38 protein-coding genes and 1 tRNA gene (1 of these 39 running past the window's edge) are annotated in these 43,630 nt (G+C 72.0%); 25 read left to right on the forward strand and 14 right to left on the reverse strand.

Annotated elements, in window-relative coordinates; genetic code table 11:
- Together VK611_11705 and VK611_11710 are read right to left on the reverse strand one after the other, a co-directional pair.
- Positions 1-287: the start of a TetR family transcriptional regulator gene (locus VK611_11705; GenBank protein HMG41990.1), read on the reverse strand. 313 nt of this gene lie to the left of the window's left edge; only the first 287 of its 600 coding nucleotides appear in the window; it begins with the start codon at positions 285-287; its stop codon lies off the left edge, out of view.
- Positions 284-1,858 (reverse strand): MDR family MFS transporter, encoded by a 1,575-nt coding sequence (locus VK611_11710; GenBank protein HMG41991.1) that lies wholly within the window; start codon positions 1,856-1,858, stop codon positions 284-286. Before VK611_11710 ends, VK611_11705 begins: the two co-directional genes overlap by 4 nt.
- Before the next feature lie 95 nt (positions 1,859-1,953).
- On the opposite strand from VK611_11710, the gene VK611_11715 reads away from it, so the two are divergent.
- Complete coding sequence (locus tag VK611_11715) at positions 1,954-3,669, forward strand: DNA polymerase (GenBank protein ID HMG41992.1); 1,716 nt, start codon at positions 1,954-1,956, stop codon at positions 3,667-3,669.
- Here the strand turns inward: VK611_11715 and VK611_11720 are convergent.
- Positions 3,666-4,433, reverse strand: a complete 768-nt coding sequence (locus tag VK611_11720) for a class I SAM-dependent methyltransferase (GenBank protein ID HMG41993.1) — start codon at positions 4,431-4,433, stop codon at positions 3,666-3,668. The two genes, VK611_11715 and VK611_11720, sit on opposite strands and share 4 nt — an antisense overlap.
- Before the next feature lie 24 nt (positions 4,434-4,457).
- On the opposite strand from VK611_11720, the gene VK611_11725 reads away from it, so the two are divergent.
- Both VK611_11725 and ligD read left to right on the forward strand, forming a co-directional pair.
- On the forward strand, positions 4,458-5,057 hold the full coding sequence (locus tag VK611_11725; GenBank protein HMG41994.1) for a PadR family transcriptional regulator: 600 nt from the start codon (positions 4,458-4,460) through the stop codon (positions 5,055-5,057).
- A gap of 88 nt (positions 5,058-5,145) precedes the next feature.
- Positions 5,146-6,108, forward strand: coding sequence for a non-homologous end-joining DNA ligase (ligD, locus tag VK611_11730; protein ID HMG41995.1), 963 nt, complete (start codon positions 5,146-5,148; stop codon positions 6,106-6,108).
- Here the strand turns inward: ligD and VK611_11735 are convergent.
- Positions 6,105-6,488 carry a VOC family protein gene (locus tag VK611_11735; protein HMG41996.1) on the reverse strand — a complete coding sequence of 128 codons (384 nt, stop codon included), beginning with the start codon at positions 6,486-6,488 and terminating at the stop codon, positions 6,105-6,107. The two genes, ligD and VK611_11735, sit on opposite strands and share 4 nt — an antisense overlap.
- Positions 6,489-6,593: 105 nt before the next feature.
- Here VK611_11735 and VK611_11740 point away from each other — a divergent pair, with 105 nt between their 5' ends.
- Positions 6,594-7,451 carry a TIGR03619 family F420-dependent LLM class oxidoreductase gene (locus VK611_11740; protein HMG41997.1) on the forward strand — a complete coding sequence of 286 codons (858 nt, stop codon included), beginning with the start codon at positions 6,594-6,596 and terminating at the stop codon, positions 7,449-7,451.
- Between the two features lie 4 nt (positions 7,452-7,455).
- On the forward strand, positions 7,456-9,213 hold the full coding sequence (locus tag VK611_11745; GenBank protein ID HMG41998.1) for an acyl-CoA dehydrogenase family protein: 1,758 nt from the start codon (positions 7,456-7,458) through the stop codon (positions 9,211-9,213).
- A 13-nt stretch (positions 9,214-9,226) separates the two neighbouring features.
- On the opposite strand, the gene VK611_11750 is transcribed toward VK611_11745, so the two are convergent.
- The gene (locus tag VK611_11750) at positions 9,227-9,841 is read right to left on the reverse strand and encodes a TetR family transcriptional regulator (protein HMG41999.1); all 615 of its coding nucleotides are present in this window, start codon (positions 9,839-9,841) and stop codon (positions 9,227-9,229) included.
- 152 nt (positions 9,842-9,993) lie between these two features.
- Here VK611_11750 and VK611_11755 point away from each other — a divergent pair, with 152 nt between their 5' ends.
- The 7 genes from VK611_11755 to VK611_11785 are packed head-to-tail and all read left to right on the forward strand — an operon-like array spanning position 9,994 to position 18,887.
- Positions 9,994-11,289 carry a phosphotransferase family protein gene (locus VK611_11755; GenBank protein HMG42000.1) on the forward strand — a complete coding sequence of 432 codons (1,296 nt, stop codon included), beginning with the start codon at positions 9,994-9,996 and terminating at the stop codon, positions 11,287-11,289.
- Between the two features lie 44 nt (positions 11,290-11,333).
- Complete coding sequence (locus VK611_11760; protein HMG42001.1) at positions 11,334-12,434, forward strand: ABC transporter substrate-binding protein; 1,101 nt, start codon at positions 11,334-11,336, stop codon at positions 12,432-12,434.
- 26 nt (positions 12,435-12,460) lie between these two features.
- A complete protein-coding gene (locus VK611_11765; protein ID HMG42002.1) occupies positions 12,461-13,288 on the forward strand; it encodes an ABC transporter ATP-binding protein in 828 nt (275 codons plus the stop codon).
- Positions 13,285-14,121 carry an ABC transporter permease gene (locus VK611_11770; GenBank protein HMG42003.1) on the forward strand — a complete coding sequence of 279 codons (837 nt, stop codon included), beginning with the start codon at positions 13,285-13,287 and terminating at the stop codon, positions 14,119-14,121. Before VK611_11765 ends, VK611_11770 begins: the two co-directional genes overlap by 4 nt.
- Complete coding sequence (locus VK611_11775) at positions 14,118-16,394, forward strand: AMP-binding protein (GenBank protein ID HMG42004.1); 2,277 nt, start codon at positions 14,118-14,120, stop codon at positions 16,392-16,394. The genes VK611_11770 and VK611_11775 overlap by 4 nt, the downstream gene beginning before the upstream one ends.
- On the forward strand, positions 16,384-17,961 hold the full coding sequence (locus VK611_11780; protein ID HMG42005.1) for an AMP-binding protein: 1,578 nt from the start codon (positions 16,384-16,386) through the stop codon (positions 17,959-17,961). The genes VK611_11775 and VK611_11780 overlap by 11 nt, the downstream gene beginning before the upstream one ends.
- Positions 17,958-18,887, forward strand: a complete 930-nt coding sequence (locus tag VK611_11785) for a hypothetical protein (GenBank protein ID HMG42006.1) — start codon at positions 17,958-17,960, stop codon at positions 18,885-18,887. Before VK611_11780 ends, VK611_11785 begins: the two co-directional genes overlap by 4 nt.
- Positions 18,888-18,920: 33 nt before the next feature.
- On the opposite strand, the gene VK611_11790 is transcribed toward VK611_11785, so the two are convergent.
- Together VK611_11790 and VK611_11795 are read right to left on the reverse strand one after the other, a co-directional pair.
- Positions 18,921-19,352: a MarR family transcriptional regulator gene (locus tag VK611_11790; GenBank protein HMG42007.1), complete on the reverse strand. Its 432-nt coding sequence runs from the start codon at positions 19,350-19,352 to the stop codon at positions 18,921-18,923.
- A gap of 11 nt (positions 19,353-19,363) precedes the next feature.
- Complete coding sequence (locus VK611_11795) at positions 19,364-20,296, reverse strand: LLM class F420-dependent oxidoreductase (protein ID HMG42008.1); 933 nt, start codon at positions 20,294-20,296, stop codon at positions 19,364-19,366.
- 141 nt (positions 20,297-20,437) lie between these two features.
- Between VK611_11795 and VK611_11800 the strand changes: the two genes are divergently transcribed.
- On the forward strand, positions 20,438-21,964 hold the full coding sequence (locus VK611_11800) for a sialidase family protein (protein ID HMG42009.1): 1,527 nt from the start codon (positions 20,438-20,440) through the stop codon (positions 21,962-21,964).
- A gap of 21 nt (positions 21,965-21,985) precedes the next feature.
- Here VK611_11800 and VK611_11805 read toward each other — a convergent pair whose 3' ends face one another.
- From VK611_11805 to VK611_11820, 4 genes are all read right to left on the reverse strand, one after another.
- Positions 21,986-22,702, reverse strand: a complete 717-nt coding sequence (locus VK611_11805; protein ID HMG42010.1) for an alanyl-tRNA editing protein — start codon at positions 22,700-22,702, stop codon at positions 21,986-21,988.
- Complete coding sequence (locus tag VK611_11810) at positions 22,702-23,463, reverse strand: AAA family ATPase (GenBank protein ID HMG42011.1); 762 nt, start codon at positions 23,461-23,463, stop codon at positions 22,702-22,704. Before VK611_11810 ends, VK611_11805 begins: the two co-directional genes overlap by 1 nt.
- Entirely contained in the window at positions 23,460-25,037 is a 1,578-nt protein-coding gene (locus tag VK611_11815) for a CHAD domain-containing protein (protein ID HMG42012.1), read from the reverse strand. The genes VK611_11810 and VK611_11815 overlap by 4 nt, the downstream gene beginning before the upstream one ends.
- A gap of 87 nt (positions 25,038-25,124) precedes the next feature.
- A tRNA-Leu gene (locus VK611_11820) sits at positions 25,125-25,208 on the reverse strand.
- 59 nt (positions 25,209-25,267) lie between these two features.
- On the opposite strand from VK611_11820, the gene VK611_11825 reads away from it, so the two are divergent.
- From VK611_11825 to VK611_11870, 10 genes are all read left to right on the forward strand, one after another.
- Positions 25,268-26,740 (forward strand): alkaline phosphatase family protein, encoded by a 1,473-nt coding sequence (locus VK611_11825; GenBank protein ID HMG42013.1) that lies wholly within the window; start codon positions 25,268-25,270, stop codon positions 26,738-26,740.
- Positions 26,741-26,818: 78 nt separating this feature from the next.
- Complete coding sequence (locus VK611_11830; protein HMG42014.1) at positions 26,819-28,339, forward strand: hypothetical protein; 1,521 nt, start codon at positions 26,819-26,821, stop codon at positions 28,337-28,339.
- A 21-nt stretch (positions 28,340-28,360) separates the two neighbouring features.
- Positions 28,361-29,020 carry a DUF3662 and FHA domain-containing protein gene (locus tag VK611_11835; GenBank protein HMG42015.1) on the forward strand — a complete coding sequence of 220 codons (660 nt, stop codon included), beginning with the start codon at positions 28,361-28,363 and terminating at the stop codon, positions 29,018-29,020.
- A gap of 139 nt (positions 29,021-29,159) precedes the next feature.
- Positions 29,160-29,642, forward strand: a complete 483-nt coding sequence (locus tag VK611_11840) for an FHA domain-containing protein (protein HMG42016.1) — start codon at positions 29,160-29,162, stop codon at positions 29,640-29,642.
- 5 nt (positions 29,643-29,647) lie between these two features.
- Complete coding sequence (locus tag VK611_11845; protein ID HMG42017.1) at positions 29,648-31,009, forward strand: Stp1/IreP family PP2C-type Ser/Thr phosphatase; 1,362 nt, start codon at positions 29,648-29,650, stop codon at positions 31,007-31,009.
- 19 nt (positions 31,010-31,028) lie between these two features.
- Positions 31,029-32,360 (forward strand): FtsW/RodA/SpoVE family cell cycle protein, encoded by a 1,332-nt coding sequence (locus VK611_11850; protein ID HMG42018.1) that lies wholly within the window; start codon positions 31,029-31,031, stop codon positions 32,358-32,360.
- On the forward strand, positions 32,357-33,874 hold the full coding sequence (locus tag VK611_11855) for a penicillin-binding transpeptidase domain-containing protein (protein HMG42019.1): 1,518 nt from the start codon (positions 32,357-32,359) through the stop codon (positions 33,872-33,874). The genes VK611_11850 and VK611_11855 overlap by 4 nt, the downstream gene beginning before the upstream one ends.
- 69 nt (positions 33,875-33,943) lie before the next feature.
- Positions 33,944-35,929: a Stk1 family PASTA domain-containing Ser/Thr kinase gene (gene pknB / locus VK611_11860; GenBank protein ID HMG42020.1), complete on the forward strand. Its 1,986-nt coding sequence runs from the start codon at positions 33,944-33,946 to the stop codon at positions 35,927-35,929.
- Between the two features lie 62 nt (positions 35,930-35,991).
- Positions 35,992-37,656: a 2,3-bisphosphoglycerate-independent phosphoglycerate mutase gene (gene gpmI / locus VK611_11865; protein ID HMG42021.1), complete on the forward strand. Its 1,665-nt coding sequence runs from the start codon at positions 35,992-35,994 to the stop codon at positions 37,654-37,656.
- A gap of 103 nt (positions 37,657-37,759) precedes the next feature.
- Positions 37,760-38,503, forward strand: a complete 744-nt coding sequence (locus VK611_11870; GenBank protein ID HMG42022.1) for a hypothetical protein — start codon at positions 37,760-37,762, stop codon at positions 38,501-38,503.
- Positions 38,504-38,604: 101 nt separating this feature from the next.
- On the opposite strand, the gene VK611_11875 is transcribed toward VK611_11870, so the two are convergent.
- Positions 38,605-38,787: a hypothetical protein gene (locus VK611_11875; GenBank protein HMG42023.1), complete on the reverse strand. Its 183-nt coding sequence runs from the start codon at positions 38,785-38,787 to the stop codon at positions 38,605-38,607.
- A 90-nt stretch (positions 38,788-38,877) separates the two neighbouring features.
- On the reverse strand, positions 38,878-39,474 hold the full coding sequence (locus VK611_11880) for a winged helix-turn-helix domain-containing protein (GenBank protein ID HMG42024.1): 597 nt from the start codon (positions 39,472-39,474) through the stop codon (positions 38,878-38,880).
- A gap of 163 nt (positions 39,475-39,637) precedes the next feature.
- On the opposite strand from VK611_11880, the gene VK611_11885 reads away from it, so the two are divergent.
- Both VK611_11885 and VK611_11890 read left to right on the forward strand, forming a co-directional pair.
- Positions 39,638-40,060, forward strand: coding sequence for a cyclic nucleotide-binding domain-containing protein (locus tag VK611_11885; GenBank protein HMG42025.1), 423 nt, complete (start codon positions 39,638-39,640; stop codon positions 40,058-40,060).
- A 56-nt stretch (positions 40,061-40,116) separates the two neighbouring features.
- Complete coding sequence (locus tag VK611_11890) at positions 40,117-42,360, forward strand: heterodisulfide reductase-related iron-sulfur binding cluster (GenBank protein ID HMG42026.1); 2,244 nt, start codon at positions 40,117-40,119, stop codon at positions 42,358-42,360.
- Positions 42,361-42,523: 163 nt separating this feature from the next.
- Here the strand turns inward: VK611_11890 and VK611_11895 are convergent, their stop codons facing one another.
- The gene (locus VK611_11895) at positions 42,524-43,141 is read right to left on the reverse strand and encodes a hypothetical protein (protein ID HMG42027.1); all 618 of its coding nucleotides are present in this window, start codon (positions 43,139-43,141) and stop codon (positions 42,524-42,526) included.
- Positions 43,142-43,630: the final 489 nt, after the last annotated feature.

Below are 43,630 nucleotides of genomic sequence, written 5' to 3' on the forward strand. Positions count from 1 at the left end.
ACCGACGCCTGCAGCGCCTGTCGCAGCGCCTCGAGGGGCGGCTCGTCGGCAGGCCGGGCGTGGAGGTACTCGGCGACGGGTGGCCGCAGCGCCGGCGACATGCCGATGATGGCGTCCTCCTTCGACGAGAAGTAGTTGAAGAAGGTGCGGGGCGACACACCGGCGGCCTCGGCGATCGCCTCGACCGACACCTTGTCGACGCCGTGGCGGCCGGCCAGCCGGAGGGCGGCGTCCTGCAGCGCCGCCCGGGTCTCCGCCTTCTTCCGCTCCCGGAGTCCGTTGCTCATTCGTGGACAAGGCTGCCATGCCGGGCATCGCCGGAGGCGGTTCGCAACGGCGTCTCCCGCAGGAGCCACGACAGCGCGAAGCCGGCGACGATGACGGGGACGGAGAGCAGGAACACGCCGGGGATGGCGTCGGCGAAGGCGGAGGCGAGCTGCGCCTGCTCGGCCGCCGGCAGCTCCCGCATCTGCTCGGGCGTCAGGCCCAGCGCCGAGGCATCGCCCAGGAGGTTGGTCAGCCGGGCGCTGACCATCGACCCGAACACCGCGACGCCCACGGAGCCCCCGACGGAACGGAAGAAGTTGACGGTCGACGTGGCGACGCCGAGGTCCTCCAGCGGCGCCTCGTTCTGGCTGGAGACGATCAGGACCTGCATCACCAGACCGATCCCGATGCCGACCACCACCATGTAGCTGGCCGACTGCAGGCGGGAGCTGTCGACGCCGAGCGTGGACAGCAGGAACATGCCGAGGCTGGCGACCGCCATGCCGGCGATGGGGAAGGCGCGGTAGCGGCCGGTGCGGCTGACCACCTGCCCGACCACCATCGAGGCGCTGATCAGCCCGATCATCAGCGGCACGAGCAGCAGGCCCGAGTTGCTGGCGGACGCCCCGTTGGCGACCTGCAGGAACGTGGGCAGGTAGGTCGTGGCGCCGAACATGGGGATGCCGACCACGAAGCTGAGCGCACAGGCGACGCTGACCGTGCGCAGGCGGAACAGGCGCAGCGGCAGCGCCGGCTCGGCGACCCGGCGCTCGACGAAGATCAGCGCCGCGACCAGCACGATCACGCCGGCGCCCAGCCCCAGGATCGTGGGAGAGAGCCACCCGTAGTCGTTGCCGCCCCACGTCGTGAGCAGCACGAGGGCGGTGATCGCCGCCGACAGGAGGGCGGTGCCGGCCCAGTCGATCGTGACGTTCCGGCGACGGCTGTTGGCGGGCAGGGTGGCGCTCGTGACCAGCAGGGCGACGATGCCGACCGGCACGTTCACGTAGAACACCCAGCGCCACGACAGGTGGTCGGTGAAGAAGCCGCCGAGCAGGGGGCCGATGACGGTGGCCATGCCGAAGACGGCGCCGAAGTAGCCCTGGTAGCGGCCGCGCTCCCGGGGGCTGACGACGTCCGCGATGATCGCCTGCGCCAGCACGATGAGCCCGCCGGCGCCCATGCCCTGCACGGCGCGGAAGACGATCAGCTGCCCGATCGTCCCGGCCACCCCGCAGAGGACGCTGCCGACGAGGAAGACTGTGATGGCGATCTGGAACAGGGTCTTGCGCCCGAAGAGGTCGCCGAACTTGCCGTACAGCGGGGTGACGACGGTCTGCGCCAGCAGGTAGGAGGTGACGACCCAGGACAGCCGGTCGAGTCCCCCGAGGTCGCCGACGATGGTGGGCAGCGCGGTGGCGACGATGGTGGCGTCGAGCGCGGCGAGCATCATCCCGAGCATCAGCCCGGAGAACACCAGCAGCACCCGCCGGTGCTCGAGCTGGCGCTCCTGTGCCCCGTCCGCTCCCTCCGCTGCGAGTACCTCGCCGTCGGTCGACTCCAGGGTCACGCTGCTCTCGGTCGCCGTCATCGCTTTATTGCATATCACGCAACTTTGCAGTCCATGTAACTATTCGTTGAATCGTTGGTGAAGTCGGGGCCGACGGGTCGTGGCAGGGTGCGGGGGTGATCGACGAGCTGCGGCGGGCCGGGGTGGGACGAGGCGGCCTCGTCGCGGTGACGTTCGCTCCGGGGATCGGGATGGGGCTCGCGACGACGTCGGCGACGGCGACCGTGCGGCTCTCCACCGGCGACGACCCGGTGGCCGGCCTGCGGCGGGTCGAGGAGGAGCTGCGGCCGCGATGGGTGACGTGGTCGGGCGAGACGGCGCTGGCGCTGGTGCGGTCGGGCCTGCGGGTGGCGACGTGCTGGGACCTGGCCGCCGTCCACCGGCTGCTGTTCGGCGGGTGGCGGGCCGAGCCGGGCCGGGTGTGGGCGCGGCTGCACGACCTGCCGACCGACGACCTCCCGACCGGCGGGCCCGTCGACCTCTTCACCCCGCCCGACGGCGGCGACGCCGTGCGGCCGGACGGGCACCTCAGCGGCGAGTGGGTGGGCGGCGGCTGGGCCGAGTCGCTCGACCACCTCGCACACTGGGCCGAGCTGGCCCTCACCGCCGCCACGCTCCAGCAGGCGCGGCTCGACGAACGACCACGGGCCGCCGCCACCGCCCGGGCCGAGTCGACCGCCGAGCTGCTGTGCGCCGAGATGACGATCGACGGGCTGCCCGTGGACCGGTCGGTCGCCGAGGCCATGCTCGCCGACATCGTCGGACCGCGGCCTCGCACCGACGCCGAGGTGGCGCAGGGGCGGGCGGAGCGCGACGCCCGGGTCCTGGAGCACGCCCCCGCCGATGCCGGGCGCTTCGACCTGCGCAGCCCCGGCCAGGTGAAGTCGCTGCTGCGACGGGTCGGGATCGAGGTCGTCGACACCCGGGCCTGGCGTCTGGAGGCCGTCCGGGACGAGCACCCGCTGGTCGACGCCCTGCTGGCGTGGCGCAAGGCCGAGCGGGTCGCCACCACGTACGGCTACACCTGGCTCGACGAGCACCTCGGCGCCGACAGCCGGCTGCGGGGCGCCTGGTCGGGGGCCGACGGGGCGGCCGGGCGGATGACCGCGTCGGCCGGGCTCCACAACCTGCCCGCCGACATGCGGGGCGCGGTGGTGGCCGAGCCGGGCCACGTGTTCGTGCGGGCCGACCTCGGGCAGATCGAGCCGCGGGTGCTGGCCGCGGTGTCGGGCGACCGGGCGCTGGCCCGGGCGACGTCGGCCGACGACATGTACGCGCCGATGGCCGAGCACCTCGGCGTCGACCGGGCGACTGCCAAGGTGGCGATGCTCGGCGCCATGTACGGGCAGACGACCGGTCACGGCGCCCAAGTGCTGCGGCGGCTCACGTCGGCCTACCCGGTGGCGATGGGGTACCTGGCCGACGGCGACCGCTCCGGCCAGATGGGCCGCGACCTCCGCACCTACGGCGGGCGGCTGGTGGGGATGGGCGGGGGTGCGGGGGCCGACGGGGCGAGCGAGCAGGAGGCCCGCAGCCGCGCGGCGGCCCGGGGGCGCTACGGGCGCAACGCCCTGGTCCAGGGAGCGGCGGCCGAGCTGTTCAAGGTGTGGGCGGTCACGGTGCGGGCCCGTGGCGCCGACCTGGGAGCGCAGATCGTGCTCTGCCTGCACGACGAGCTGCTCCTCCACGTCCCGGTCGCCGACGGCGACGCGGCCGCCCGACTGCTCGACGACTGCCTCCGGGAGGCCGCGGGTCGTTGGGCCCCCGACGACACCGTCCGCTTCGTCGCCGACGTCAGCGTGATCAGCCGCTGGTCCGACGCCAAGGACTAATCCCGGCGCGCCGTCCAGAGCTGGGTGACGTAGGGGTAGTCGAAGGTGCCGCCGTGGCGGTCGACCACCTGGGCGACCCCGGCGAGGACCCGGTCGAGCTGGTCGGGGGCCATCAGCTTGTGGTTCGAGTGGGTGCGCAGGAGCGCCAGCAGCTCGTCGCGGGCGTACCGGAGGGTCCAGGCGAACACCCGGTGCTCGGCGTCGGCGAACGTCGCGCCCTCGGGAGCCCGGGCGAAGGGAGTTCCCTGCTCGCGGCCGATGGTCGGGCAGAACGGCTCCCCCGGGGCGATCTCGTCGTAGACGGCGTCGATCTCCCGGCGGACCGGCCGGTCGTCCCCGTCGGCGAGGTTCCAGAACACGGCGATGCGCCCTCCCGGCCGCAGCAGCCGATGGGCCCGCCACAGCCCCACCTCGGGTTGCACCCAGTGCCACGCCTGGGCGGCGGTGATCAGGTCGGCCGGGGCGTCGCCGTCGGCGGGCCGCCACCACTCGAAGTCGGAGACGTCGACCCGCCAGCCCGGATAGGGCGCCAGGTGCCGCGCGGCGAGCGCCGCCATGGCCGGGTCGGCCTCGACGCCCACACCCGTCATCCCGCGCTCGGCCAGCAGCCGGGTGGCCTTGGCGGTGCCGGTGCCCACGTCGATCACCCGCGCGGACGCCCCCACGGACCCCACCAGGTCGTCGACCAACGCCGCCGGGTACGACGGCCGGGCGTCGTCGTAGCCCACCGCGTCCTCCCCGAACACCAGCCGCCGTTCCCTCATGCCCGCCACCCTAGGTTGGTGGTCATGAGCATCCGGCAGGCGCTGCTGGCGTTGTTGAGCGAGGGGCCGAAGTACGGGTTCCAGCTCCGCCAGGAGTTCGAGGCGAGGACCGGGGAGGCGTGGCCGCTGAACGTCGGGCAGGTCTACACGACGCTGCGGCGGTTGGAGCGCGACGGGCTCGTCGAGTCCGACGACGCTGCCGACGCCGAGGCGGAGGGCCCCCAGAAGCGCTTCCGGGTGACCGGCGACGGCGAGGCCGAGCTGACCAGCTGGCTGCGCACCCCGCCCGACATGAGCGCTCCCCCGCGTGACGAGCTGACCATCAAGGTGCTGGTGGCGCTCCACATGCCCGGGGTCGACGTCGCCGGCCTGGTGCAGACGCATCGGCGCTACCTCGTCTGGCTGATGCAGCGTCACACCCGGGCGAAGGAGGGCGCCGGCGACGACGACCTGGGCCGCGCCCTGGCGGTCGACGCCGAGCTGTTCCGGCTCGACGCCGTGATCCGCTGGCTCGACACCGTCGACAGCCACCTCGAGCGCGCCGACGTGGTGCTCCCCCTGCGACCCACCGCCGAGCCGCCCCGACCCCGCAGGGCCCGGAAGGCGGGAGCCACCACCCCTTGATGGACGCGGCCGACGTCGCCGACCGGCACGACGTCGAGTTGCTGCGGCGAAGGTTCGGGGCGGCGGGGGCCGGATAGCGTCCCTGGGGATGAGCGCCAAGAACGATGGCGAGTCCAGGGACGGGGTGTCGCTGTCGAACCTCGACCAACCGCTGTTCGACGGCGCCGGGGCTACCAAGCGCGACCTGGTCGACTACCTCGACGCCATGAGCGACCGGATCATCCCGGTGCTGGAGGACCGGCCGCTGTCGGTCATCCGGGTGCACCGGGGTCAGGAAGCGTTCATGCAGAAGAACGTGCCCAAGTACACGCCGGAGTGGGTGAAGACGGTCGACTTCTGGGCGGAGACCTCGAAGCGGAACGTGTCGTACGCCCTGTGCAACGACCGCCGCACCCTCATCTGGTTCGGCAACCAGCGGGCCATCGAGTACCACCCGACCCTCGTGCGGGCGGACCGGCCCGACCGGACGACCCACCTCGTGCTCGACCTCGACCCGCCTGAGGGCTCCGACTTCGCCACCGTCGTGCGGGTGGCGCACCTGGTCCGCCAGGCGCTGGCCGACGTCGGACTCGAGGGTGCGGTCAAGACCAGTGGCGCCAAGGGCATCCACGTGTTCGTCCCGGTGGACGACCAGGCGCCGTTGAACGACTCGGCCGCCGCGACCCGTGCCATCGCGGCGCGGACCGAGCAGCTCGACCCCGACATCGCCACCACGGCCTTCATCAAGGAGGACCGGGACGGCAAGGTGTTCGTCGACTCCACCCGGGTCGGCGGGGCCACCGTGGTGGCGGCCTACAGCCCGCGGGCGCGGCCGGGGGTCCCGGTGTCGTTCCCCCTCGGCTGGGACGACCTCGACTCGGTGGTGCCGGCCGACTTCACGGTCCACACGGCCCTCGACCGGCTCGGCGACACCGACCCCTGGGCCACCAGCATGCCCGAGCCCCAACCCATCAGCGCCGACCTCCTCGCCGAGGGCCACGCCATCCCGGTCGCCCGCGTCCAGGCGATGCACGAGGGCAAGCGCCGCGCCCGCGCCCGCCGCACGACCTAAGGAGTGTCGCCCCCGGCCACGCGGTGGGCGATCTGGAACACGTTGCCGGAGGGGTCGCGCACCATCGCCCGACGATCGCCGTAGGGCGTGTCGAGCGGCTCCTCCAGGCTCACGGCGCCGAGTTCGAGCGCTCGCCGGTAGGTGGCGTCGGCGTCGTCCACGTAGACGTAGAGGAACGCCGGGAAGCGGTCGCGCTCGGCCGTGGAGCTGACCATCACGAGCGAGTCGCCGACGCGGAGCTCGGCCGGGCGATCGGGGTGGACGTCGCCGAGGGCGTCGAAGACGGCCCGCAGGAAGCCGGCGGCGGCCTCGACGTCGGGCACGAACATCCGGGGCGTCACCGAGTGGTACCCGGCGGGCGGACGATCGGCGGCAGCCACGCGGCCATCCTTCCACGGTCGGGCCGCCCTGAGGGCGATCTGGGAGTTGATAGTGCGTCAACTCAGGACTAGACAGCGGGTTTCGGGACGTCGACGGGAGGGCACATGCGGTTCGGGATAGCGCTCGCCCAGACCCACACTGCCGTGTGGGCGGACGCCGCGGTGCTGGCCGACCGTCTCGGGTTCGAGTCGGTGTGGCTTCCCGACCACCTCGTCTTCCCGCTCGACATGGCGGGGACGCCGTACGCCGAGGGCGGGCATCCACCGGTGCCGCCGGAGACGCCCCTGTTCGACTGCCCGGCGTACCTCGGCTACCTGGCGGCGCTCACGAGCGAGATCCGCATCGGCACCTTCGTCTACGTCTACGGGCTGCGCCACCCGCTGGTGGCCGCCCGAGGGTTCGCCACCGTCGACATCCTGGCGGACGGGCGGCTGGAGGTCGGGGTCGGCGCCGGCTGGCTGAAGGGCGAGTGGGACGCCGCCGGGCTCGACTTCGCCACCCGCGGCCGTCGCCTCGACGAGGCGATGGCGGTCTCCCGGCGGCTGTGGTCCGAGGACGTCGTCGCCCACGACGGGCGGTTCTGGTCGTGGGAACCGCTGCGCTTCGACCCGAAGCCCGCCCAGCCCGGCGGGCCCCCGCTGCTGGTGGGTGGTGAGTCGCGGGCGGCCCTGCGCCGGGCGGCCACGCTCGGCGACGGCTGGATGTCGATGCCGCACGACTCGCTGGCCACGTTGAACCTGCAGCTCCACCTGCTGCGCTCGTTCCGGGAGGACGCCGGCCGGGCCGACGCGCCGTTCTCGGTGACGGCCTGCGTGACGACGCCGCCCCCGGTCGGCGAGGTCGAGCGGTGGGTCGAGGCCGGTATCGACCGGCTCATCGTCCGCCCCTGGACCCGCACCCGGGAGACCCTCGACGGCCTGCGCCGCTTCGCCGACGACTACGCCGCGGTCATGAGCCGATGAACCCATGATCTGCGGAGAGGCCGGCCGCGCCGCGCTGGCCCGCCTCGGGATCGACGCCGGCTCGCGGACCTTCCTGCCGGCGGCCGTCGACGGCATCGTGGGCACCGTCCTCGACGTGCGGACGGTCGTCGTCCCCCACGGCACGGGTCTGCTGGAGGTGCCGGTCGCACCGGCGGGCGCCGGGATCGACGGCCGCATCCGGCGGATCGGCCGGGTCGCCGACGGCACGCTGCTCGACACCGCAGCCTCGGTGGACGACGCCGTGGTCGCCTGGTGCACGACCGCGGCGACGGAGCTGGTGCGCACCGGCGACACCGTGCTCGAGGCGCTGATCGACCACGTCCGCACCCGCACGATCGGCGGCCGGCCGTTGGGCGCCCGCCAGGTGGTCCAGCACCGGATCGCCGACCGGTGGGTCGAGCTGCAGGCCGCCGCCCTGGCCGCCCGGAGCGGACCCGCCGATCCCACGACGGCGCTGGCCGTGTGGCTGGGAGCGGCCCGGGCGGTCGCCCGGCTGTGCGACGAGGCCGTGCGCTTCCGCGGGGCGGGCGGCTACCTGGCCGACGACGTCGCCGCCCGCGCCCGGGCCGAGGTGGCCGGGGCCCGGCTGGCGCTGGGCGATCCCGACGAGGCGGCGGCCCGGGTCGGTCACGGACTGCCGCCTCGCCGGGCCGCCGACACCCCCGCGCGCCGGGCGGTCCGCACCGCGCTGGCCACGGTCTGGGACGAGCGACGGGCCACCGAGGCCGACGCCACGGGGGTCCTCCACGACCCCGGGGTGCACCGCGCCGTCGCTGGTCAGGGCTGGTTGGGGGCGTTCGTCGCCCACGCCGGGCTGAACCCGGAGCTCAGCCCGACCGCCGCGTTCGAGATCGCCGAGGAGCTGGCGCTGGTGGGCGTGCCGACCTACGCGCTCAACACCAGCGCCATGACCGCCGCGGTGCTGCAGGCCCACGGCTCGGCCCCCGTCCAGAGGGAGGTCCTGCCGCGCCTGCTGGCCGGCCGGGCGGTGGCGGCGCTGGGCTACACCGAGCCGGAGGCCGGCAGCGACCTCGCCAACATCCGGACCGTGGCGGCCCGCGCCGCCGACGGCCGCTGGCGCATCAGCGGCACCAAGCTCTACTGCACCCTGGCCGACGTGGCCGACCACGCGCTGGTGCTGGCGCGGTCGGATCCCGGGTCGGAGCGCCACCGGGGCCTCACGCTGTTCCTGGTGCCGCTGGCCGCGACCGGCGTGCGGGTGGAGCCGCTGCCGACCGCCGGCGGCGAGGCCACGACCCGGCTGACCCTCGACGACGTCGAGGTCGACGACGACCTGGTGGTCGGCCAGGTCGACCGGGGGTGGGCCGTGGTGATGGACGCCCTGCGCTTCGAACGCAACGCCACCCCGTGGTGCGACGGCGTCCGCCTCCTCGACGCGGCCCGCGACCTCTTCGGCGACCACCCGGCAACCGCCACCCGGCTCGGCTGGGCGTTCGTCGACGTGACGCTCGGACGGGCGCTGGTCGACCAGCTGCTCGACGACACCGGCGCGCTGGGCGAGGTCGCGCCCTCGGCCGTGAAGCTCTTCACCACCGAGGCGCTGGTGGCGATGGCCGACTCGTTCGTCGCCGCGTTGCCGGCCGACGGGATGGACCGACCGGCGGCGCGTCGGATCGCCGGTCTCTGGCGCCGGGCGATCTCGCTGACCATCGCCGGCGGCGCCAGCGAGGTGCAGCGCGACGTCATCGCCCGCCGGGGCCTGCAGCTCCCCGCCGGCTGAGAGGGGAGCCGGGTCAGGCCGTCAGCGTGGCGTGGATGACGCGGGCCTGCGAGTCGACGAGGGCGTCGAAGGGGACGCCGTCGCGGGCGAAGCCGTCGCGCCGGGCCGCGGCGTGGCTCAGCATCATCACCAGCGAGCCGGCGACCCCGGCGGGATGCCCCTCGTTGACCGCCTCGGAGAGCGTGTTGGTCAGCGACACCAGCGCCCGGAGCAGCACCTTGAAGAACCGGGGGTCCTCGTCGCGGGAGGCGACGACGATGGCCTCCAGCAGCCCCGAGCGGTCCTCCCAGAAGGCGAAGAACGCCTCCACCAGGGCTTGGCAGGCCTCCAGGTCGCCCTCCCGGACCACCACCTCGTGGGCCAGGGCGAGCACCGAGTCGAACTCCACCAGGTGGTTCGCCGCCACCTCGGCCGCGGCCGCCGCCACGTCGGGGAAGTAGTGGTAGAAGGTCGCCGCCGACGTGTCGGCCGCCTGGGCGATCTCGGCCACGGAGATGGTGCCGTAGTGGGAGCCGATGCAGCGGCGCTCCACCTCGTCGAGCAGCCGCTGCCGGGTCTTCATGCCCCGCCGCCCCGGGACGCGGCCGGTGGCCGTGAGGATCCGGTCTTCGGTCTCCGAGTGGGTCATCCCGAGCACCCATTCTCCAGTGTCGGCGGCTTCCTGGCCAGGCGTCACCGCAGGCTAGCCGCCCACCCAGAGTTGATAGGAAATCAACTAGTAGTTGACTGTCTATCAATTCTCTGAATACCGTGGCGCTCATCACTGCTACGAGGAGGGAAATGCCGCTATCGGCACCGCAACCGGACGGACGCCTCGCCGACACCGTCGCCCAGGCGCTGGGCGTTCCCGCGGTGCGCCTGGAGGTCCACCCCGGGGGCGGGTCCCGGGCGGCGTACCGGGTGCAGATCGCGGGCGAGGACCACGCCACGGCGTTCCTCCGGCTGGACGACGGCAACAGCGGCATGAGCGGCACGGAGTTCGACCTGCGACGGGAGGCCGACCTGCTGCGCCGCATCCGCGCCCTCGGCCTGCCGGTCCCCGAGGTGCTGGCCACCATCGACGACCCGCCGGCCACGGTCATGGAGCTGGTGCCCGGCACCGAGCGCCTCGACCGGGACACCGCCGAGGCCGTCGGCGAGGAGCTGATGGGGCTCGTCGCCCGCATCCACGCCGTCGACACCGCCGACCTGCCGTTCGACCGGCCGGCGACCACCACCGAGGCGGTCGACGCCGACCTGGCCTGGTGGACGGCCCGGGTCACGGCGACCGACCTGCAGGACGTCCCGCTCGTACGCCTGGCCGGGCGGGTGCTGGCGACCACCCGACCCGACGTGCCGACGCCCCCGGGCCTGGTGCACGGCGACCTGGGCCCCGGCAACTTCCTCGTCCACGAACGGCGGGTGTCGGCGATCCTCGACTGGGAGATGGCGCACGTGGGCGACCCCCACGAGGACCTCGCCTGGCTGTGGATCCGGGGTGCGCACTCCGAGCTGGGCGATCCCCAGCGCCGCTTCGCCGAGTACGAGCGGGCCGCCGGTCGGCCCGTCGACCACGCCCGGCTCGACTGGCACGTCGCCTTCGTCACCTACAAGACCGTCGTCGCGCTGCGGGCGGGCCTGGGGCGCCCCGGAGGTGGTGGCCGGCTGGTGCTGGTGCAGCACGTGCTCTGCACGGTGTACGAGGCCCTGCTCGGCTCGGCCCTCGCCCGGCTCTGCGGCACGGCGCTGCCGCTGCTGGAGGAGACGCCCGAGGCCTCCGTGACCGCCACGGCCCGACTGGTCGGCCGGCTGTCCGAGCTGACGCCGCGCGACGACCGGGAGGTCGGGATCATCCTCGATCACCTCCACGCCGCGGCGTCGCACTGCGACTGGGAGCGACGGCGCCACCACGAGGACCTGCGCTCCGAGCTGGGCCTGGCGCCCGACGAGGTCCTCGCCGCCATCGACTCGACCGACCCCGCCGAGCTCGCGCCGCTGGTGCGGGCCGTGGGCCGGTCGGCGGACCGGGCGTGCCACGCGCTGCCGGCGGCGGTGCGGCGGGTGCGGCGGGCCCAGGCGATCGGGCTCGGACTGTGAGGAATGTGCAGGGCGGGCGACCCGCCACGACAGGGAGAACCTTGATGAGACCACAGAAGCGGAACCTGAGGCTCTGGGCGCTGCTGCTCGCGGTGCTGGCGCTGGTCGCCACCGCCTGCGGGGGCGACGACGACGATGACGCGGGCGGGACGTCGGACACCACGGCGGCACCGGCCGACGACGAGACCCCGACGGGCGACCCGTTCGCCCCGCAGCCGCTGGACGAGCCGTACACCATCAAGATGACGACGCCGGTGCGCATCGAGGTGTTCGCCCAGCCGCTCCTGGCCGACTTCTTCGACGAGCTCGCCGCCGAGAACCTGACGCTGGAGGTCACCGACACCCCGACGTCCGAGGCGCTCGCCCTCCTCGACGCCGGGCGCACCGACGTCCACGTCACCTCTCCGGTCGCCGGGTTCTTCAACGCCGTCGACCAGGGCCTGAACGTCCGCTGGGCGGCGGCGTCGAACCAGTTCGGCCCCGACTCGCCCACCGGCCTCTACCTGAAGCCCGACCTGTTCCAGCCCGACGGCACGGTCGACCCCGACGACCTCGAGGGGGCCCGCATCGCCCTCGGCCCCAGCGGCTGGGGCGACCTGGCGGCCGGCTTCTTCCGCACCTGGCTGCAGGACAACGGCCTCGACACCGACGACATCGACATCCAGTCGTTCAACTCGGTCGACGCGCTGACCCAGCTCGAGGCGGGGAACCTCGACGGCGCCGTGCTCGCCGACCCGCTCTACGAGCAGGCGCTCGACCGGGGCTTCGGCGAGCTGTTCCTGTCGTTCCCCGAGGGCTCGACCTTCAACGGCTACTTCGTCGGGCCGAACCTGCTCGAGGAGAACCGGGAGGCCGGCGAGGCCTTCTTCCGGGCCATCGCCCGCACCACCGAGACCCACCTCCAGGGCGACTACCACGACGACACCGAGGTCGCGGAGGCCCTGGCCGAGGTCACCGGGGCGCCGATGGAGAACATCCTGGCCACCGACGAGCTGCTGTTCGACCCCACCCTGGCCCTCGATCCGACGTGGGTGATGGAGGTGCAGGAGGCCTGGATCGCCATCGGGGACGTGCTCGGCTACGACGAGGCGCTGCCCGTGGAGAACTGGGTGGACACCTCGCTCATCGATCCGCTGGCGGAATGACGGGCCCGGCCCCCGAGACTTCCCCGGTGGACGCCACGACCCCCGCCAGCACCGTGCCGAAGATCAGCGCCCGAGCCATCGAGCGCACCTTCGGCACGGGGCGGGGCGAGGTCCACGCCCTGGGCCCGGTCGACCTCGACGTGGCCGACGGCGAGTTCCTGTGCCTCGTCGGCCCGTCGGGGTGCGGCAAGTCGACGCTGCTGCGCATCCTCGCCGGGCTGGCACCGCCGAGCGGCGGGACCATCGACATCGACACGGCCGACGGCGCACCGCCCGACCTGGCCATGGTGTTCCAGGACTACGGCATCTTCCCCTGGAAGACCGTGGAGGCGAACGTCCGCTTCGGGCTCGACGTCGCCGGCGTCCCCCGTCGCGAGGCCCGGGAGACCGCCCGGCGCTGGCTGGAGCGCCTCGGGCTCGGGGCGTTCGGCGGCGCCTACCCCGCGACGCTGTCGGGCGGCATGCGCCAGCGGGTGTCCATCGCCCGCGCCCTGGCCACCGACCCCGAGATCCTGCTCATGGACGAGCCGTTCGCCGCCCTCGACGCCCAGCTCCGGACGCTGCTGCAGGAGGAGCTGCTGGCGCTGTGCCAGGAGTCGCCCCGCACGGTCATCTTCGTGACCCACTCGCTGGACGAGGCGCTGCTGCTGGGCGACCGGGTGGCGGTGCTGAGCGCCCGACCGGGACGCGTCCTCGAGATCGTCGACGTCCCGTTCCCGCGCCCCCGCACGCCCGACGTCCGGGCCACCGTCGAGTTCGCCGAGCTCCAGCGCACGCTCTGGGCCCACCTCCGCCACGAGGTGGAGCTGGCCGTCGTCGAGGACGTCGCAGCGGTCTCGGGAGGAACGACGTGACCTACCGGATCGCCGCGCCGCCGGCGATGCGCGACCCGGTCCGCTACGCCCGCCGGCGTCGCTGGCTGTACCGCTCGCTGGCCTGGGGGTTCCCGGTCGCCCTCGTGGCGCTGTGGCAGCTCGCCGCCAGCCGGGAGTGGATCGACACCCGGCTGTTCCCCTCCCCGTCGGACATCGTGACCGCCGGACGGGAGCTGGTCGACGAGGGGACCCTCCAGGAACAGGTGTGGATCAGCCTGCAGCGCGTGTGGTGGGGCCTGTTCTGGGGGAGCGTCACCGGCGTCGCCGTGGGGTTCGCCTGCGGGGCGGTGCGGGTGGTGCGGGCCACGCTGGAGTCGACGCTCTCGGCCCTCTACACCGTCCCGAAGCTCGCGCTGCTGCCGATGCTGCTGCTGATCTTCGGGTCGGGCGAGAGCCCCAAGGTGATCCTGATCGCCATCACCGTGTTCTTCTTCATGTGGCTCTCCGCGATGGCCGCGGTGATGGAGGTCTCCGACGGGTACCGCGAGGCGGCCCGGGCCTTCCGGGTGAGCCACTGGCAGATGTTCCGCCACGTGCTGTTCCCCGCCACGCTGCCGCAGATCCTCGTGGGCCTGCGGCTGTCGTCCGGCGTCGCCGTGCTGATGATGGTGGGCGCCGAGTTCGCCCAGGGCAACGACGGCATCGGCAAGTTCATCTTCCAGTCGTGGACGCTGTTCCTGGCCGACCGGATGTACATCGGGATCGTCGCCGTGGCGTTGATGGGCCTCGCGTTCAGCATGGCCATCACCGCGCTCACCCGGGTCCTCGTGCGCTGGGCGCCCCGCGACCGCGACCAGGTGCGGGCCCGATGAGCCCGGTGAGCGTGCCCGAGGGGCACCCCGAGGCCGACCTGTGGACCACCATGCGGACCGCCCGGGCGATACGCCGGTTCCGGCCCGACCCGGTCGACGACGCCGTCCTGGCCCGCTGCCTGGAGGCCGCGACCTGGGCGCCGTCGGGCTCCAACGAGCAGTCCTGGCGCTTCCTCGTGCTGCGCTCGCCCGAGGTGCGGCGGATCATCGGCCCGGCCTACCGGTCCGGCTGGGACGCCATCGCCGGCCTCTACGACATCGAGCGGCCCGCGCCCGACGACCGGTCGCGCCGCGCCCGCATGACCCGCAGCCTGCTCCACCTGGTCGACCACGTCGACGAGGTGCCGGCGTTCGTGCTGTTCTGCACCCGGCCCACGCCCGGCTTCCCCGAGCTGCTGGTCGGCGGGTCGATCTACCCGGCGGTGCAGAACTTCCTGCTCGCCGCCCGGGCACAGGGTCTCGGGGCGGTGGTGTCGAGCTGGTTCACCCGCTGCGAGCCGGAGCTGCGGCAGCAGGTCGGGGTGCCCGACGACTGGGTGATCGCCGCGCTGGTCGCCGTGGGGTGGCCGGTGGGCCGTCACGGACCGGTGCGGCGCCGGCCGGTCGACACGGTGACCGCCGCCGACCACTGGGACCACCCCTTCCTCGACCCGGCCGCCGTCCCCCCGGCACCGGGCCGTGTGCGCTCGGCCGGCCTCCCCCCGCTGGCCGAGCGCACGATCACCCGCGTCCTGGCCGACTGCGCCGAGCGGGATCCCGACCGGCCCGCGGTCACGTCGGCCGACGAGGTGGTGTCCCGGAGCGAGCTGTTCGAGCGGGCGCGGCTGGTCGGCGGGTGGTTCCGGCGACTGGGTGACCAGCCCCGCGTGGCCCTGATGCTCGACGACCACCTCGACCACGTGCTCGCCGTCGCCGGGCTGTGCGTCGCCGGCGGGGTCCAGGTGCCCGTGAACACCGCCTACCGCGGGGCGCTGCTGGCACACGTGCTGGCCGACTCCGGCGTCGAGACGCTGGTGGTCGACGCCCGCTACCTGCCCCGGGTGGCCGAGGTCCGCGACCGGGTCCCCGGCCTCCGCCGGATCGTGGTGCGGGGCGAGGCAACGCTCGGTGTCCCCCACTGCGACCTGGTCCCCTTCGCCGCGCTGGGCGACGGCGCCCCCTGCTCCCCCGCCCACCGGGAGCCGTGGGACCTGTACGGGATCATGTACACCTCGGGCACCACCGGCGTGTCGAAGGGGGTGCTCACCACCCACGGGCACGCCTTCGGCTACGCCAGCCCGGCCGGGCTGCAGGCGGCGACGCCCGACGACGTGAGCCTGGTCGTGATGCCGCTGTTCCACGTGTCCGGACAGCTGTGGGGCGTCGTCAACGCCCTGATGGCCGGAGCGGAGGCGGTGGTCGCCGGCGGCTTCCACGTGTCCACCTTCTGGCCGCAGGTGCGCCGCCACCGGGTGACGTTCACCACGATGGCGGGCGCCATGGCGCGCTTCCTCCAGCGGGCCGCGGCCCGCCCGGACGACCGGGACCATCCGCTGCGGCGGGTGTGCGTCGCCCCGATCCCCCCGGACGTCGACGATTTCCTCGCCCGCTTCGGCATCGACGAGTACTGCACCGGCTACGGGTCGACCGAGACCGGTGCACCGCTCAGCTCGCCGACCGGCCGGCCGCCGGGCAGCGTCGGTTGGGCCCGTCCCGAGTGGCGCGCCCGGGTGGTCGACGCCCACGACCGCGACGTCGCTGCCGGCGAGGTGGGCGAGCTCCTGGTCCGGTCGGACGAGCCGTGGCTCATGATGACCGGCTACCACGGCCGCCCGGAGGCGACCGCCGCGGCGTGGCGGAACGGCTGGTTCCACACCGGCGACGGCGCCCGGCAGACCGCCGACGGCGAGGTCTACCTGGTGGACCGCATCGACGACGTGATCCGCCGGCGGGGCGAGAACGTGTCGTCCCAGGAGGTCGAGGCGCAGCTGACGGGTCACCCCGGCGTGCGCGAGTGCGCGGTGGTGGCGGTCCCCAGCGCCGACACCGACCACGAGGTCCTGGCGGTGGTCGTGGCCGACGACGCCGCGGGCTTCGACCCGGGTGGGCTGGTCGAGCTCGCCCGACAGCACCTGCCCTACTTCATGGTCCCCCGCTACGTCCGCACGGTCGCCGAGCTGCCGCGCACGTCGACCGGCAAGGTCCGCAAGCAGCAGCTGCGCGACGACGGCGTCACGCCCGACACCTGGGACCGCTATGCCGCCGGCATCACCGTCAGCCGCCATGACGCCTGAGCCGGCCCTGGTGGGCTACCCGCCGACGTTCTGGTCGCTGGTGGAGCGGCGCGCCGCGGCGTCGGCCGACCGGACGATGGTGGTGGACGACCGGGGCCGCGAGCTCACCTTCGGGGCGTACCGCCGGGCCTGCGAGCAGGTGGCGGCCGGGCTGGCGGCGCAGCACGGCGTCCGGGCGGGCGACGTGGTGTCGTGGCAGCTCCCGACCACGATCGAGACGCTGGTGCTCATGGGCGCGCTGGCCCGCCTCGGCGCGGTCCAGAACCCGATCGTCCCCATCCAGCGGGAGCGCGAGGTCGGCTTCATCGCCGACCAGGTCCGTCCCCGGCTCCTGGTGGTGCCGGGCACGTGGCGGGGCTTCGACCACGCGGCGATGGCGTCGGCGGTCTCCCACGACGTGGGCTGCGACGTGCTCACCCTCGACCACTCCGGTGTCGCGCCGCTCCCGACCGGCGGGCCCGACGACCTGCCCCCGCTGCCCCCGCCCGACCCGGCGGCCACCCGCTGGCTCTACCACTCGTCGGGCACCACCGCGGACCCCAAGGGCGTCCGGCACACCGACCGCTCGGTGATGCACGGCGCCACCGGGTTCGTCCAGGTGCTGGGCCTCGGGCCGTCCGACGTGTACCCGATCGCCTTCCCGATCGCCCACATCGGCGGGGCCAACGCGCTCACCGCCCACCTGGTGACCGGCGCCCGGCTGGCGGTCTGCGCCACCTTCGACCCCGAGCGGAGCCCGGGGTTCATGGCCGACGTCGGCGCCACCCTGCTCGGCTCGGCGCTGCCGTTCTTCCACGCCTACCTCGACGCCCAGCGCCGGGCCGGCGACCGCCGCCTGTTCCCGGCGCTGCGGGCCGGCATCAACGGCGGCGCCCCCAAGCCCCCCGGCCTGCACCAGGAGGTGAAGGAGCGCCTGGGCGGGGTCGGGATCCTGGGCGCCTGGGGCCTCACCGAGTTCCCTATCGCCACCTTCGGCTCGCCGCACGACACCGACGACCAGCTGTCGCGCACCGAGGGCCGGCCCGTGCCCGGGGTGCGGCTGCGCGTGGTCGACGACGACGGGCGCGACGTCGGCCCCGGCGAGGAGGGTGAGCTGCTGCTCGCGGGACCCCAGCTCTGCGCCGGCTACGTCGACCCGGCGCTGGACCACGACGCCTTCGACGAGCGGGGCTTCCTCCGCACCGGCGACCGCGGCTACGTCGACCCCTCCGGGCACGTGACGGTCACCGGCCGGTCGAAGGACGTGGTGATCCGCAACGCCGAGACCCTCTCCAGCCAGGAGATCGAACATGCCGTGGCCCGACACCCCGACGTGGCGGAGGTCGCCGTGATCGGCGTCCCCGACCCCCGCACCGGCGAGCGCGCCTGCGCGGTGATCGTGCCCGTGCCCGGTCGACCCGCGCCGACCCTGGCCGACCTCGGCGAGCACTGCCGGCGCCTGGGCCTCGCCAACCAGAAGGTGCCGGAGCGCATCGAGCTGGTCGACGCCCTGCCCCGCAACGCGCTGGGCAAGGTGCTCAAGCGCGACCTGCGGGCCCGCTACCTGGCACGGGAGGCGCGACGATGACCGACTGGGGTCTCACGACCGCCGACGACACCTTCCACCCGCCGAGCGACGACCGCTGGTGGACCGAGACGGTGTGGTTCGCCTGGATGGTCCCCGAGCGCAACCTGCTCGGCTACTTCTACCCGGTGTTCCGGCCCAACCTCGGGGTGCAGTTCGGCGGGGTGCTGGTGTTCGACCACACCGCCGAGCTGCCCTGGCAGCTGCCGGTGTTCGCCTACGACTGGCACCAGCCGATCCCCGACGGCCTCGACCTGCGCGACGCCCGCCTGGACAACGGGATGACCCTGCGCTGCACCGAGCCGACCCGGGCCTACGAGCTCGGCTACGAGAGCCGGGAGCTGCAGCTGGAGCTGCGCTACGAGGCGCTGATGCAGCCGCTGCTGTCGCGGGCCACGCCACCGTTCACCGTGGCGAGCCACCTCGACCAGCCCGGCCGCGTCACCGGCACCATGGTGCTCCACGGCGAGACGATCGACGTCGACTGCCTGGCGATGCGGGACCGGGCCTGGGGACCGCGGCGCGACGGGCGCCAACCCAAGCTCGGCTACGCCTACGCCACCGCGTCGGCCGAGAGCGCGTTCCTCGCCATCTCGGTCGACAAGGGCGAGGACCTGGTGTCCACCGGCTACCTCATGCGCGACGGCACCTGGTCCCGGCTGGCGTCCGGGCGCCGCCACGTCGAGCGGGACGAGCGCGGCCGCCCCCGGGTGGTGGTGGTCGACGCCACCGACGAGCTCGGCCGCGCCCTGCACGCCGAGGGCACCGCGGTCAGCCGGCAGGTGTTCACCGCCTACCCCTCGATGTTCTGCTGGAACAGCCTGGTCCGCTGGGACCTCGACGGCACCACCTGTTGGGGCGAGGACCAGGACGTCTGGCACCCCCGCAAGTGGCGCCGCCACGCCACGGAGCACGGCTACCTCGCCTGACGGCCGGAGCGCCCGGGCTCGGGCTCGGCGCCGTCAGCGGGTGAGGTTGCGCTGCATCTCGGTGAGGTAGCGGACGAAGGCGGCGCGCTCGGACGGGTCGAGCGTGGCGAGCGCGCGGTCGGTGAGGTCGTCCATCTCGCGGTCGATGGCCTCCTGGAGCGACCTCCCCCGGTCCGTGAGGCACAGGCGCACCAGCCGCCGGTCCGACGGATGGGGCCGACGGGCGAGCAGGCCGGCGGCCTCCATGCGGGTGGCGGCGCGGGTGACGGTGGGAGTCGACAGGCCGAGCCGGAGCGCGACCTCGCCGGGGGCCAGGCAGTCCTCCTCCCACAGCGCGAGCAGGATGTACTGCTGGCCCGCCCGCACGCCGTGACGACCGAACGCCGCCTCGCTGGCGGTCGCGATGGCCCGCTTCGCGTCCCAGAAAGCCGTCTGGAAGTCGCCGTCACCGTGCTGGTCACTCAAGCGGCGTCAATCTACGAGAGCCGCCCGACCTCGGGCACGATGGCGGCGATCACTCCCAGCGACTCGTCGTCCCAGGGATGCGACGGCTCGAAGATCACGTGCTCCAGCCCGACCTCGGCCAGGCCGCCGAAGTGGTCGACGATCTCGGCGGGCCCCTTCACGTCGCCCGTGCCGATCGGCCCGATCGCGAACGAGCTGACGATCGTCTTCTCGATGTCGTCGTAGGGACGCCCGACGTCCTCGCAGTGGCCGCGCAGCACGTCCAGCTTGTGCCGCAGTCCCTCGGGCCCGCCCCGGTGCCCGGCGATCTCGACGCCCTCGGGGATGTCGAAGAGGTTGCAGGCGTCCGCGTACTGGGCGACCAGCCGCAGGGTCTTCCGCTCGCCGGCGCCGCCCACCAGGATCGGCGGGTGCGGTCGCTGCACGCTGTTCGGGTTGTTGAAGGGGTTCTCCAGCCGATGGTGGACGCCCTCGAACGGCGTGGCGTCGCCGGCCCACATCCGCAGGGCGATCTGCAGGGTCTCCTCCAGGCGCTCGTAGCGCTCGCCCAGGCCGGGGAACGGAAGACCGAAGGCGCGGGCCTCCTCGTCGTGCCACGACGCCCCGATGCCCAGCCAGGCCCGCCCCTGCGACAGCACGTCGAGCGCTGTGAGCGACTTGATCAGCAGCCCCGGGTGCCGGTAGCTGACCGCCGTGACCAGCGCCCCGATCCGGATGCGCTCGGTGTGGCCGGCGACGAAGCCGAGCAGCGCGTAGGCCTCGAGCAGGGGGTCGGTGGCCGGGCCGTTGAGCGGGATCTGGAACATGTGGTCCATCGCCCAGAGGGTGTCGATGCCCGTCTGGTCGGCGAGGCGGACGAGCCGCGACACCTGCGGGCCGATGGGGCTCGACCCGTCGGCCGCGTCCGGCCAGGAGTGGTTCGCCAGGGAGATGCTGAGCCGCACTGTGCTACCTCTTCGATTTCCTTAGTCGGCTAACGTTACTCAGCTAACGATAGCCACGGGAACCGGAGGGGCGGGGCGGTTCGTCACACCGGCGTGAACCGATGTCGGCATGCCTCCGTCCGTACCGGTCTCGTCGCGGGTGTGCTGCTGACCGTCGGCGCCTGCGGATCGGGGGGCGAGTCCGAACCGGCGGTGTCGAGCGGGGGTGCGGACCCGGAGTGGGTCGGCCAGGTGTTGGAGGCTGAGCCGGGCGCCGACCAGCCGACCCTGATCGGGGTCGACGGCGACCGGGTGGTCGTGGCCGTCGTGAGCGAGGAGGGCGTCATCAGCGGGTTCGCGACCGACGACCAGGGACGCTTCCGGGCCGGCGAGCCCACCGCCACCGGGCTCGAGAACCTCCGCCTCGGCGGCGTCACCCGGTTCGGCGACGGCTGGGTCGCCCTCGGCAGCGGCGGCCTGCTCGACGACGAGGAGCTCCTCTTCGACGTCCGGGCCTTCCGCTCGACCGACGGGCGCACCTGGTCCGCGCTCGACGCCACCGGGTTCGACCAGCCCGCCGACGTGGCGGGTCTGGTCACCGTCGACGACGCGCTGGTCGCGGTGGGCACGCTGCGCACCGCGGACGTACCCTCGCAGGGCGGCTTCCGGCCGGTGGCGTGGCACAGCGCGGACGGGGAGCGCTGGACGGCGGTGCCCCTCCCGACCGACGGGGGCACCGAGGGGACCGTCCAGTCCGTCGTGACGACCGGGGACGAGGTGCTGGCCGTCGGCAGCGTCGACCGCCAGGGCGTCATGTGGTCGTCGACCGACGGCGGCGCCACGTGGGCGATCGTCGAGCGCGACGGCATCCCGCCCATGCCCACCCTGAGCCACATCGCCCGGCAGCGTGACGTGATCGTGGCGAGCGGCACGGCGGCCGAGACGGACGAGGGCGCCGACGGGGTACAGCTCCTCCTGCGTTCGACCGACGGCGGCCGCAGCTGGCAGGAGGCCACGGACCCGCCGCCACCGAACCGGGGCGAGGGCTTCGCCTTCCCCCTCTACACCGGCGGTGGGCGCTTCTTCGCCCTGGGCCACTCGTTCGTCGAGTCCTGGTCCGAACCCGAGCTCTGCTACGCCGACATCGAGCTCTGCCGGCAGGACTCGGCGGTGGCGCTCTACGCCAGCGACGACGGCGACCGGTGGACCCGGGTCGACAGGTCCGGCATCGGCGAGGGCGAGGCCGGCGAGGTCGACGCCGTCACCGGCACCGACGACGGCCGGATCGTCGCCCTCCGGCAGGTCGAAGGCGGCATCGGGACCTGGGCCTGGCCCGCCGACACGGCCCTGCCCGCCGAGGCCGAGCCCGTCGATCCGACCACCGACGTCGACCTCCTCGCCGAGGGCGAGGTGCCCGAACCCGGCCGCCGCTACGCCGTCCCCCTCTACATCCACTGCGGGATGGAGTGGCTCTTCGTCGGCGACGAGCCCTGGCAACGCACCGACGACGAGCCCGACACCGAGACCGGCGCCGGCGCCGGCGTGCCCGACGACTGGCCCGTGGCCCAGCAGACGATCTTCGGGTTCGCCACCCTCGTCGGCGACGAGGTCGTCGAGTACTCGATCGGCGACGGCGAGGTCATCGCCACCTACGCACCCGCGACCGAGGACCCGCCCGGCTGCGAGTGACCGCCCGGAGCCTCCAGGGTGTCAAGCGTCTAGGACCTCGATGCGGATGCGCTTGTTGGCCTTGCCCTTGGACTCGGTCTTCACGACGCGGATGCGACCGACCTCGGCGGTGTTCGCCACGTGGGTGCCGCCGTCGGCCTGCTTGTCGAGACCGACGATGTCGACGACGCGGATCTCGGTCACGGTCTCCGGGATCATGTTGACCTTGGTGCGGATGAGGTCCTCGTCCTCGACCGCGGTCTCCCGGGGCAGGAAGTCGACCCGGACCGGGCGGGCCGCGGCGAGCTCCTCGTTGACCCGGAGCTCGATCGTCTCGCCGAAGCCCTGCGGCAGCGGATCGAACTCGAAGTCCATCCGGGCCGACAGCGGTTCCATGTTGCCGCCCGTGACCGCGACCTCGTACTCGTTCCAGATGACGCCGCAGAGCACGTGCAACGCGGTGTGCGTGCGCATGAGCGCGTGGCGACGGTCCCCGTCGATCTCGCCGTGGACGGCCGTGCCGGGATCGGGAACCGCGCCCTCGAGGACGTGGACGACCTCGCCGTCGGCCTTGCGCACGGCGACCACCCGGGCGGACCCACCGTCCCACGTCAACGTGCCGGTGTCGTGGGGCTGACCGCCGCCCGTCACGTAGAAGGCCGTGCGGTCGAGCACCACCCGATCGTCGGTCGCGGACGACACCGCGGCGTCGAACGTCCGCAGCTCGGCATCCCGCAGGTACAGCAGCTCCGTCGGCATCAGCCCATTGTGGGTCGGATGTCGACGCGGATGCGGATCTCGGCCCAGAGCTCGCGGTAGGCCTCGGCGGCGCGGCTGCGGGGGGCGCTGTCGACGACGGCGGAGCGCTTGACGCCCATGAGCTCCACCTCGGTGGCGGCCGGGACCGCGACGGAGCTGACCTCGGGGTGGTCGACGGGGAGCTGGGCCATCACCTCACGGTGGAGCTTCTTGCGGCCGTCGACCATCGAGAAGAAGCCGATGATCTCCGGCGGCCGCTTGACGTCGTCGCGCACGTAGTCGAGCAACTGGTCGAAGGTGCGCAACGACAGCGTCGACGGGATCAGCGGGACGACCAGGGCGTCGGCGGCGTCGAAGATGCTCTCGGACACCAGCGAGATCGACGGTTGGCAGTCGACGATGACGAGGTCGTAGTGGTCGGCGAGGGGAGCGAGCACCGTGGCCAGCTGCCGGGTCGGGCGCTTGGTGCTGTCGAGCGCCAGGTCGAGGTGGCGGTACGAGAAGTCCGCCGGCAGCACGTCGAGGCCCTCCACGTCGCTGCCGCGCAACAGCTCGGGAAGGTCGCTGCGCCCGCGCACGAGCTTGCGGCCGCCGCCCTTGACCTTCGGCCGGACGCGCAGCAGGAACGAGGCCGCGCCCTGCGGGTCGAGGTCCCACAGCAGCGTCCGGAGCCCGTCCCTGGCGGCCAGCACGCTCAGGTTCACCGCCGCCGACGTCTTCCCGACCCCGCCCTTGATGTTGTACGACGCCAGCACCTTCACGTGGTGCTCCGGGTGCCGCGGGGGTCGAGCTGCGCGAACGCCACGAACCGCTCGGCGACGTCGGCCCGTGCCGCCCGTTGGTCCGCCTCCAGCCGATCGATCAACGAGCCCATCGCCAGCAACGCATCCGCTCCCCCCGGCCGTTGGGCCAGCTCCGGTGCGAGGGCGCGGAGCCGCTTGCGCTGCACCTCGCGATCGTGGTGGCGCCCGAGCACGTCCTGGAGCTCCTTCAGGACGCTCACCAGCGGCTTCACCTTCGACGCCGGCCACAGCGCGCGCCCGTAGATCTCGAGCAGGCAACGCAGCGACTTGCCCCGCTTGCGCAGCTCGTGCAGCGACTCGGCCGGCGAATCGGCGGTGACCGCCTGACCCTCACGCACCATGCGCGCGTAGAGAGCGTCGATCCGTCGACGGACGACCTTGCCGATCGGGCGTTCGGAGTCACGCCCCGCGCTCCGGTCGTCGTCGACGGCGAGGAACAGCCGCCACGCCGTCCAGCGGCGCCGGTACTCGGCCGAGCGCAGCGTGGCCTTCATCGTCCGGAGGGCCGCGGCGCGCTGCTCGACCAGGCGGGCGTGGGCGGGTTCCAGCGCCGCCCGGCGATCCTCCGGGACCTTCGCGAGCAGCTCGTCCCACTCCAGGAGCTGGACGTCGAGATCACGTGTCGCGCCGGTGACGCCCTGCATCCAACGCAGGCTGTCGGCCTGCTCCCGATAGGCCACGGGATCGAAGACCCGCCGCATCTGACGCAGGACCGTCCGGCTCCGTCGGAGCGCGACCCGCAGGTCGTGGAGGAACTCGCTGTCGAGGTCGTCGAGAGCGCCGGGACGGTTCGCCTCGACCACGTCGGCCAGCCTCCGCAGGATGCGCCGGGAGGCCTCCCCGGCGGGCTCGTCGCCGTCGAGGTCGACCTTCACCTGGCTCGACAGCCCGCCCGGCGAGCCACCCAGAGCGGTGACCGCCTCGTCGGCGACATCCGTGCCGGCCTCCGCCAGGTCGGGGTCGCCACGCAGGGCCGTGTCCACCTGGGCGAACTGCCGGGGATAGCCGAGCACGCCCGTCACGTCGACCCGTCCGCGCAACCGCTGCGGCTCGGACGTGTCCTTCGACAGCGCCCACAGGTCCGCCACGAGGAGGCGCACGACGGTCTTGGCCTGCGGGTCGAGCACCGTGACCGGCACCTCGTGCCGGCGGATCTCCACCAGCGGCAGCAACGCCCGCACGTCGACGATCGCCGCCAGCCGCGCGGCCAGCTCGCCGTCGGGCAGGTCGCCGACAAGGTAACGGCGGCGCTGCCGGGAGCAGGCCACCCGCAGCTGGCGGGCACCCGGTGGGCCGTCGAGCACGAACATCGCGGGATGCTCGGTGGCGTCGATGGCGAGGTCGAGTCCTGCGGCCCTCAACCGGCGATCGGCGGTGTCGAGGACGGTGCGCGTCGTGGCCGCGAGCTCACCGACGGTCGCATCGAGCGACGTCTGTCCCTCCCGCACCCGATCCACCAACTCGACCGCCCGCGCCGGCGCGTCGGCCTCCGCGGCGAACACATAGGACCGGGTGGGGACGTCGAAGGACAAACCGTGAGTGTGTCACGCTGCGTCGACGCGCCCCCAGCCGGGCCCCGGCGGCCACGCCGGGTGAATCGCCGGGCACTGAGCGAGCTGTGCGCGAGGGGGGACTTGAACCCCCACGACCTTACGGCCACTGGCACCTGAAGCCAGCGCGTCTGCCAATTCCGCCACTCGCGCGAGTGGAGTGAACACGATAGCCCGGGCCGGGGTCGGCGCTGCCACATATCGTCGTACCCATGCGACCTGCTGGGTACCGGGCCCCCAAGCCGGACGACGTCGGGCGGCTGGCCGATGCGCTGCTCGACCCCGACCTGGAGCGGATCGTCGAGTTCGTGGTGACCGCCGACGACCAGGCGTACCAGGTGCAGGCGGTCGACGGGCGGGTGCGGTTCCGCCGCGGCACCGACGACCCGACGACCTTCGAGGACGTCGACGTCGAGGGCCGGAACCCGCTGGCCGACACCGCCACCGACCGCTTCGCCCCACTGGCCGACGAGCGGGCGCACCCGTGGCCGACCCGCACCGAGCAGTCGTACCCCCACGCCCACGAGCAGATCGCCCAGATCTTCGACCACCCCGCCGCCCCCGACCTGGTGTGCATCCACACGTCGGCCCACAACTGGGAGGACCAGGGCGGCGAGCGGGGCGAGCACGGGTCGCTCGGCGTCGTCCAGGCCCGCGCCCCGTTCGTGCTCGCCGGCGCCGGCGTCCGCCAGCAGGGCCTGATCCCGCAGTCGTGCCGCGTGGTCGACGTCGCCCCCACGGTGATGCGGCTGCTCGGCGGCCCCGACCTGCGCCGCCAGGACGGCACGGCGCTCACCCACCTCCTCGACGCCGACGCCCCGCCCGCCGAGCACGTCGTCGGGTTCCTGTGGGACGGCACCAACCCCAACGTCCTCTACGACCTGGCCGCCCGCGGCGAGGCCCCCAACCTGGCCCGCCTGCTCGACCTGGGCGTCGGACTGGGCCACGGCGCCATGGCGTCGCTGCCATCGGTCACGCTCGCCAACCACACCAGCATCGTCACCGGCACCCACCCCGGGCACCACGGCATCCTCCACAACGCCTGGTACGACCGGGCCGCCGGGGAGCAGGTGATCACCAACTCGCCGGCCACCTGGGCCTGGGCGATGGAGCGCCTGGCACCCGGCGTCGAGACCCTCCACCAGGCCGTGCACCGCCACTGGCCCGACGCCTTCACCGTGTCGGTCAACGAGCCGTGCGACACGGGCGCCGACGTGTCGATCTTCGACCAGGTGCGGCGGGGCCGGGCGATCCCCCGGGCGCCCAGGGCCGAGGACCTCCCCTTCGCCACCGAGCGCTTCGTGCGACCGGAGAAGACGTACGAGGTGGCGTCGCGGGTGGACCACACCGGCATGGTCCAGGCGGTCGACGCGTGGACGGGCGGGACACCGTTGCCCCGCTTCTGCTTCGTGAACTTCACGCTCACCGACGCCGCCTTCCACCACCGCGGCCCCTACTCGGAGATCGCCCGCTCCAGCATCCACGACACCGACGCCCGCATGGGCGAGGTGCTCGACGCCGTCGAGCGGTCGGGGGCGTGGGACCGCACGGCGTTCTTCGTGGTCGCCGACCACGGCATGGAGGACAGCAACCCCGACGTGACCGGCGACTGGGCCCCGGCGCTCGCCGCCACCGGCGTCCCCCACCGCGACGAGGCCTACGGGTTCATCTACGTCACGGAGTGACGACCGCCCGATACGTCACGGAGTGACGGCCGCCGACATCGGGCGAGCACTCTCCGCGGGGTCACTAGTGTGCCTTTTGTGGGCACGGCGGTACTGGCGGCGGACCTGGTCGATAGCTGGCGCGACATGGCGCTGGAGCTGTGGCTGATCGCGGGCGCGCTCGCCGTGGTGTGGCTCCTGCTGCTGGGGATCTGCGCCGCCCTCACCGACCCCCGCAAGGTCGACCCGGGTCCGGCGACGCTCGACCTGGGCGGCTCCGAGCCCCCGGCCGTGGTGAACTTCCTGGTCAGCGACTGGCGCCTGGAGCACGAGTCGCTGCCGGCGACGCTGCTCGACCTCGCCGCCCGCAAGCACCTCGCCGTCGAGCAGGTGGGCGACCGGACCTTCGTCCGGGTGCCGACGACGGCGAGCACCCCCGACGACAGCCTCACCCCCTACGAGGACATGGTGCTCGGCCACGTCCGGGGCCTGGCCCGCCAGGGCGACGACGCCATGGTGCCGGCCGAGGCGCTCACCACCGGGCCGGACCACGCGTCGAAGGGTTGGTGGCGCAACTACCGCAACGCCGTCGAGCGCGACGCCCGCGACCGCGGCCTGGCCCGCAAGCGCTGGTCGCGGGGTACGCACCTGCTGCTCGTGTCCGCCGGGCTGGTGGTGGCGTTCTACGTCGGCCTGGCGTTCAGCGCCCTCCCCCCGAGCGAGGACGCCGACGACGACAACCCGATCGCCGGCGGCTTCTTCGCCGCCCTGGTGACTGCCGGCGCGACGATCGCCGCCGTCGAGACCGTGGGCAAGCGCGAGCGCGACACGCCGGCCGGAAGGGAGGCCGCCGCCCGCTGGCTGGGTCTCCGCGAGATGCTGACCCAGGACGAGCTGTTCGCCGAGCAGCCGCCCGCCGGCGTCGCCATCTGGGACCGCCACCTCGCCTACGGCGCCGCGGTCGGCGTGGCCCATGGAGCCGTCAGCGCGCTCCCGCTCGGCGCCGAGAGCGACACGACCGCCTGGAGCCCGGTCGGCGGCCGCTGGCGGATGGTGCACATCCGCTACCCGCGCTACTTCCCGCCCGGCTACGGCAACCACCCGGGCCTGGCGCTGGCAGGCGGCCTGCTGCAGCTCGGCTTCGCCGGCTCGTTCCTGTACGGCGTGCTCGGCGTGCTGCTCGACTGGTTCTACGACCTCCAGGACGAGGGCAACGAGGTGGTGACGTCGGGGGCGATCGAGCTGGTCGTCCTCGCCGGGATCGCCGTCGTCACCGTGGTCGCCGGCTTCTTCGCGCTGCGGGCCCTGTGGATGGCCGTCGTCGGCCTCGCCGACCTGATCACCGGCCGCCACGACGTGGAGGGCCGCGTGCTGCGCTTCCGGGTCCGGGGCCAGGACAACAACAAGGTGACGTTCGTGGCGGTCGACGACGGCACCGCGCAGCGCGTCCGCGCCTGGCTCTTCCGCCGGGCCAAGATCCACGCGTTCCAGGGCACGACCGTGCGGGCCTCGGTCACGAGACGGCTCCAGCACGTCCGGGACCTCACCGTCGTGACGCCCGAGGACGAGACCACCGCCCGACGTACATACGCACACGAGATGACCGCGTCGGGTGAGTAGGCCACCGGTAGTCTCTCTCGAATGGTCATCCGCGGTTTCGAGCGGCGGCTGGAGCGCATGGTCGAGGGAGCCTTCGCTCGTGCCTTCCGCTCCAGCATCCGGCCCGTCGAGCTCGCTCGGGGGCTCGCCCGTGAGATGGACGATCGCGTGTCGGTCGGCGTGCGCGGCGCACCGGTCGTGCCGAACTACTTCACGATCTACCTCTCGCCGCCGGACCACGCCGAGTTCGCCGAGGTCCAGGACGCCCTGCGCCGTGAGCTCTGCGAGGCGGCCCGGGAGCACGCCCGTGACGAGCGCTACGGGTTCATGGGCCCGATCGACGTCGAGCTGGTGCTCGACGAGGGCCTCTACGTGGGCCGCTTCGAGATCGAGGGCCGCTTCCGGGAGGGTCCCGGTGGGGCCGGCGCCGGCAGCCTGGTGCTGCCCACGGGCGACCGCTTCACCCTCGGTGAGCACCCGATCAGCATCGGTCGGCGGCCCGAGTGCAACATCGTGCTGGCCGATCCCAACGTCAGCCGGAACCACGCAGAGATCCGCCCGCACGAGACGGGTTTCCTGCTCATCGACCTCGGTTCCACCAACGGCAGCAAGGTCAACGGCGTTCGCGTCGACCAGCACATGCTGCGCGACGGCGACAAGCTCAGCTTCGGCAACACCCACATGCAATTCGAGGCGAGCTGATCTGGGCCCAGCGGCCCGGCGCCGCAGGCGCCAAGAGTGGAAACACGCAGGTCTTGACCTCTCGCCGGCTCAGCCGGCGAGCATCTGCGGCCGCAAGCTGTACGCCTCGGCCGAGACTCGGCAACTAACGTTCGCGGCAGTGGATGACGATCTCCTCAACTTGTTGAAGATCTTCCTACTGGTGCTGCTGTACCTGTTCTTCTTCCGCGTCCTGCGTGCCGTCTGGACGGAGATCAACCCACCCCGCGTGGCCGAGGCGCCCGCCGCGGCCGCCGGTCGCCAGCCGGCGGCGCCCCGCAGCAAGCCCTCGGGCCGCCAGAAGCGCAACCGGGGCGGGCCCCCGCAACTGCGTGTGATCGAGCCGCCCGACCAGCGGGGCCGGGCCTATCCGCTCGACGAGGAGGTCACCCTGGGCCGCGCCGCCGGCTGCCAGGTGCCGATCGAGGACGCCTATGCCAGCCAAGTCCACGCCCGGGTGTTCCACAACGAGGGCCAGTGGTACGTCGAGGATCTGGGGTCGACCAATGGCACCTACCTCAACCGCCGCCGCGTTGCCGGGCCGATGGTCGTCAAGAAGCGTGACCGGGTGCAGATCGGGAACACCGTGCTGGAGTTGACGTGACCGCCATGGCGAGCGAAGTCGTGCTCCGGTGGTCCGGCGCCACCGACGTGGGACGGGTGCGCTCCAACAACCAGGACCGCTACCTCGCCAAGCCCGACGAGGGCCTGTGGGTGGTAGCCGACGGCATGGGCGGGCACCAGGGCGGCGAGATCGCCTCGCTGACGGCGTGCGACGCGCTGTCCGAGCACTTCCACCGCGACCCGCAAGGGCACGCCACCGCCGACGGCCTGGTCGACGCCATCGAGACCGCCAACCGGGCCGTGCACGACAAGGGCAACGACGACCCCGACCTCACCGGCATGGGCACCACGGTGGTGGCGCTGGCGGTGGTCGACGACGACAGCGGCGACGAGGTGTTCGCCATCGCGAACGTGGGCGACTCGCGGGCCTACCGCCTGGCCGACGGCGTGTTCGAACAGCTGACCGAGGACCACAGCCTGGTCGCCGACATGGTGCGCGAGGGCAGCCTGTCGCCCGAGGACGCCGTCACGCACCCGCAACGCAACATCCTCACCCGGGTGCTGGGCGTGTACGACGAGGTGCCGGTCGACGTCATCACCGTCATCCCGCACCCGGGCGACCGCTTCGTGCTGTGCTCCGACGGGCTCTTCAACGAGGTGCCCGACGAGGGCATCGCGTCGGTGCTGCGCCGTCTGGCCGACCCGGTCGAGGCGGCCGACGAGCTGGTGCGGCGGGCCGTCCAGTCCGGCGGCCGCGACAACGTGACCGTGGTGGTCGTCGACGTGCTCGAGGACGGCGAGCGGGCCGAGCTGGCGTCCACCGCACTCGAAGGCGACGACCGCGACACGGCGTCGATGGCCGCCTACGGCGGCCGGGCCTACGCACCCGACGTGCTGGAGGAGCAGTCGGGGGCGACGTCGCGGATCCGACGGGCCCGGCATCGGCGCCGGAACCCCGACGACGACGCCCAGCACTCGACGTCCCGGCCCCGTCGCTTCACCTGGCGGGTGGCGCTGTTCTGCCTGCTGGTGGTGGCGCTCGTCGGCGGCGTGTTCGCCACCATCCAGTGGTATGCGCAGTCGGCGTACTTCGTGGGCTTCGACGGCAACGAGGTGGCCATCTTCCGGGGGCGTCCCGGCGGCGTCGGCTGGATCGATCCCGAGCTGGAGCGCACCACCGACCTGAGTCGCCGCCAGCTCCCCGACGACGTGATCCCCGCCCTGCGTTCCGGCAAGGAGGAGGGCTCGTTGGACGACGCGCAGGCCTACGTCGACAACCTGCAGGCCCGGGTCGACGAGCTGGAGGCGGCCGCCGAGTCGACCACCTCCACCACGGTGACGACGTCCACCACGGCTCCGCCGAGAACCACCACGACCCAGGCCCGCCCGACGTCACCCGCGCCGTGACAACTGGTAGTACCACCACATGAGGTCGGGACGCCGGAACACGGAGCTGGGGCTGCTCGTGCTGAGCACGCTCATCACCGTGGGCGCGTACTGGCTGGCGAGCATGGCGAGCGCCAGCGAGATCCGCGAGAGCCTCACCCCGTTCCTGTTCGTGATCCTCGGGGCGCCGGTGGTCGGCCACTTCGCCGTGCGCCGCTTCGCCCCCGAGGCCGACGGCATGCTGCTGCCGCTGGCGAGCCTGCTCAACGGCCTGGGCTACGTGTTCATCGTGCGGCTCGACGAGCAGGCCCGGTTCAAGGGGAACCTGCCGGCGCTGCAGGCGTCGTGGCTGATGCTCGGCATGGGCGCGTTCGTCGCCACGCTGATCTTCCTCAGCAATTCGCGCGCGCTGGAGCGCTACCGCTACACCGCCGGGCTCGTCGGGCTCGTGCTGCTGCTGCTCCCGTTGCTGCCGGTGTTCGGCGTCAACCAGCGCGGCAGCCGCATCTGGGTGGCGTTCGGGCCGGTGAGCTTCCAACCCGGCGAGTTCGCCAAGCTGGCGCTGGCCGTGTTCTTCGCCGGCTACCTGATCGACAACCGCGAGCTGCTGGCCGTGCACCGCAACCTCGGGCCGCTGTCGGTACCCGACCCGAAGCACCTCGGGCCGGTGCTGGTGGCCTGGGGCGCGTCGCTGGTGGTGATGATCGTCGAGCGCGACCTCGGGTCGTCGCTGCTGTTCTTCACCCTGTTCGTGGTGATCCTGTGGGTGGCCACCGAGCGGGTCTCCTACCTGGTGATCGGGTCGCTGCTGTTCGCCGGAGGCGTGGTGTTCTCGATCAACACGTTCTCCCACGTGCGCCAGCGCGTCGACCTCCTGATGGACCCGTGGGCGCACGCCGACGGGGCCGGCAAGCAGCTCGTGGAGACCACCTACGCCATGGCCGACGGCGGTGTCCTCGGCACCGGCCTCAACCTCGGCACCCCCCTGACGGTGCCGCTGGCCCGCACCGACTTCATCTTCACCGCCATCACCGAGGAGCTGGGCCTGATGGGCGCGACCGCGATCCTGGTGGCGTTCCTGCTGATGATCGGGGCCGGCCTGCGCATCGCCCTGCGGGCCTCGAACGGCTTCGACACCCTGCTGGCGGTGGGTCTCACGACGTTGCTGGGCTTCCAGGCGTTCGTCATCATCGCCGGCGTCATCCGGGTGCTGCCGCTCACGGGCGTGGCGCTGCCGTTCGTGTCGTACGGCGGCTCGTCGCTGCTGGCGAACTACGTGCTGCTGGCGCTGCTCCTGCGCGTGTCCGACAACTCGACGCCCCGTGACGAGGTCGACGAGACCGAGGCGATCGGGGTCGGGGTGGGAGCGTGAAGAAGCAGATCCGCAACCTCGGCGTGTTCCTGACGCTCTGCTACGTCGTCCTGTTCGTGCAGCTCAACCGCTACACGGTGTTCGACGCCCAGAAGCGGCAGGACGACCCCCGCAACGACCGGCAGGAGATCCGCGACTTCTCGGCGCCGCGGGGCACGATCTCCACCGCCGACGGGGTGCTGCTCGCCAACTCGGTGCCGAGCGACGACCGCTACGAGCTGCAGCGCCAGTATCCGGCCGGCGATCTCTTCGCCCACGTCGTCGGCACGTTCAACCCGCTGTCGACCGGCACGTCAGGCGTGGAGCGCACCTACAACGACGAGCTGGCCGGCGACCTCGGTTTCGGGCTGGAGCAGCTCGGCAACCTCCTGGAGGAGAACGAGGACGTCGGCAACCTCACGCTGACGCTCCGCAACGACGTGCAGCAGGCCGCCCGTGACGCGCTGGGCGACCGCGTCGGCTCCGTGGTGGCGCTCGACCCCCGCAACGGGGCGATCCTCGCCGCCTGGTCGAACCCGACCTACGACCCCGCACCGCTGGCTTCCCACGACTTCCAGCTCGCGCTCGACACCGCGACCGCCCTTGACGCGGCGCCCGACTTGCCCCGGCGAGCCCGCTGGTACCGGGACAACCTGCCCCCGGGGTCCACCTTCAAGGTCGTGACCGCCACCGCCGGGATCGAGGCCGACAAGGTCGACGCCAACGAGCCCACCTACCCGTCGGAGTCGGAGTTCCTGCCGCCCAACGCCGGGCAGCCCATCGAGAACTCCAACGGCGACACCTGCGGCGGCAAGCTCTTCGACATCTTCCGGGTGTCGTGCAACACGGCCTTCGCCCGGATGGGCACCGAGCTGAGCGCCGAGGAGCTGGTCAACACCGCGGTGAGCTACGGGTTCGACCAGGAGGTCCCGATCGACCTGCCGCTGCCCGCCGAGTCGACGCTGGTGGGCTCCGGCGAGAGCTGCCCGAGCAACGTCGACGGCCTGAACGACGCGGCCGTGCGGGCCCAGTCGGCCATCGGCGGCCGCTGCGTGCGGTCCACCCCGCTGCAGATGGCGCTGGTGGCGGCAGCGGTCGCCAACGGTGGCGAGGTGCCCAAGCCCCACGTGATGCAGGAGATCCGCGACAACGACGGCTCGGTGGTCGACGAGTACGACAGCGGCACCTGGACCGAGGCCATGGACGCCACCACGGCAGGGATCCTGCGCTCGGCGATGATCGGCATCGTCGACGACGGCACCGCCCGCCAGCTGAACGACGGCCTCGAGGCCTACGAGGTGGGCGGCAAGACCGGCACCGCCCCCCTCCCGGACCGCAGCAGCTCGCACGCCTGGATCGTCGGCTTCGCCGGCCCCCCGAACGAGGAGCCGCAAGTGGCCGTGGCGGTCGTCGTCGAGGCGGCACCGGGCGTCGGCGAGCAGTTCGGTGGCCAGGTGGCGGCGCCGATCGCCTCGCAGGTGCTGCAGCGGGCGCTCTCCCCGATCACCCCGCCGTCCGAGCAGCCCACGGAGTGACGAAGGTGCACCGTGCCCATGTCGGACGCGTTACTGTCCGCTCCCACGACGTCGTAACCTGAGGGCCGCATGTCGCAGCAGCAGGGACCAGTGATCTTCAACGGGCGCTACGAGCTCCATCGTCGCCTGGGCCGTGGCGGCATGGCCGAGGTCTACCTGGCGCGCGACCAGATGCTCGACCGGGCCGTCGCCGTCAAGGTGCTGTTCCCGGCCCTGGCGACCGATCCCGGCTTCGTCGAGCGCTTCCGCCGCGAGGCGCAGTCGGCCGCCGGGCTGAACCACCCGAACATCGTCGGCGTGTACGACTGGGGCGAGGCCAACGGCACCTACTTCATCGTGATGGAGTACGTGGAGGGCGAGAGCCTGGCCGAGATGATCCAGTCGCAGGGCCGCGTCGACCCCGACCGGGCCGCCGAGATCGCCTCCGACATCGCCGCCGCGCTCGGGTTCGCCCACCGCAACGGCGGGGTGATCCACCGCGACGTCAAGCCCGGCAACGTGCTCATCACCCCCGACGGCGCGGTGAAGGTGGCCGACTTCGGCATCGCCCGCGCCATCAGCGACTCGTCCGACCAGAACCTCACCAAGACCGGCTCGGTCATGGGCACGGCCACCTACTTCTCGCCCGAGCAGGCCCGCGGCGCCGGGGTCGACCCCCGCAGCGACGTGTACAGCCTGGGCTGCGTGATCTACGAGATGGTCACCGGGCGGCCCCCGTTCCAGGGCGACAACGCCGTGGCCATCGCCTACAAGCACGTGCAGGAGGCGCCGGTCTCGCCGCGCCTGATCGATCCGGCCATCCCCGACACGCTCGAGGCCATCACGCTCAAGTGCCTGGCCAAGAACCCGGCCAACCGGTACCCCTCGGCGCAAGACCTGCGCGCCGACCTGACCCGCTACCTCCAGGGGGCGCGGATCATGGCCGAGCCGGTGATGGCGCAGGCGGGCGACCCGGACGCCACCAGCCTCATGGCCCCCACGGGCTACAACCAGACCGTCGCCGGCGCGCCCGCCACGTCGTGGGACAACAACGGCTACGGCGACCAGTGGAACGAGTACCCCGACGGCTACGACGACGAGGAGCCGCCGAAGTCGAACCGGGCGTTCCTCGCGGTGCTGGTGCTGCTGGTGCTGCTGCTCGGCGGCGTGCTGTTCTTCGCCGCCCGGGCCATGTCGGGCGACGACGACAACTCGACCACCCAGGTCGCCGTGCCCGACGTGCTCAACAAGCCGCAGGCCGAGGCCGAGGGGCTGCTCACGGATGCCGGCCTCGTGCCGGAGGTCAAGGTGGAGACCAGCGACAGGGAGCCGGGCATCGTGCTCAAGGCTTCTCCCACGCCGGGCACCGACGTCGACGAGGGCAGCACCGTCACCCTCACCGTGTCCGGCGGCACGGAGACGATCCCCGTCCCGGACGTCCGCAACAAGACCGAAGAGCAGGCTCGCGCCGAGCTCGAGCCGAACTTCATCGTCACGGTCACGCCGTCGCCCAGCAACGAGGTACCCGAGGGCACGGTCATGGCGCAGGACCCGGCGCCCGGCACGCAGCTGGAGCCCCAGGGCACCGTCACGCTCACCGTGTCGTCCGGTGCCGACACCGTCGCCGTGCCGCCCGTCGCCGGTCAGAGCTTCGACCAGGCCAAGGCCGCGCTGGAAGGCGTCGGCTTCACGGTCGAGCGCCGCGACGAGCCCAACAACACCGTGGCGTCCGGCACCGTGATCGGCACCGAGCCCGGCGCCGGAGCCCAGGCAGCCCCGAATTCGAACGTGGTGGTCATCGTGTCGACCGGGGCCGACAAGGTCACGGTCGAGGACGTCGAGGACCTCGACCAGGCTGCGGCGGAGAGCGTCCTCCGCGGCCAGGGCCTGAACGTGGTGGTCGAGACGTCGTCGGTGGACCGCCCCAACCAGGACGGCAAGGTGATCAACCAGAGCCCCGACGGCGGCAGCGAGGTCGACGCCGGCACCACGGTCACGCTCATCGTCGGCGTCTTCCGCGACACCGAGACCACCACCACCACGTCGACCACGATCACGCTCCCCCCGTTCCCGTAGCCCCAGCCGCTCACCGCCGCCGCTGGGAAGCTCGCCAATTCGCCGTGCAATAGGGAGCTTGGATGTCCGACCTCAGCAGCAGCAACAGGCTTCGTCGTCGTCCTGGGGCTTCTCCGCCCTGTGGTCCGCTCGTCCTGCTGATCCTGGACGGCGTCGGCATCGGGCGAGGCGACGCGTACGACGCGGTGGCTGCAGCCCACACCCCCAACCTCGACCGCCTGCACAGGGAGTTCCCGCACCGTGAGCTCCGGGCCCACGGAGTCGCCGTCGGCCTTCCCAGCGACGGCGACATGGGGAACTCAGAGGTCGGCCACAACATCCTCGGCGCAGGGCGCATCTTCGACCAGGGCGCCAAGCGGGTGGACTCTGCCCTGTCCGTAGGGGAGCTCTGGCAGACCCCGGCCTGGAAGGAGGTGGTGGGCGCGGCCGCACGAGGCGGAACCGTGCACTTCATCGGCCTCCTCTCGGACGGGAACGTGCACTCGAACATCGACCATCTCGTCGCCCTCCTGTCGCGGGCGACGAAGGACGGCGTGCGGCGGGTGCGGATCCATGTCCTCTTCGACGGGCGAGACGTTCCGGACAGGACCGCCGAAACCTATGTCGCCCGGTTGGACCAGGCGATCGAGACGGTCCGTACAGCTGGTGTCGACTGCGCCATCGCGTCCGGCGGTGGTCGCATGACGACGACGATGGACCGTTACGGCGCCGACTGGAGCATGGTCGAGCGAGGGTGGAAGGCCCATGTCCTCGGCCAGGCCACGCCGGCCCGCACACCTGGTGAAGCGATCGAACGATCGAGAGCTCGGAAGCCAGGGCTCAGTGATCAGCTGATCGATTCGTTCACGATCGTCGATGACGAGGGGGCACCTGTCGGGCCCGTCGAGGACGGCGACGCCGTCCTGGTCTTCAACTTCCGTGGCGACCGGGTGATCGAGATCTGCCAGGCGTTCACCGATCCTGACTTCACGGCGTTCGACCGACAGCGGGTCCCGCAGCTGACGTTCGTCGGCATGACGCTCTACGACGGCGACCTCCGGCTTCCCGACCTCTACCTCGTGCATCCCGAGAAGGTCGCCGACACCGTCAGCCAACTCCTGGCCGAGGCCGAGGTGCCCCAGTTCGCCTGCGCGGAAACACAGAAGTTCGGCCATGTCACCTACTTCTGGAACGGCAACCGCTCGCAGAGGTTCGGCCCGCTCGAGACCTATGTCGAGATCCCGTCCGACGACGTGCCGTTCGACGAGCGCCCCTGGATGAAGTCGGCGGAGACGGCCGACACGGTGATCACGGCGATCGAGGGCGGCGACTTCCCGTTCATCCGGGCGAACTTCGCCGGTGGTGACATGGTCGGGCACACTGCCAACTTCGCCAGCACCGTCTTGGCGGTCGAAGCCATCGACCTGGCGATCGGTCGAATCGATGCCGCCGTTCGCGAACGGTCCGGATGTCTCGTGATCACCGCCGACCATGGGAACGCCGACGACAAGGTCGAGCGGTCGAAGGCAGGTGAACCTCTCGTCGACCAGGCCGGGGAGCCCATCTGGCGTACCGCGCACTCGCTGAACCCGGTCGACTTCGTCGTTGCCGACCACGACGCGAGGGGCATCACGATGCGCGACGACCTTCCTGCCGCCGGGTTGGCCAACGTTGCGGCCACGATCCTCAACCTCTTGGGGTTCGAAGCGCCCGCCTTCTACGAGCCGAGCCTCGTCCACGTACCTTGACTTAGGGTTGTCTCGTCAGTACTCGGTGTGGGAGGCGGCGGTGATTCCAAGATGGACCGACCTACGGGCGGTCGTCGCCCTGAAGACGTTCTACGTCGCGTTGGTGTTGGTGCTGCTGTCCCTCGCCCTGTTCGGGATCTGGGTCGGTTTCGACGACAAGTCGGCGGCGTTGGCTCAGGCTGTCCTGGCACTGGCGATCGCGCTGGCCACGTCTTCCACCATCTCCCTGTTGTCCGAGATGGCCCTGCGACTCGACATCGTGCGCCTGGTCACCAGCGAGCTCGCCACGTCGCTCGCGACCCGGGACAGGGCCACGGTCGTGGAGTTCCACGAGTCGCGCCGGGGCCTGGACTGTCCCCAGGTCGCCCGCGAGGCGTCGGGGACCCTGCGGGTGATCGGCATCAGTGCCAACGACATCCTGGCCGTGCAGCCGCTCGACGTGCTCGGTCGGCGTGTCCAGTCCGGCGACCTCCGTCTCCACGTCCTGCTACTCGACCCACGATCGGCAGCCGGCCACGAACGTTCGGCGCAGTCCGCCTACGGTTCCGCCGATTCGATGGGGTCACGGGTGCAAGGCATCGCCAGCCATCTCGTCGATCTCGCGGGAGACCTGCGTTCGTCCGGCACGACGATCGAGCAGTTCGACGCTCGCTACCTCGATCGCTCGCCGATGCTCTCCGCCATCATCGATGAGTCACGAGCGATCGTGACACCGTTGGTGGCCAACCTCACCGGCGGGAGGAGCCCCTACTTCGTCGTGTCGGCAGACGGACCGCAGGGATACCTCTACCGGATCTACCGGTCTCACTTCGAGGAGCTGTGGGCACAGGGCTCGTCCTTCTTGTGAACGCTTCCGATGTCCGCGACTTCCTCGAGCGATCTCCCCCGAGGAGATCCGCGCCGCCGCCGATGCCGTAGCCCGGCAGGCCGGCGGCGGCGCCTGAATCCCTAGAAGGCGATCAGCACGACACCGTCCGTGGCCGGGATCGGCCACAGGATGACGGCGAGTATGAACGTGGCGATCTGTGACGCGTCGTCGAGCGCCCGCCCGTAGTCCTTGTTGATGGCGACGACCACGCCGATCACCACCCAGACGAACAGCACCAACGGGATGCTGACGGTCCTCTGCATTTCAACCCCTCCCTGTCATGCCCCAGCGAACAACTGTTTCGGGGGATGTACCCAGGGAAGCGCAGGTCCCAGACGTGCATGACGCCTGGGTCAGATCGCGCGGCCCCTGTGGGTGTCCGCGCCGATGCGACCGCGAGGGCCATGGCCGTTGCCCGAGACGTGGCGGGCCACCCCGGTGGCGGGCGCCAGCACCTGCCCGCCGCCGTCGGCCGCCTCGAGGAGGTAGCCGCGCGACCGCACGGTGCGGATGGCCAAGCGGAGCGGGGCCAGTCGACGCCGCAGCCGCAGCACGTGGACGTCGAGGGCGTTGCGGCTCGACGAGCCACCCGGCCACCCGACCCGCGTCAGCGTGTCCCGGCTGACGACCGCACCGAAGCGGTCGACCAGCACCCCGGCCAGTCGAGCCTCGACCGGCGGCAGCGCAACCCAGCGATCGCCCACCCGCAGAACCCCGTCGTCGTCGAGCGCCGGTGCCCCCGGCGACTCGGCGCCGAGCCGCCGGCGCAACGCCTCCACACGCACCCGTAGGTCCACGTCGTCCGCCGGCAGCCGGATCCAGTCCTCGCGGTGGTCGGCGGGCACCGGCGGCGCACCCTGCTCGACCAGCAGCAGGCGAGGCTCCCCGGCCTGGCGCAGCGCCTCGCGTCGATCGCTCTCGGTGGGCCAGCGAACAAGCGAGACCTTCACGTCAGTGACCGTACGGATCGTGGGTTTCCCATTTGTTTCGCTCGGATGAACGCCCTCGCACACGCGACGAAACGGTGTACGCGGCGGTAGCTCCACGGCCTGTAGCGCGCCTGCGTCCCGCTCGACGGGCACGCCGGAGCGCACCCCCGTATGCTCCCCGCCCATGGCACGCGAGCACTATCTCGACCACCTTGCGTCGGTGCCCTTGTTTCGGGGGATGACCACCAAGGAGTTGCGCGACATCGCCAAGGCGACCGTCGAGCTCACCATCGTGGAAGGCAAGGAGTTCGTGACCCAGGGGGACGTGGGTCGCGAGGCGTTCGTCGTCGTCGAGGGCACCGCTGACGTGGTGCGCAACGGCAAGACGATCGCGGAGCTCGGCCCGGGCACGTGCATCGGCGAGCTGTCGCTGCTCGACCACGGGCCCCGCACGGCGTCGGTCATCGCCAAGACGAACCTGACCGTGCTGGTGCTGGGCCCACGTGAGTTCAACGGCGTCCTCGACGAGGTGCCGACGCTCACGCACAAGATCCTCGAGACGCTGGCCAGCCGGGTCCGCGAGCTCGACGCCCGCGTCTACGGGTAGGCCGACGCAGAGCGCGAGTTCCGTCTCGATTCGGCGCCGCGAGTAGGTTCGCCGGCGTGAGTACGACGACTGAAGACCGCGTCGAGACCGCCGAGACGACAGCCGAGAAGGCCGCAAAACCGCGGCCGAAGGCGAGCCAGCTGGTGGTGGCTCTGGGTGTCGTGGTCGCGCTCGGCACGATCGCCTCGGGCATCGCATCGACCACCTTCCAGTGGCACGACGATTCCCCTGTCCAACGTGAGGTCTTCGGCAACATCCCGTCGGCCTGGAAGCTGGTCTTCTACTCGGTCGTGCCGGTGATCGTGCTCTATGGCGCGGTGCTGTTCAGCCAGCGGACCAGGAACTGGGAGCGCGGCGCGCCCGACGATCGGCGCACCACTCGGAAGAACGTCGCCCGGCGACTGAAGGACTTCCGGGCCGGCGTCTACATGCAGACGCTGCTGCGGGATCCCGCCGCCGGCGTCATGCATTCGCTCATCTACTTCAACTTCCTGATCCTCCTGGCGGTCACCACCGTGCTGGAGATCAACCACCAAATGCCGGAGGACCTCAAGTTCCTCCACGGCGACGTCTACCGTGGCTACTCGCTGGTAGGTGACCTGGCCGGCTTGGGATTCCTGGCCGGTGTCATCTGGGCTCTCGTGCGGCGCTACATCCAGCGGCCGTACCGCATCCGCATCAAGTCCAAGCCCGAGCACGCTCTGATCCTCGGCACGTTCCTCGCCCTCGGGGTCACCGGGTTCGGGGCGGAGACCTTCCGCATCGCGGTCGACGGGCGGCCGGACTTCGAGAAGTGGTCGATCGTCGGGTACCCGCTGTCGGGCCTGGTCGACAACGTCGACTCCGTGGCGGGCTGGCACCAGGGCTGGTGGATCGCCCACGTCGCGTCGTTCCTGGTGTTCCTGGCGATCCTGCCGGTCACGATGCTGCGGCACATGTTCACGTCACCGCTGAACATGTACCTGCGCGACCGGGAGCGGCCCAAGGGCGCCATGAAGCCCATGCCGAACCTGATGGAGACCGAGCTGGAGACGTTCGGCGCCGCCACCGTCGAGGACTTCACCTGGAAGCAGCTGCTCGACACCGACGCCTGCACGATGTGCGGCCGCTGCACCAGCGTCTGCCCGGCGCACGCCACCGGCAAGCCGCTCGACCCTCGCGAGATCGTGCTCAAGACCGGTGAGGTCATGGCGCTGACCGGCACGCCGCCGGTGTCGCCGCCCATCGGGCTCGACCCCGAGATCACCGTGTCGGCCCCGTCGCTGTTCGAGCGCATCACGCCCGAGGAGGTGTGGGCCTGCACGTCGTGCAAGGCGTGCGACGAGATCTGCCCGGTCAACATCGAGATCCTCGACAAGATCCTCGACATGCGGCGCTACCTGTCGCTCATGGAGTCCAACTTCCCCACCGAGCTCGGCACCGCCTACCGGGGCATGGAGAACTCGGGCAACCCGTGGGGCCTGTCGCAGTCGGAGCGCGCCGCGTGGACCTCCAAGGTCGACGGCGTCGCCATCGTCGAGCCCGGCGACACGTTCGCCCACGAGTACCTCTACTGGGTCGGCTGCGCTGGCAGCTTCGACGACAAGAACCAGAAGGTCACCGTGGCCATGGCCAAGCTCATGCAGCGGGCCGGCCTCGACTTCGCCATCCTCGGCCCGTCGGAGAACTGCACCGGCGACCCGGCCCGGCGGTCCGGCAACGAGTACATCTTCCAGATGCTGGCGATGCAGAACGTCGAGGCCCTCAACGGGATGGGCGTGAAGAAGATCGTCACCCAGTGCCCGCACTGCTTCAACACGCTGGCCAACGAGTACCCGCAGCTCGGCGGCACCTACGAGGTGGTCCACCACAGCCAGCTGCTGGAGTGGATGATCGCCGAGGGCAAGCTCGACATGAGCGACGCCCGGCTGGAGGAGCGGGTCGTCTACCACGACTCCTGCTACCTGGGTCGCCACAACGACGTGTACCTCGCCCCCCGCAAGGTGATCGGCTCGCTGGGCGGGATCGAGATCGTCGAGGCCGAGCGCAACGGCACCAAGGGCATGTGCTGCGGCGCCGGCGGTGCCCGCATGTGGATGGAGGAGTCCACGGGCAAGAAGGTGAACGACGAGCGCAGCCGGGAGCTGATCGCCACCGGCGCCGAGCGCATCGCCACCGCCTGCCCGTTCTGCTACATCATGATCGACGACGGAGCCAAGGCCGCCGGCAAGGAGGACGAGGACCTCAAGGTCGGCGACATCTCCATGCACATCCTCGAGGCCCTCGAGGATCGGGACGTGCGTCGCCTGGAGACCACCTGATCCATCGGGTCGTCGTGCTGACGTCCTGAACGCACGAGACCCGGCGCTGGGGGCGCCGGGTCTTTGTGTCTTGGACGACGGGCCTGCCTCGCCCTCATTGGTTCCGCCGACGAAGGCGAGGGCAGGCCGTCGATTTGGGGATGGGGGCCAGATCCGCCGTGGTTCAGGCCCCCACCCGGGTTCCCGCCAAGAGAGCCCAGGTGCCATCGGCAGTTGTGCCGAACGGCAGGCGGTCGAGCGTGACGGGCACGTCGACCAGCTCAGGTCGTTGTGCCAAGGCGACCTGCACGTCGTCCTCGGCACGACCGAGCGCATAAGCCGGCATCACCACGACGATGCGTGACGCCGACAGCGTCGCCACGGTCTCGCCGGTTGTGAACAGCAGGCTCAGCACGCCGCCCACCGCGACCCGGACGCCCATGCGTTCGGGAAGGGCGGTGGCACCCAGGTTGAGCTGCACGATCAGAGAGCCAAAGGTCATCGGGGGAGAGATGGCCAGGGCGTCGCACTGAGCGTGCAGCTCGCGCAAGCGAGCCCGTAGGAAACCACCGTTGACCAGACCGGTCACTGGATCCAGGCACGAGGCCGTCGACACGACGGCAACTCGCTCGGAAGCCCAGGCGGCCAGAGCTCTCGCCACGAGGCCGACTCGGTCGAGGCTGCTTGCGGACCCATCAGCCTCGACGAGTTGCAGCAGCGCGACGAGATCGTCGGCCACTGCCTCGGCGTTGTGGTCGGAACCGGCCCGAGCCTGGGCGAACGCGACGATCGCCGCGTCCAACAGTCGGGGTTCACGGGACTCGCTCAACGTGGCGGCGAGGTTGCGTGCGATCGGGTCGCACCACTCGGGAAAGGGCAGGGTGGACCCTGCAGCCTCGTGCCATGCAGAGAGAAGATCGTCGGTCGGTCGGGGCGGGCACTCCGACCGACCGACGAGCAGGAGGAGCCTCGACACACCAGCCCAGCCAGGGTGGGGGAAGCCGGCCTGTGTGGGCGACTCGCTCATGCCCGTTAAGGAGGGGACGATCGGGCGATCGTGACGCGGGTTCACGGAAAAGATCGGAATTTCTCGGCAGCTTCAGCTGCCCGAGACCGCTTGGGGTGGCGGCGGGGAGGTCGGAAAGGGTTGAGAAATCTGGCTCAACTGACTGATCCGTGGGTCAGTTGAGCGGCTATCCGCGGGCGCACCCCGTTTGCTTCCTACGTTCCGGGCTGTCTGAAGGTCCGAATCGGGAGGCAGAACGGGGTGCGCATCCGGAGCGTATGGCAG

Source organism: Acidimicrobiales bacterium (assembly GCA_035316325.1).
Taxonomy (GTDB): domain Bacteria; phylum Actinomycetota; class Acidimicrobiia; order Acidimicrobiales; family VFJN01; genus DASXTK01.

Bases quoted from the DNA above. Each gene is read 5' to 3' on its own strand.
- VK611_11720 (HMG41993.1), bottom strand. From the start codon at position 4,433: ATGAGGGAACGGCGGCTGGTGTTCGGGGAGGACGCGGTGGGCTACGAC.
- VK611_11760 (HMG42001.1), top strand. From the start codon at position 11,334: ATGAGACCACAGAAGCGGAACCTGAGGCTCTGGGCGCTGCTGCTCGCG.
- VK611_11825 (HMG42013.1), top strand. From the start codon at position 25,268: ATGCGACCTGCTGGGTACCGGGCCCCCAAGCCGGACGACGTCGGGCGG.
- VK611_11850 (HMG42018.1), top strand. From the start codon at position 31,029: ATGAGGTCGGGACGCCGGAACACGGAGCTGGGGCTGCTCGTGCTGAGC.
- VK611_11875 (HMG42023.1), bottom strand. From the start codon at position 38,787: ATGCAGAGGACCGTCAGCATCCCGTTGGTGCTGTTCGTCTGGGTGGTG.
- gpmI (HMG42021.1), top strand. From the start codon at position 35,992: ATGTCCGACCTCAGCAGCAGCAACAGGCTTCGTCGTCGTCCTGGGGCT.
- VK611_11805 (HMG42010.1), bottom strand. From the start codon at position 22,702: ATGCCGACGGAGCTGCTGTACCTGCGGGATGCCGAGCTGCGGACGTTC.
- VK611_11740 (HMG41997.1), top strand. From the start codon at position 6,594: ATGCGGTTCGGGATAGCGCTCGCCCAGACCCACACTGCCGTGTGGGCG.
- VK611_11775 (HMG42004.1), top strand. From the start codon at position 14,118: ATGAGCCCGGTGAGCGTGCCCGAGGGGCACCCCGAGGCCGACCTGTGG.
- VK611_11745 (HMG41998.1), top strand. From the start codon at position 7,456: ATGATCTGCGGAGAGGCCGGCCGCGCCGCGCTGGCCCGCCTCGGGATC.
- VK611_11725 (HMG41994.1), top strand. From the start codon at position 4,458: ATGAGCATCCGGCAGGCGCTGCTGGCGTTGTTGAGCGAGGGGCCGAAG.
- VK611_11755 (HMG42000.1), top strand. From the start codon at position 9,994: ATGCCGCTATCGGCACCGCAACCGGACGGACGCCTCGCCGACACCGTC.
- VK611_11780 (HMG42005.1), top strand. From the start codon at position 16,384: ATGACGCCTGAGCCGGCCCTGGTGGGCTACCCGCCGACGTTCTGGTCG.
- VK611_11710 (HMG41991.1), bottom strand. From the start codon at position 1,858: ATGACGGCGACCGAGAGCAGCGTGACCCTGGAGTCGACCGACGGCGAG.
- VK611_11835 (HMG42015.1), top strand. From the start codon at position 28,361: ATGGTCATCCGCGGTTTCGAGCGGCGGCTGGAGCGCATGGTCGAGGGA.
- VK611_11785 (HMG42006.1), top strand. From the start codon at position 17,958: ATGACCGACTGGGGTCTCACGACCGCCGACGACACCTTCCACCCGCCG.
- pknB (HMG42020.1), top strand. From the start codon at position 33,944: ATGTCGCAGCAGCAGGGACCAGTGATCTTCAACGGGCGCTACGAGCTC.
- VK611_11845 (HMG42017.1), top strand. From the start codon at position 29,648: ATGGCGAGCGAAGTCGTGCTCCGGTGGTCCGGCGCCACCGACGTGGGA.
- ligD (HMG41995.1), top strand. From the start codon at position 5,146: ATGAGCGCCAAGAACGATGGCGAGTCCAGGGACGGGGTGTCGCTGTCG.
- VK611_11885 (HMG42025.1), top strand. From the start codon at position 39,638: ATGGCACGCGAGCACTATCTCGACCACCTTGCGTCGGTGCCCTTGTTT.
- VK611_11750 (HMG41999.1), bottom strand. From the start codon at position 9,841: ATGACCCACTCGGAGACCGAAGACCGGATCCTCACGGCCACCGGCCGC.